Origin of the sequence: Enemella dayhoffiae, from assembly GCF_002250625.1 — a bacterium.
In the GTDB taxonomy this organism is placed as follows: Bacteria; Actinomycetota; Actinomycetes; order Propionibacteriales; family Propionibacteriaceae; genus Enemella; species Enemella dayhoffiae.
This window is the reverse complement of sequence record NZ_NMVQ01000043.1, coordinates 170,414-213,055: the sequence shown is the minus strand read 5'-3', so window position 1 is coordinate 213,055 and position 42,642 is coordinate 170,414. Positions and strand designations below refer to the sequence as shown.

At 70.2% G+C, this 42,642-nt stretch carries 45 protein-coding genes (1 of these 45 running past the window's edge); 17 read left to right on the top strand and 28 right to left on the bottom strand.

All coding sequences use genetic code 11. The features are described 5' to 3' along the window. Window positions 1-139: 139 nt before the first annotated feature. Entirely contained in the window at window positions 140-1,159 is a 1,020-nt protein-coding gene (locus CGZ93_RS15005; protein ID WP_229117487.1) for an alpha/beta hydrolase fold domain-containing protein, read from the top strand. Between the two features lie 337 nt (window positions 1,160-1,496). Here the strand turns inward: CGZ93_RS15005 and CGZ93_RS15000 are convergent, their stop codons facing one another. Then, a complete protein-coding gene (locus CGZ93_RS15000; protein ID WP_229117491.1) occupies window positions 1,497-2,411 on the bottom strand; it encodes an N-acetylglucosamine kinase in 915 nt (304 codons plus the stop codon). Between the two features lie 138 nt (window positions 2,412-2,549). On the opposite strand from CGZ93_RS15000, the gene CGZ93_RS14995 reads away from it, so the two are divergent. From CGZ93_RS14995 to CGZ93_RS14985, 3 genes are read left to right on the top strand one after another with little or no spacing between them, the layout of a single operon-like run. Further along, entirely contained in the window at window positions 2,550-4,013 is a 1,464-nt protein-coding gene (locus CGZ93_RS14995) for a glycoside hydrolase family 3 protein (protein WP_094364948.1), read from the top strand. Beyond that, the gene (locus CGZ93_RS14990) at window positions 4,010-4,957 is read left to right on the top strand and encodes an N-acetylmuramic acid 6-phosphate etherase (protein ID WP_094364947.1); all 948 of its coding nucleotides are present in this window, start codon (window positions 4,010-4,012) and stop codon (window positions 4,955-4,957) included. The genes CGZ93_RS14995 and CGZ93_RS14990 overlap by 4 nt, the downstream gene beginning before the upstream one ends. Window positions 4,958-4,979: 22 nt before the next feature. Next, window positions 4,980-5,849, top strand: a complete 870-nt coding sequence (locus tag CGZ93_RS14985) for a MurR/RpiR family transcriptional regulator (protein ID WP_094364946.1) — start codon at window positions 4,980-4,982, stop codon at window positions 5,847-5,849. 175 nt (window positions 5,850-6,024) lie between these two features. Here CGZ93_RS14985 and CGZ93_RS14980 read toward each other — a convergent pair whose 3' ends face one another. The 7 genes from CGZ93_RS14980 to CGZ93_RS14950 all read right to left on the bottom strand — a co-directional run bounded on the left by CGZ93_RS14980 (window position 6,025) and on the right by CGZ93_RS14950 (window position 13,330). Beyond that, window positions 6,025-6,945, bottom strand: a complete 921-nt coding sequence (locus tag CGZ93_RS14980) for a LysR substrate-binding domain-containing protein (protein ID WP_094364945.1) — start codon at window positions 6,943-6,945, stop codon at window positions 6,025-6,027. Next, window positions 6,942-8,537 carry an alkyl hydroperoxide reductase subunit F gene (ahpF, locus tag CGZ93_RS14975; RefSeq protein WP_094364944.1) on the bottom strand — a complete coding sequence of 532 codons (1,596 nt, stop codon included), beginning with the start codon at window positions 8,535-8,537 and terminating at the stop codon, window positions 6,942-6,944. Before ahpF ends, CGZ93_RS14980 begins: the two co-directional genes overlap by 4 nt. A gap of 143 nt (window positions 8,538-8,680) precedes the next feature. After that, window positions 8,681-9,247 carry an alkyl hydroperoxide reductase subunit C gene (gene ahpC, locus CGZ93_RS14970; RefSeq protein ID WP_094364943.1) on the bottom strand — a complete coding sequence of 189 codons (567 nt, stop codon included), beginning with the start codon at window positions 9,245-9,247 and terminating at the stop codon, window positions 8,681-8,683. A 114-nt stretch (window positions 9,248-9,361) separates the two neighbouring features. Further along, on the bottom strand, window positions 9,362-10,015 hold the full coding sequence (locus CGZ93_RS14965) for a hypothetical protein (RefSeq protein ID WP_094364942.1): 654 nt from the start codon (window positions 10,013-10,015) through the stop codon (window positions 9,362-9,364). A 21-nt stretch (window positions 10,016-10,036) separates the two neighbouring features. Continuing rightward, the gene (gene kynU, locus CGZ93_RS14960; protein ID WP_229117486.1) at window positions 10,037-11,275 is read right to left on the bottom strand and encodes a kynureninase; all 1,239 of its coding nucleotides are present in this window, start codon (window positions 11,273-11,275) and stop codon (window positions 10,037-10,039) included. Then, window positions 11,272-12,120, bottom strand: coding sequence for a tryptophan 2,3-dioxygenase (kynA, locus tag CGZ93_RS14955; RefSeq protein ID WP_229117485.1), 849 nt, complete (start codon window positions 12,118-12,120; stop codon window positions 11,272-11,274). Before kynA ends, kynU begins: the two co-directional genes overlap by 4 nt. 22 nt (window positions 12,121-12,142) lie before the next feature. Further along, window positions 12,143-13,330 (bottom strand): alpha-amylase family protein, encoded by a 1,188-nt coding sequence (locus CGZ93_RS14950; protein ID WP_094364940.1) that lies wholly within the window; start codon window positions 13,328-13,330, stop codon window positions 12,143-12,145. Window positions 13,331-13,642: 312 nt separating this feature from the next. Here CGZ93_RS14950 and CGZ93_RS14945 point away from each other — a divergent pair, with 312 nt between their 5' ends. Continuing rightward, window positions 13,643-13,894 (top strand): hypothetical protein, encoded by a 252-nt coding sequence (locus CGZ93_RS14945; protein WP_229117484.1) that lies wholly within the window; start codon window positions 13,643-13,645, stop codon window positions 13,892-13,894. 99 nt (window positions 13,895-13,993) lie between these two features. Here CGZ93_RS14945 and CGZ93_RS14940 read toward each other — a convergent pair whose 3' ends face one another. The 6 genes from CGZ93_RS14940 to CGZ93_RS14915 form a co-directional block, all read right to left on the bottom strand. Beyond that, a complete protein-coding gene (locus CGZ93_RS14940; protein ID WP_094364939.1) occupies window positions 13,994-14,458 on the bottom strand; it encodes a heat shock protein transcriptional repressor HspR in 465 nt (154 codons plus the stop codon). After that, window positions 14,458-15,609, bottom strand: a complete 1,152-nt coding sequence (dnaJ, locus tag CGZ93_RS14935; protein ID WP_094364938.1) for a molecular chaperone DnaJ — start codon at window positions 15,607-15,609, stop codon at window positions 14,458-14,460. Before dnaJ ends, CGZ93_RS14940 begins: the two co-directional genes overlap by 1 nt. 98 nt (window positions 15,610-15,707) lie before the next feature. Then, complete coding sequence (locus CGZ93_RS14930; RefSeq protein WP_229117483.1) at window positions 15,708-16,340, bottom strand: nucleotide exchange factor GrpE; 633 nt, start codon at window positions 16,338-16,340, stop codon at window positions 15,708-15,710. 122 nt (window positions 16,341-16,462) lie between these two features. Continuing rightward, the gene (gene dnaK, locus CGZ93_RS14925) at window positions 16,463-18,352 is read right to left on the bottom strand and encodes a molecular chaperone DnaK (protein ID WP_094364937.1); all 1,890 of its coding nucleotides are present in this window, start codon (window positions 18,350-18,352) and stop codon (window positions 16,463-16,465) included. Window positions 18,353-18,538: 186 nt separating this feature from the next. Further along, window positions 18,539-20,056, bottom strand: a complete 1,518-nt coding sequence (locus CGZ93_RS14920; RefSeq protein ID WP_094364936.1) for a malonate--CoA ligase — start codon at window positions 20,054-20,056, stop codon at window positions 18,539-18,541. Next, window positions 20,053-21,192 carry a malonyl-CoA decarboxylase domain-containing protein gene (locus CGZ93_RS14915; RefSeq protein ID WP_094364935.1) on the bottom strand — a complete coding sequence of 380 codons (1,140 nt, stop codon included), beginning with the start codon at window positions 21,190-21,192 and terminating at the stop codon, window positions 20,053-20,055. The genes CGZ93_RS14920 and CGZ93_RS14915 overlap by 4 nt, the downstream gene beginning before the upstream one ends. 139 nt (window positions 21,193-21,331) lie before the next feature. Here CGZ93_RS14915 and CGZ93_RS14910 point away from each other — a divergent pair, with 139 nt between their 5' ends. The 3 genes from CGZ93_RS14910 to CGZ93_RS14900 are packed head-to-tail and all read left to right on the top strand — an operon-like array spanning window position 21,332 to window position 22,617. Then, a complete protein-coding gene (locus CGZ93_RS14910) occupies window positions 21,332-21,634 on the top strand; it encodes a hypothetical protein (protein ID WP_094364934.1) in 303 nt (100 codons plus the stop codon). Window positions 21,635-21,643: 9 nt separating this feature from the next. Further along, entirely contained in the window at window positions 21,644-22,063 is a 420-nt protein-coding gene (locus tag CGZ93_RS14905; RefSeq protein ID WP_229117482.1) for a RidA family protein, read from the top strand. Further along, the gene (locus CGZ93_RS14900; protein ID WP_094364933.1) at window positions 22,063-22,617 is read left to right on the top strand and encodes an antibiotic biosynthesis monooxygenase; all 555 of its coding nucleotides are present in this window, start codon (window positions 22,063-22,065) and stop codon (window positions 22,615-22,617) included. The genes CGZ93_RS14905 and CGZ93_RS14900 overlap by 1 nt, the downstream gene beginning before the upstream one ends. 7 nt (window positions 22,618-22,624) lie before the next feature. Here CGZ93_RS14900 and CGZ93_RS14895 read toward each other — a convergent pair whose 3' ends face one another. Then, entirely contained in the window at window positions 22,625-23,737 is a 1,113-nt protein-coding gene (locus tag CGZ93_RS14895; protein WP_094364932.1) for a PLP-dependent cysteine synthase family protein, read from the bottom strand. Between the two features lie 62 nt (window positions 23,738-23,799). On the opposite strand from CGZ93_RS14895, the gene CGZ93_RS14890 reads away from it, so the two are divergent. Beyond that, window positions 23,800-24,570 (top strand): alpha/beta fold hydrolase, encoded by a 771-nt coding sequence (locus CGZ93_RS14890; RefSeq protein WP_094364931.1) that lies wholly within the window; start codon window positions 23,800-23,802, stop codon window positions 24,568-24,570. Here the strand turns inward: CGZ93_RS14890 and CGZ93_RS14885 are convergent. The 4 genes from CGZ93_RS14885 to CGZ93_RS19890 are packed head-to-tail and all read right to left on the bottom strand — an operon-like array spanning window position 24,563 to window position 26,689. After that, window positions 24,563-25,075 (bottom strand): glycine cleavage system protein R, encoded by a 513-nt coding sequence (locus tag CGZ93_RS14885; protein WP_094364930.1) that lies wholly within the window; start codon window positions 25,073-25,075, stop codon window positions 24,563-24,565. The two genes, CGZ93_RS14890 and CGZ93_RS14885, sit on opposite strands and share 8 nt — an antisense overlap. Window positions 25,076-25,079: 4 nt before the next feature. Beyond that, window positions 25,080-25,652: a methylated-DNA--[protein]-cysteine S-methyltransferase gene (locus CGZ93_RS14880; RefSeq protein WP_094364929.1), complete on the bottom strand. Its 573-nt coding sequence runs from the start codon at window positions 25,650-25,652 to the stop codon at window positions 25,080-25,082. Continuing rightward, window positions 25,649-26,110 carry an RNA polymerase sigma factor gene (locus tag CGZ93_RS14875; protein WP_094364928.1) on the bottom strand — a complete coding sequence of 154 codons (462 nt, stop codon included), beginning with the start codon at window positions 26,108-26,110 and terminating at the stop codon, window positions 25,649-25,651. Before CGZ93_RS14875 ends, CGZ93_RS14880 begins: the two co-directional genes overlap by 4 nt. Window positions 26,111-26,113: 3 nt before the next feature. After that, the gene (locus tag CGZ93_RS19890; RefSeq protein WP_094364927.1) at window positions 26,114-26,689 is read right to left on the bottom strand and encodes a methylated-DNA--[protein]-cysteine S-methyltransferase; all 576 of its coding nucleotides are present in this window, start codon (window positions 26,687-26,689) and stop codon (window positions 26,114-26,116) included. A 76-nt stretch (window positions 26,690-26,765) separates the two neighbouring features. Here CGZ93_RS19890 and CGZ93_RS14865 point away from each other — a divergent pair, with 76 nt between their 5' ends. Further along, window positions 26,766-27,986 carry an MFS transporter gene (locus CGZ93_RS14865; RefSeq protein WP_094364926.1) on the top strand — a complete coding sequence of 407 codons (1,221 nt, stop codon included), beginning with the start codon at window positions 26,766-26,768 and terminating at the stop codon, window positions 27,984-27,986. A gap of 8 nt (window positions 27,987-27,994) precedes the next feature. Here the strand turns inward: CGZ93_RS14865 and CGZ93_RS14860 are convergent, their stop codons facing one another. Both CGZ93_RS14860 and CGZ93_RS14855 read right to left on the bottom strand, forming a co-directional pair. After that, complete coding sequence (locus CGZ93_RS14860) at window positions 27,995-29,011, bottom strand: C45 family autoproteolytic acyltransferase/hydolase (protein ID WP_094364925.1); 1,017 nt, start codon at window positions 29,009-29,011, stop codon at window positions 27,995-27,997. Between the two features lie 3 nt (window positions 29,012-29,014). Next, window positions 29,015-29,485, bottom strand: coding sequence for a YbaK/EbsC family protein (locus CGZ93_RS14855; protein WP_094364924.1), 471 nt, complete (start codon window positions 29,483-29,485; stop codon window positions 29,015-29,017). Between the two features lie 90 nt (window positions 29,486-29,575). Between CGZ93_RS14855 and CGZ93_RS14850 the strand changes: the two genes are divergently transcribed. After that, a complete protein-coding gene (locus CGZ93_RS14850) occupies window positions 29,576-29,917 on the top strand; it encodes a hypothetical protein (RefSeq protein ID WP_141211239.1) in 342 nt (113 codons plus the stop codon). A 165-nt stretch (window positions 29,918-30,082) separates the two neighbouring features. Here the strand turns inward: CGZ93_RS14850 and CGZ93_RS14845 are convergent, their stop codons facing one another. Continuing rightward, window positions 30,083-30,499: a hypothetical protein gene (locus tag CGZ93_RS14845; RefSeq protein ID WP_094364922.1), complete on the bottom strand. Its 417-nt coding sequence runs from the start codon at window positions 30,497-30,499 to the stop codon at window positions 30,083-30,085. A gap of 95 nt (window positions 30,500-30,594) precedes the next feature. Between CGZ93_RS14845 and CGZ93_RS14840 the strand changes: the two genes are divergently transcribed. From CGZ93_RS14840 to CGZ93_RS14830, 3 genes are all read left to right on the top strand, one after another. After that, window positions 30,595-31,143 carry a DoxX family protein gene (locus tag CGZ93_RS14840; protein WP_094364921.1) on the top strand — a complete coding sequence of 183 codons (549 nt, stop codon included), beginning with the start codon at window positions 30,595-30,597 and terminating at the stop codon, window positions 31,141-31,143. 64 nt (window positions 31,144-31,207) lie between these two features. Further along, window positions 31,208-31,936 carry a response regulator transcription factor gene (locus CGZ93_RS14835; protein WP_094364920.1) on the top strand — a complete coding sequence of 243 codons (729 nt, stop codon included), beginning with the start codon at window positions 31,208-31,210 and terminating at the stop codon, window positions 31,934-31,936. Between the two features lie 10 nt (window positions 31,937-31,946). Continuing rightward, window positions 31,947-33,431, top strand: a complete 1,485-nt coding sequence (locus CGZ93_RS14830; RefSeq protein ID WP_094364919.1) for a sensor histidine kinase — start codon at window positions 31,947-31,949, stop codon at window positions 33,429-33,431. A 9-nt stretch (window positions 33,432-33,440) separates the two neighbouring features. Here the strand turns inward: CGZ93_RS14830 and CGZ93_RS14825 are convergent, their stop codons facing one another. Continuing rightward, the gene (locus tag CGZ93_RS14825; protein ID WP_094364918.1) at window positions 33,441-34,499 is read right to left on the bottom strand and encodes a hypothetical protein; all 1,059 of its coding nucleotides are present in this window, start codon (window positions 34,497-34,499) and stop codon (window positions 33,441-33,443) included. A gap of 509 nt (window positions 34,500-35,008) precedes the next feature. Here CGZ93_RS14825 and CGZ93_RS14820 point away from each other — a divergent pair. Both CGZ93_RS14820 and deoC read left to right on the top strand, forming a co-directional pair. Beyond that, entirely contained in the window at window positions 35,009-36,724 is a 1,716-nt protein-coding gene (locus CGZ93_RS14820) for a glucosaminidase domain-containing protein (protein WP_094364917.1), read from the top strand. After that, window positions 36,724-37,401, top strand: coding sequence for a deoxyribose-phosphate aldolase (deoC, locus tag CGZ93_RS14815; RefSeq protein ID WP_094364916.1), 678 nt, complete (start codon window positions 36,724-36,726; stop codon window positions 37,399-37,401). Before CGZ93_RS14820 ends, deoC begins: the two co-directional genes overlap by 1 nt. Before the next feature lie 9 nt (window positions 37,402-37,410). Here the strand turns inward: deoC and CGZ93_RS14810 are convergent, their stop codons facing one another. The 4 genes from CGZ93_RS14810 to CGZ93_RS14795 are packed head-to-tail and all read right to left on the bottom strand — an operon-like array spanning window position 37,411 to window position 41,597. Further along, window positions 37,411-38,505 carry a zinc-dependent alcohol dehydrogenase gene (locus tag CGZ93_RS14810; RefSeq protein WP_094364915.1) on the bottom strand — a complete coding sequence of 365 codons (1,095 nt, stop codon included), beginning with the start codon at window positions 38,503-38,505 and terminating at the stop codon, window positions 37,411-37,413. Beyond that, the gene (locus tag CGZ93_RS14805; protein ID WP_094364914.1) at window positions 38,502-39,494 is read right to left on the bottom strand and encodes a Gfo/Idh/MocA family protein; all 993 of its coding nucleotides are present in this window, start codon (window positions 39,492-39,494) and stop codon (window positions 38,502-38,504) included. Before CGZ93_RS14805 ends, CGZ93_RS14810 begins: the two co-directional genes overlap by 4 nt. After that, a complete protein-coding gene (locus CGZ93_RS14800) occupies window positions 39,491-40,609 on the bottom strand; it encodes a glycosyltransferase (RefSeq protein ID WP_094364913.1) in 1,119 nt (372 codons plus the stop codon). Before CGZ93_RS14800 ends, CGZ93_RS14805 begins: the two co-directional genes overlap by 4 nt. Window positions 40,610-40,616: 7 nt before the next feature. After that, window positions 40,617-41,597 (bottom strand): glucosyl-3-phosphoglycerate synthase, encoded by a 981-nt coding sequence (locus CGZ93_RS14795; RefSeq protein ID WP_094364912.1) that lies wholly within the window; start codon window positions 41,595-41,597, stop codon window positions 40,617-40,619. Window positions 41,598-41,752: 155 nt separating this feature from the next. On the opposite strand from CGZ93_RS14795, the gene CGZ93_RS14790 reads away from it, so the two are divergent. Next, window positions 41,753-42,445 (top strand): histidine phosphatase family protein, encoded by a 693-nt coding sequence (locus tag CGZ93_RS14790; RefSeq protein WP_094364911.1) that lies wholly within the window; start codon window positions 41,753-41,755, stop codon window positions 42,443-42,445. Between the two features lie 3 nt (window positions 42,446-42,448). Here the strand turns inward: CGZ93_RS14790 and CGZ93_RS14785 are convergent, their stop codons facing one another. Then, window positions 42,449-42,642, bottom strand: partial view of a phenylalanine 4-monooxygenase gene (locus CGZ93_RS14785; protein WP_094364910.1) — the end only. 700 nt of this gene lie beyond the right edge of the window; only the last 194 of its 894 coding nucleotides appear in the window; the start codon falls outside the window, past its right edge; the stop codon is at window positions 42,449-42,451.

Here is a 42,642-nt window from a genome sequence, read left to right as displayed (position 1 = left end):
GCAGGCAGTCCAGCGCGGCTGAGCCCCAGAAGCGGTGTCGAAGCTCATCGACAGAGACGACCGAGATCAGGCCCAAGCGGTGTCGGATCTGACCGACAAGTGGTGTCGGATCTGACCGACGTGACCAAGGGGACTCACCATGGCGATGCCACCGCGCATCACGAAGTTCAACCGTGACCATCTGAAGAAGGCACTGATCAGGCTGGCCGGAACCGGATCCCTCGTGGACCTCAAACAGCGGGTTCCCCCACCGTTCCATCCCGATCTCGCGATGGCGCGATGGATCCCCCCGATTCCGTATGGGTCGCGGATGACCGGCCTGACGCGCCGGTTCAGGGTGCCCACCCGGCCTCCCGGGCCGGATGTCACCGTCGAGGACGAGCGGGTGAACGAGAACGTGTCCCTGCGAGTGCTGCGACCAACTGCCGCCCCCGGGCCGGTACCCGCGCTGTTGTGGATTCACGGCGGCGGCCACCTGCTCGGCTCACCGGAGCAGGACGAGCGCAGCAACGTCCAGCTGGTCCGCGAGCTCGGCATCGTCGTGGCCGCAGCCCGATACCGGTTGGGCGTCGACGCGCCCGCGCCGGCCTCGGTCGAAGACGTGTACGCCGGGCTGATGCACCTGCACCGGCGCGCCGCGGACCTCGGCGTCGACCCATCCCGACTGGCGGTCGGCGGGGCGAGCGCGGGGGGCGGTATCGCCGCCGCCCTGGCCCAGTACGCCCGGGACCGGGGCGAGATCCCGGTCGCGTTCCAGCTGCTGGTGTACCCGATGCTGGACGACCGCACCGTCACTCGCACGGACGTGGACGCCGGCAGCATGCGGATGTGGACACCGAGCAACAACCGCCTCGGCTGGAAGACCTACCTCCGGGCGGAACCCGGTTCAGCCGTGGTGCCCGCGTACGCAGTCCCCTCCCGCACCGAAGACCTCTCCGGGCTGCCGCCGGCGTGGATCGGCGTGGGCTCGCTCGACCTCTTTCACGACGAGGACGTCTCGTACGCCGAACGGCTGCGCGCGGCGGGGGTGCCGTGTGCGCTGGAGATCGTGCCCGGCGCGTTCCACGGGTTCGACCAGTTGTTCGCCAACAAGCCGGTGGTGCGTGAGTTCCACCGCAGCCAGGTCGAGGCGCTGCGCGCCGCCGGGATCGTGGGCTGAGCCCGGCTCCCGCTACCGCGTACCAAACATCAGCGCAGGTCGCTCCGGTTCCTGGTCACGGCCGCCTCCGGAGCCGCATCAGGGGGCGAAGGTTGGTCGTTGAGCGCTTCCGCATACCAGCCGACGGACGGGAATGAACACCGGCCACAGCGGGCGACCGGGCGCACCCATCTGGGCGGGCTGGCCCGACGAGGGTTCGGGGGCGATTCGTTCTTGGTATCAGTCACAGTTCACAACAGTTCTCTCGCAGCCAAAAACACCATCCTCACCCGCACCGCGCCGCTTCGCGCAAACGGCCGTGACCTCACCGTGCCGTGGGTCGGGACCCGGCCGAGGGTCAGCCGAGCGCCTCGGTCAGTGCGTGGCGGTCCAGGCGTACGCCGACGGCGGCGGCCGCCAGCGCGCAGGCGCCCACCACCGGCTGGTGGGCATGACGTACGCCCGGCCACCGACGATCGATCCGCTCACGGACCGGGCCGCCCGCCAGCAATCCCCCGGCCAGCACCAGCTCCTCGGAGTTGGACAGCCCGAGCGTGCGAACGGTGTACCAGAGCAGGTCCGCCGCCTCGTCCAGCAGGTCGGCGACCACCTCGTCATCCGCGTGCTCGGCGACCAAGGGCGTCAGCGCGGCGAACTGGGCCGCCCGCAGCGGATCCACCGCCCGGATCAGCCCCTGCCGCGGGTCGGCCGCGGTCACTCCCAGGTGCGCCAGCAGCGCCGGGGTGAGCGAGGTCGCCGGCCCCCGACCGTCAAGGTCAGCGGCCACCGCGCGCAGCGCCGCCAGCCCGAGCCACGCCCCCGAACCAAGATCACCGAGCAGCCAGCCCAGCCCGTCGCAGCGCGAGGCGGTCACCCAGTCGCGGTGGCGTACCGCGATCGCGCCAGTCCCGGCCAGCAGCAGCACACCGTCCCCGTGCGCGGCGACGGCGCGATAGGCGATCTCGGTGTCCGGCACCACCCGCGCCGGCACCGCGATTCCGGCACTCCCCAGACCACGACCGAGCATCTCGGCCACCTCCGCCCCGCGCGCCTCGGCAGCCCCGGCGGCACCGATCGCAGCGGCAGCCACGGCGTCGCCGCCCAGACCCGCCCCGTCGAGCGCCGCGCGCACGGCCGCGGCCAGGTTTCCGACCGGATCACCGACCGAGCTGCGCAGGTTGCCACCGGCCGCGCGGCCCTGCCCCAGCAGGGCTCCGGCTCCGTCGGTGAGCACGGCCCGGATGGACGAGCCGCCCAGATCGACCCCCAGCATGACCGCCACGCCAACACCCCTTTCCGCTGCCACAAGCCGATACTGATATCGGCCGGTGCTTCCGAGGATTCCATCACAGTGCTAACTTCTCTTTCACCCCCACATAGAGAGAACTAGGTTCCACGCAAGGAGACTCCGATGGGCACGGCGCTCGGCGTACTGCTTTCCGGTGTTTCCGGTGCCGCCGTCCCGCAGTGGCTCGCGAGTCGGATCCGGGACGGTCTGGCCGGGGTGATCCTGTTCGCCGAGAACACCCCCGACCCGGCCGCCACCCGCGCGCTGACCGACGAACTCCGCTCCCACCGCGCCGATCTGGTGATCGCCGTCGACGAAGAGGGCGGCGACGTCACCCGGCTGCAGGCGCGGACCGGTTCCAGCTTTCCCACCCCCGCCGCCCTCGGCGCCGTCGACGACCCGGAGCTGACCCGCCGTTGCGCCGAGCTGCTCGGCCGGCTGGTCGCCGAGGCCGGGATCGACCTCGACCTGGCGCCGATGCTCGACGTCGCGAGCGAGCCGGAGAACCCGGTGATCGGCGTCCGCTCGTTCGGCGCCGATCCCGACCTGGTCTCCCGGCACGGCAGGGCGTACGCCGAAGGCCTGGCCGCGGCCGGGGTCGCCAGCTGCGGCAAGCACTATCCCGGGCACGGGGACACCCGCAGCGACAGCCACGCGGGCGATGCGGTGGTCGACGTCCCGGCCGAGGTGCTCGCCCGTCGCGACGAGGCGCCGTTCGCCGCGGCCGGGGTCGACTCGGTGATGACCGCGCACGTGGTGGTACCGGCGCTCGGGCCCGAGCCGGCCTCCATCTCCGCCTGGTCGACCGAGCGGCTGCGCGCCGCCGGGTTCACCGGGGCGATCATCACCGACGCGCTGGGCATGCGGGCGATCAGCGACCGGATGCCGCTGGGTGAGGCGTGCGTACGGGCTCTCGAGGCGGGGGCGGACCTGCTCTGCCTGGACGCCCCGCAGCACCGCGAGCCCGAACAGGCGCTGCTGGAGGCCGAGGCGGCGATCGAGGCGGCCGTGGCGTCGGGGCGGTTGTCGGCGGAGGCGTTGCGTGAGTCGGCGGCGCGGAATCGGCGGTTGCATCGGCGTGAGGGTGGCTTCGACAAGCTCAGCCAACCTGAGGGTGGCTTCGACAAGCTCAGCCAACACAAGCTCAGCCAACGTCTCGGGTTGGAGGTGGCACGGCGGGCGATCGTCACCCGGGGGGCGCCGCGGCTGAGCGGTGATCCGGTGGTGATCGACCTGCGGCGCCGGTACAACCTGGCGGCCGGGGACACCGGGGCGGTGCTGGTCGGAGCCCTGCGCGAGCGCTGGCCCGGGCTGAGCCTGCACGACGACCCGGCGTACGCCGACCCGAACCGCTCGCTGCTGGTGATCTGGCCCGGCGCTGAGGCCGCCGACGTCGCGGCGCTGCAGCAGCTGCGCGAGCGACACCCCGATCCGGTGGTGCTGCACACCGGGGTCGCCGCGGCCGCACCCGAGGGCGTACGCCTGGTGTGCAGCCACGGCAGCGCCCCGCCCAATGTTCTGGCGGCGATCGAGGTTCTCGCCGATCAGCCCGCCCTGACGAGCACCCCCACGGAGGAACGCCCATGACGAACACCCCGCTGACCTGGAGCACCGAGCAGGTGAACCCGCGTTCGATCGACCTGGACACGAAGCCGACCGAGGAGGTGGTGCGGAGCATCCTCGCCGAGGACGAGACGGTCGCTGCGGCGGTCAGCGCGGTCGGCCCGCAGATCGCCCGCGCCGTCGACCTGGCGGTCGCCGCGCTGTCGGCCGGGGGCCGGATCCACTACGTCGGCTCGGGCACTTCGGGCCGGATGGGCGTGCTGGACGCGGTCGAGCTGCTGCCCACCTATCGGGTCGGCGACGACAAGTTCACCGCCCACCTGGCCGGCGGACCGGGCGCCATGTCGCTGGCGGTCGAGGGCGCCGAGGACGACCCCGAGGCGGGGGCGGCCGCCGTCGCCGAGGCCGGCCCCAACGACCTGGTGATCGGGCTCGCCGCCAGCGGGCGTACGCCGTATGTCGGCGGGGCGCTCGCCGCCGCCCGCGAGCGGGGCCTGCCCACGGTGCTTATCGCCGCCAACCCGAACGCGCCGTTGGCGGAGCACGCCGACGTCGCCGTGCTCGCCGACACCGGGCCCGAGGTGATCACCGGATCCACGCGGATGAAGGCGGCCAGCGCCCAGAAGATGATCTTGAACTCGTTGTCCACCGCGGCGATGGTGCGGCTGGGCAAGGTGTATTCCAACCTGATGATCGACATGATGCCGACCAACGAGAAGTTGCGGGCCCGGTCGGTGCGGATGCTGGTCCAGGGCAGCGGTGCCGACGAGCAGCGTTGCGCCGAGGTGCTGGCACAGGCCGGCGGAGAGGTACGGTTGGCGCTCACCGCACTGCTGGCCGATGTGCCGGTCGCGGCGGCGCGCGAGGCGCTCGCCGCCTGCCCCGCGGCAGCTGATCGCCCGGGTGACCCAACCGGGATCAGGACCGCCGTGCAGCGGCTCCGCGACGCGGCACGAAAAACTGGATGATCATGGAACCTAGGGGTTGATCATGAACGGGACCTTGGTCACGGTGGGTATGCAGGCACGGTTGCCGTCGCTGCATCCGGCGCTGCGTGAGGTCGCGGATCTGATCCTCTCCGACCCCGCGGCGGCCGCCGGGCGGACCATCTCCGAGTTGGCGAGCGCGGCCGGCACCTCCCAGTCGACGGTGGTACGCCTGGCCCACGAGCTCGGCTATTCGGGCTATCGGGAGTTGCGGTTGGCGCTGGCCTCCGAGGTGGCGGTACGCCAGTTCGACCGCCCGGAGCCGGAGGGGGACATCGCCGCCGGGGACGACCTGATGTCGGTCATCCACAAGATCGCCGCCGCCGACGTGCAGGCGGTGAAGGACACCGTCGCGACGCTCTCGGTGCCGGTCGTGGCCGCGGTGGTGACCGCGATGGACAAGGCGCGGCGGATCGACCTGCACGGGGTCGGCGCCTCAGGGGTGGTCGCGCACGACCTGCAGCAGAAGCTGCTGCGGATCGGGGTGACCGCGATGGCGTTCACCGACGTGCACCTGGGGCTCACCTCGGCGGCGCTGCTCCACCCCGGCGACGTGGCGATCGGGTTCAGTCACCGGGGCACCACCTTCGACACGGTCGAGGCGCTGGCCCTGTCGGCGAAACGCGGGGCGACCACCGTGGCCGTGACGAACGTACCGCGGTCGCCGATCACCGAGGTCGCCGATCACGTCCTCTACACCGCCGCCCGCGAAACCAACTTCCGCTCCGGTGCGACCGCGTCCCGGCTGGCCCAGTTGACGGTGGTTGACTGTTTGTTCGTCGGGCTGGCCCAGCGGCGGTTCGACGCCAGCCAGGCCGCGCTGCAGGCGACCTATGAGGCGGTGGCGGATCGGCGGCAGGGGCCCAGGGGCTGAGGCGTACGCAGGGTGGGTCGGCGAACCATGCCTGTGCAGGCCCACCTCGCGTACCGAACGCCACTCCGCGTGGTCAACGTCACCTCGCGCGTTGCCGGCATCACGCGAGGTGAACTTCGGTACGCGAGGTGATCTTCGGTAAGCGGGGTGAACCTCATGGGTGGCTTCGACAGGCTCAGCCGGCCTGGGGAAGGGGGTGGACCACGCCGTCGGGGAGGGCGCGGAGCACCGCCGCCACCTGGGGCAGCAGGTCGCGGAACGGGCTGGCCGGGCGCCAGAGCAGGGCCACGTCGCGGTGCGGCGCCGGATCGGAGAACTCGCGCAGCACGATCGCGGGGTTGGGCGACACCGGGGGCGAGGCGGCCAGCCGCGGCAGCAGGGTGACCCCGACCCCGGAGGCGACCATGTGCCGCAGGGTTTCCAGGCTGGTCGCCCGAAACCCCGAGCGCTCCCCCGCGCCGGCCACCCGACAGACCGCCAGCGCCTGATCGCGCAGGCAGTGTCCGTCGGTGAGCAGCAGCAGGTCCTCCCCGGCCAGATCCCTGCTGCGCAACGGTTTCGGCGATTCGGCCAGCCGGTGCGCGGCCGGTGCGGCGAGCACGAAGTCCTCCCGGAACAGCGGTTCGGCGTGCAGCCCCTCCTCCTCGACCGGCAGCGCCAGCACCGCCGCGTCGAGGGTTCCGGCGCGCAGCTGTTCGAGCAGCACCTCGCTCTTTTCCTCCACCAGCAGCACTTCCAGCTCGGGGAAGTGTTCGGCGAGCGGTCCGACGACGTGCGGCAATAGATAGGGCGCCAGGGTCGGAAAGATTCCGAGCCGGATCGTGCCGGCGTGCGGATCCTTCAGCTGGCGGGCGATCCCGCGGATGTCATCGGCCTCGGCGAGGATGCGGCGCGCCCGGCGTACCACCTCTTCACCGGCGGCGGTGAAGAAGACCTGCCGGGCGCCCCGCTCGATCAGCTCGACCCCGAGCTCCGACTCCAGTTTGCGCAGCTGGGTCGACAGCGTCGGCTGGCTGGCGAAGCACGCCGCCGCCGCGCGCCCGAAGTGCCGGTGTTCCGCCAGGGCCACCAGATACTCCAGGTCGCGGAGGTTCACGCGTTCACGGCCTCCCGCTCGCCCTGCGCCGGGGCGTCAGGGGCTGAGGTGCGGATCAGGTGGTCGAACGCCGACAGCGCGGCGGTCGCACCGGCGCCCTCGGCGACGATGATCTGCTTGAACGGCACCGTGGTGCAGTCGCCGGCGCCGAAGATGCCGCGGAGGTTGGTCACCCCTCGCTCGTCGACGACGACCTCGTGCCGGTCCGACAGCTCGAGTCCGCTGTCCTTGAGCCACTCGGTGTTGGGCAGCAGGCCGATCTGCACGAACACACCGTTGACCTCGAGCTCGCGCACCTGCTCCGACGCCCGATCCTCGTACACGAGCTTCTGCAGCTCGCTGCCGTCGCCGGTCACCTCGGTGGTGCGGGCACCGGTGATGATGTCGGTGTTCGGCATGCTGCGGAACTTCTTCAGCAGCACGTCGTCGCAGCGCAGCTCGTCGAGGAACTCAACCAGGGTTACCTTTTCGGTCACCCCGGCCAGGTCGATCGCGGCCTCGATCCCGGAGTTGCCGCCGCCGACGACGGCGATCGGCTTGCCCTTGAACAGCGGCCCGTCGCAGTGCGGGCAGAAGGAGACGCCCTTGTTGCGATATTCCTGCTCACCGGGGACGCCGAGCGTACGCCACCGCGCGCCGGTCGCCAGCACGATGGTGCGCGCCCGCAGCGTGCCGCCACCCTCCAGCTCGACGGTGTGCAACTCACCCTCGACACCCGGCACCAACCGGGTCGCGGAGACGTTCTTCATCAGGTCGATGTCATACTGCCCCAGGTGCTCCTCGAGACCGGCGGCAAACTTCGGGCCCTCGGTGTAGGGGACCGACACGAAGTTTTCGATCGACATGGTGTCCAGGGTCTGGCCGCCGACGTTCGGGGCGGCCAGGCCGGTGCGAATCCCCTTGCGCGCGGCATAGATGGCCGCGGCGGCGCCGGCGGGCCCGCCGCCGAGCACCAGCACCTCATAGGGGTCCTTCTCGCTGAGCGCCTCGGTGGAGATGCCGCCCTCGGACAGCTTGGTGACGAAGTCGGCGATGTCCATCCGGCCGGCGGCGAACTCCTCGTCGTTCTGATAGACCGTCGGCACGGCGAGGATGCGGCGCTGTTCCACCTCGTCGGTGAACAACGACCCCTCGACGGCGGTGTGCTTGATGTTCGGGTTCAGCACCGCGAGCGCGTTGAGCGCCTGCACCACGGTCGGGCAGTTCTGGCAGGTGAGCGACATGTAGGTGACGAACTCGTGCTCGCCCTGGATCGCCTTTGCTGCTTCAAGAACCGACTCGTCGGCCTTCACCGGTACGCCGCCCACCTGCAGCATCGCCAGCACGAGCGAGGTGAACTCATGTCCCAGCGGCAGCCCGGCGAAGCGTACCGAGATGTCGGAACCGGGACGCTCGATCGCGAACGAGGGGCGCCGCTCGTTGTCGTCACGCTGCTCGTGGGTCACCAGGTCGGAGCAGGACGCGATCTCGTCCAGCATCTGCTTCATCTCGACCGACTTGGGACGCTCGTCGAGCGAGCTGGCCAGCACGATGGGTTCGGTGATGCGCTCCAGATAGCCCTTGAGCTGGTCCAGAAGCTCCTTGTCGAGCACGATTCCTCCTGATGGTGACGCGGCGATGCGGTGGTTTGTCGAACGGGTGCAGAAGATGCGGGCGGAGTCGGGGGTGGGAACGCGGACGGCGGGCACCCACCGGGTGGCAGGCACCCGCCGTCACGGGTTGTTTCAGAGTCGGATCAGATCTTGCCGACCAGGTCGATGCCCGGCTTCAGGGTCTCGCCCTCGGCCTCTTCCCACTTGGCGGGGCAGACCTCGCCCGGGTGGTTGCGGACATACTGCGCGGCCTTCACCTTGCGCAGCAGCTCGGCGGCGTTGCGGCCGACACCCTCGCAGGTGGTCTCGGTGACCTGGATGATGCCGTCCGGGTCGACCAGGAAGGTGGAGCGGTCGGCGAGACCGGCGCCCTCGCGCATGGTGTCGAAGTTGTTGGTGATCACGCCGGAGGCGTCGCCCAGCATGTAGTAGTTGATCTTGCCGATGGTGTCCGACGCGTCGTGCCACGCCTTGTGCACGAAGTGGGTGTCGGTGGAGACGGAATAGACCTCGACGCCGAGCTTCTGCAGCTCCTCGTAGTGGTCGGCCAGGTCGCCCAGCTCGGTCGGGCAGACGAAGGTGAAGTCGGCCGGATAGAAGAAGAAGATGGCCCACTTGCCCAGCACGTCGGTGTCGGAAACCTCGACGAACTCGCCGTTCTTGAAGGCGGTGGTCTGGAAGGGGAGGATCTTGGTGTTTACGAGCGACATTGTGTCTCCGTTCCTTGGATCTGTGACTCGAACTCTGATCAAGACTCTATATCGAATCTGCCCAATTTGAAAGACGGCGTAGATCGAACTTTCCGATCCCGGGGATAGGCGGGATCAATCGAGCCGGGACACCTCGGCCACCCGCGATCGATAGCTCCTGACCAGCTGGTCGGGGTCGGCGTCGGCCCGGGAGATGATCACCGCGACCGTGTTGGCGTAGCGCACGGTAAACGCGAACTGCGGCTGCGTCGGCACTCCCTCCAGCTGGTAGCGGCTGACCGTCGCCCCACGGCGTTCGTGCACGGCCCCGCCCACCCAGCGCCCGCTCCGCGTCGGGCAGGCGAGCATCCCCCGGTCCAGTCGGTCGCCGGCGACCCGCGCCTGCTCGGGATCCGGATAGGTGAGCGTGTACGCCTGCGCGCCCGCTGCCGGCGTACCCATCGCGATCGCCCCGCTGTGCCCCGCCAGTGCCGTCGGAATCAGGTAGCGACAGAAGCGGATCTGGGAGAGGTCTGCGTCGCTGCGCCCGGCCGCCTGCCAGGTGTGCCCGGCCAGGTCCAGCGGCGGGCGATAGAGATCGGTCAACCGATTGGGGTGCAGGTGCACCGGCCGCAGATAGGGCCACACCCCGGCCCCCAGCAGCACCAGCGCGACCAGCCCGACCAGCCCGAGGAACACCGGCGCCAACCAGCGCGCAGAGGGCACCAGCCACACCCCCGGGTCCTCCAGGACCTCCCGCTCGCCGACCCCGCTCAGCCAACCGGCCATGCCCCATTGTGACGGGTCGACTCAGTGCTGGTCCACCAGTTCGGCGATCCGGGAGAGGGCGTACGCCACCTCGACGAAGGAGGTGCTCAGCGGCGCCAGCCCGAGCCGGATCCCGTCCGGCTCGCGGAAGTCGGGGATGATCCCCTCGGCCCACAGCTGGGTGTACACCTGCCGGCTGCGCGGGTGGGCCAGGGTGACGTGGCCGCCGCGTACGCCGGGATCGCGCGGGGAGACCAGGCGTACGCCCTCCCCCGACAGCCCCGAGTCGGTCGCGGCCACCACGAAGCTGGTCAGCTCGACCGACTTCCGCCGGATCTCCGCCAGGGAGAACCGGTCGATCAGCTCGATCGTGTCGGCGATCCCGACCATCGCCAGCACCGGTGGCGTACCGGAGATGAACCCGCGCATTCCCTGGCTGGCTTCGAAACCCGGGCCCATCTCGAACGGGCGGGCGTGCCCCATCCAGCCCTGGATCGGCTGCCGCAACCGACCCTGGTGCCGCTGCGCCACATAGGCGAACGCCGGTGCCCCCGGCCCGCCGTTGAGGTATTTGTAGCTGCAGCCGACGGCCAGGTCGACCTGGTTCCGATCCAGCTCGATAGGAACCACCCCGACCGAATGGCACAGGTCCCACAGCACCACCGACCCGGCGGCGTGCACCACCTCGGTGATCCGCGGCAGGTCGGCGATCTGGGCGGACTTGTAGGCCACGTGCGACAGCAGCACCACCGAGGTGCGCTCGTCGACCACCTCGGCCACCTGCTCGGCGGTCGCCGCGCCGGCGGGATCCGCCTCGATCCACACCAGCTCGTGCCCGCGCTCGGCGGCCACCGCCTCGGCCACGTAACGGTCGGTCGGGAAGTTCTGCGTGTCCACGACAATTCTGCTGCGCCCCCAGGGGGCGGCGTCGACCGCGGCGCGCAACAGCTTGTAGAGCAGGACCGTGGTCGAATCGGCGAAGCAGGTCTGCCCGGCAGCCGCCCCCAGACACACCCGGGCGAGCTCGTCGCCGAGGGCGAACGGGAGCTCCATCCACTGTTCGTCCCAGGAGCGGATCAACCGGGTCCCCCAGGCGCCGTCGACCAGGTCGATCAACCGCTGCCGGGTCGCCTTCAACGGCCGGCCGAGGGAATTCCCGTCCAGATAGGCTTTCACGACGTCGGTGCCGGAGCGGGCGGGCACGAACAGGTCCCGGCACTCGGCCAGCGGATCTGCCGCGTCCAGCTCGTGGGCGCGCTGCATCAGCGCCTGTCGACTCACGTCCCCACCTCGGTGCGGACCGCGAACAGCTCAGGAAAGAAGGTCAGCTCGAGCGCCCGCTGCAGGAAGCCGACTCCCGAGGAGCCGCCGGTCCCGGTCTTCATCCCGATCGTGCGCTGCACGGTCTTCAGGTGCCGGAACCGCCACAGCTGGAAGTTGTCCTCCAGATCGACCAGCTCCTCGCACGCCTCATAGACGTCCCAATGCTCGTGAGCGTGGGAATAGATGTCGGCGAACACCTTCGTCAGCTCGGGGTTGCTGACGTGCGCCCGACGCACGTCGCGGTCCAGCACGGCGTTGGGGATGGCGTACCCGCGTCGCGCCAGACAGCGCAGGAACTCGTCATAGAGGCTGGGTCGCTCGAGCAGTCTCCCCAGCAGGGCGTACGCCTCGGGGTCGGCGCGGTGCACCTTCAGCATCCCCTCGTTCTTGTTGCCCAGTGCGAATTCCACGGCCCGGTACTGCCAGGACTGGAAGCCCGAGGCGTGGCCGAGGAAACTGCGGAACTCGGCGTACTCGCTGGGGGTGAGGGTGGCGAGCACCGACCACTGATCGGTGAGCGTGCGTTGGATGTGCTTGACCCGGGCGATCCGCTTCAGCGAGACCCGCATCTCGTCATCGGCCAGCAGCTCCATCGCCGAGGTGACCTCGTGCAGCATCAACTTCAACCACAGCTCGGAGGTCTGGTGCTGGATGATGAACAGCATCTCGTCGTGGTGCACCGGGTCGCTGACCGGTTGCTGGGCCGCGAGCAGGGTCGGCAGCTGCAGATAGGAGCCGTAGCTCATCTCGCTGGTGAAGTCGGTATGGATCGACTCCTCGATCCGGCGGGTGTTGTCACTCACCAGTGCAGGGTATCTCCGAGTGCTACGGCCAGTGCAGTTCCTCCCCGTCGCTGCTGCCGATCCGCACCGTGCCGGCGGCGACGTCCAGCTCGGTCACCACCTCCTGGCCGTCGGCCCCGGCGGCGTAACGGATCCGGGTGTTCTCCAGCTCGCGCACCTCGATCGGGGTGTCGACCAGCCACGGGTGGCGCCGGCGCAGGCCGATCAGCTGCTGGTACCAGGCGAACAGATCCCGGCCGAGCGCGGAGATGTCGGCGGGCGAGGCGGGGAAGACCGGGCGTACCTGATCGTCGCCACCGGCCCGGTCGAACTTCTCCCCGGTGTAACCGAACTCGTCACCGTAGTAGATCGACGGGATGCCCGGCACCGTGCACAGCACGGCGGCCGCCAGCGCTGCACCGTCCTTGCCGACCCGGCTGGCGATCCGGGTCACGTCGTGGTTGCCGACGAACGTCTGTGGCCAGAAGGTGTCGAGCAGCTCGTTGTTGCGGCGTAGGGTCCAGTCGAGCTCGAAGAAGTTCTGATCCGACAGCGAGCTCCAGGTCGCCTTCCACAGCTCATACTGGGTGAGCGAGTCCAGGGTGGAGCGGCGGACCAGGTCGGGGTAGTCGCCGTGGATCACCTCGCCGAGGAACCACGCCTCGGGGTGGCGCTCCCGCACCTCGGGCAGCACCGCGGCCCAGAACGCCGGGTCGACGGCGTACGCCGCGTCGAGCCGCCAGCCGTCGGCGCCGCGGTCCAGCCAGTGGTTCATCACCTCGACTGTGTACGCCCGGACCTCGGGTTTGTGATGGTCGAATTCGACCAGGGTGTCGTGCCCCTCGAAGAACCACGGGTGCCCCTCCGGCGAGCGGCGCCACCAGTCCTCGTGGCCGAATCCGCGGGCGACGTGGTTGAACACCCCGTCCAGCACCAGGCGGATGCCCCGCTCGCGACAGCCGGCGGCCAGCGCGTCGAAGTCGGCGTCGTCACCGAGGCGCGGGTCGATCCGGAAGTGGTCGAGGGTGTCGTAGCCGTGGGTGTCGGAGGCGAACACGGGTCCCAGCAGCAGCCCGTTGGTGCCCAGCTCGACGACGTGGTCGAGCCAGCCGAGCAGGTGCTCGAGCCGGTGCTGCGGGCCGGACTCCCGGGCCGCGCCCTCGCGGATCGGCGCGCCGGTGAACCCGAGCGGATAGACGTGCCACCAGATGACTGTTCGAGGCCACTGCATCCCGCCAGTCTTGCGCACTCGCCGGCGCCACGCTCCCCGAGTGGCGCAGCGCGGCGGAGCCGGGCGGAATGTCGAGGGGAACCCCGTGGCGTCTGACCTGCAGTCTCCGAAAGGGGTCCATGATCAAACCCAGTGGGACTGGGTTCACCGAGGGTGGTTCAAGGAGACTGCAGGTCCGACGTCACCGGAGGGTCGATTTTTCATACCGCTTCTCCGGGCAAACAATACCTTATGACCGCGCCCTTCGACACCACGATAAGGGCCGCGGAAATCGTGCGAGGGAACGGATTCCGGACGCAGGCCAATTCGACGGTGACCCGCGACAACGTGTCGGGCTTCCTGCCCTTCCACTGCGGCAACGTGACCGACTCCGGCCTGCGCTCGATCTATCGGGATTCTCCGGCCCTGCGGGAAATGCGGCGCCCGGCCGACTTCGGCGGACGGTGCGGACGGTGCGGGCGGTGCGAGTTCCGGGAGGTGTGCGGCGGCTCGCGCAGCCACGGGTACGCCGTCACCGGCGACCACCTGGCCGAGGATCCGACCTGCAGCTACCAACCCGCCTGAGCCCGGCCGGATAGCATCACCGCGGAGGTGGTGTCAGTGGTCATGGTGGTCAGCGCCAGGCCGGGCGCGATCCGATCCTCGAGGCCCATCGATGAACGATCAGCGGCCGAGGGCGCGGGGGGTCTGACGGAAGTACCGCTGACCGGTGGGGGTGAGGCGTACGCCTCCGGCCTTGTCTGCGGTGAAGATGCGCGATCCGGCGGGGGCCGCGTGCGCCATCCGCAGCAGCTCACCCAGCTCGGCGGCGTGCTCGCGGAGCTCCTCCAGCTCGGCCTCCAGCTCGAGGATCCGGCGGATCCCCTGCAGGTTGATCCCCTCGTCCTGGCTGAGTCGCTGAATCAACCTGAGCTTGGCCACGTCTCGCGGCGAATAGCGCCGGCCCCGCCCGGAGGTCCGCCGGGGCTGCACCAGACCCATCCGGTCATAGCTGCGCAGGGTCTGCGGGTGCATCCCGGCCAGCTTGGCGGCCACCGAGATCACGAAGATCGGGGCGTCCCGGTCGACGACCTGCAGGCCGTCGCCGGGCGTACGCCCCCGGTCTCCCGAACCGCTGGCCCGAGGCATCAGACACCCAGCCCGGCCCGCGGGTCAGGTTCGGTGGCCGCCGAGGCGTACGCCTGCAGCGCGCTCCTGGCGTCCTCGGACAGGCTCTGGGGCACCACGACCTCGACGGTGACCAGCAGGTCCGCCGGGGTGCCGTCCTTGCGGGTGACTCCCTTGCCGCGGGCGCGGAAGGTGCGCCCGTTCGGCGTACCAGCAGGAATCTTCAGCCGAACCGCAGGGCCGTTCAGGGTCGGCACCGAGATCTGGGCGCCCAGCGCAGCCTCGGTGAAGGTGATCGGCACCGTGATGGTGAGGTTGTCCCCGCTGCGGCCGAAGACCGGGTGCGGGCGGACGTGCACGATCACGTAGAGGTCGCCGGCGGCGCCGCCGTTCTCGCCGTCGCCGCCCTTGCCCTTGATCCGGATCCGCTGGCCGTCGGTGACGCCCGCGGGGATCCGCACCTGCATGGTCCGGGTCGACTTGGCCCGCCCCGAGCCGTTGCACACCGGGCAGGGATCCTCGACCACCAGGCCGCGTCCGCGGCAGTCCCGGCAGGGCTCGCTGACCGCGAACACGCCACCGGAGGTGGAGGTGGTCATGCCCGAGCCCCGACAGGTGGGGCACAACTTCGGCAAAGTGCCCGAGCGGACGCCGGTGCCGTGGCAGGATCCGCAGGCGTCGCTGGACACCATCTGGATCGGTACCGTCTTGCCGGCCACGGCGTCGACGAAGTCCAGGGTCACCTCACCCTCGACGTCGGTGCCGCGGCGCGGGCCGCGGCCGCCGGTGCTGGTCCGCCCGGTACGGCCGTTGAACAGCCCGCCGACGATGTCGCCGAAGTCACCGGCCCCTCCCTGCGCCTGCCGGAGTAGGTCTTCCGCGGTCTGCGCGCCACCACGCCCGCTGCCCCCACCGGGGAAACGGAATCCGCCACCACCGAAGAGTTTGCGCGCGTCGTCGTATTCCTTGCGCTTCTTCGGATCCGACAGGATGGAGTTGGCCTCGGACGCTTCCTTGAACCGCTTCTCCGCGGCCGCGTTGTCCGGGTTCTGGTCCGGATGGTTCTCGCGGGCGATCTTGCGGAACGCCTTCTTGATGTCCTCCGGCTTCGCGTCCTTGGGCACGCCAAGGACCTTGTAGTAGTCCTTCTCGATCCAGTCCTTGGTGCTCATCGATCTTCCTTAGCGTGGGTGGGGTGACTTCGACTCGCTCGGCCGGCGGATGCTGGCTTCGACTCGCTGCGCTCGCTCAGCCAACGGGATGCGCTCGCTCAGCCGGCGTCGGACTCGCCGGTGGGCATGCCCACGGCGACCCGTGCGGGACGCAGCACGCGGCCCTTCAGCCGGTAGCCGACCTGCATCACGTCGAGCAGGGTCGGTTCGCCCGAACCGGGCACCGGTGCCTGCATCAGCGCGTCGTGCAGCTGCGGGTCGAACGGCTCGTCCTTGGCGCCGTACGCCTCCAGGCCGTATTTGCCGGCGACCTTCTCCAGCTCCTCGGCGAGCAGCTTGAACCCACCGCTGAGCTCCTCGTGCTGGCGGGCGGTGCGCAGGTCATCGAGCACCGGCAGCAGGTCGGCGACCACGGCCTCGACCCCCGCGACCCGGGCCAGATCCCGGTCCCGGTCCACCCGGCGCTTGTAGTTCACATACTCGGCCTGCAGCCGCTTCAGGTCGTTGGTGCGCTCCTCATACGCCTGCTCGAGCTCGGCGATCCGCGGATCGGGCTCAGGCTGCGCCTGGTCCGCGGCCGCCTGCTCGTCGGTGGCGTCGACGGCGGGGTCGTCGGCCGCCCGCTTCGGGGCGCCGTGCATGGCGTCGGTCGGTACGGTCCGGGCGGCTGCCGGGTCGAGGTCTTCCCCGCTCGGTGCGCCCGGCTCGGTGTTTCCGTGCGTCGGTTCCACGTCTTCTCCTGGTGCTCTCGGTCGGTTCTGGGACGGTGTCCCTGGGACGAGGTGCCGGACCGGGCCGGCGGCTTCGATCTGGCGCTCAGCCAGCGTACGAAGCCGCCGTCCCGGTCATCGGGTCACTTCTTGTCGCTATTGTCCTTCTCATCGTCCACGATCTCGGCGTCGACAACGTCGTCGTCAGTGCCGGAGCCGGACTCCGAGCCCGTCGAACCCTCCGAGGCCTGACCCTCGCCGCCCTGCTGGGCGGCCGCGGCCTGGGCGTACATGGCCTGCCCCATGGCCGCAGCCTTGGTGTTCAGGTCCTCCATCGCGCTCTTCAGCTTCTCGGTCTCGGCGTTCTCGTCCTCGAGGACCTCCTTGAGGCTCTTCAGGGACTCCTCCACCGGCGCCTTGACGTCGTCACCGAGCTTGTCACCGTTCTCCGAGATCAGCTTCTCGGTGCGGAAGGCGAGCGAGTCGGCCTCGTTGCGCACGTCGACGGCCTCGCGCCGCTTGCGATCCTCCTCGGCGTGCGCCTCGGCGTCCTTGACCATCCGGTCGATGTCGTCCTTGTTCAGGGCCGACCCGCCGGTGACGGTCATCGACTGCTCCTTGCCCGTGGCCAGGTCCTTGGCGTTCACGTGCACGATACCGTTGGCGTCGATGTCGAAACCGACCTCGATCTGCGGTACGCCACGCGGAGCCGGCATGATCCCGGTCAGCGAGAAGTTCCCGAGCGACTTGTTGTCGCGGGCGAAGTCACGCTCACCCTGATAGACCTGAATCATCACCTCGGGCTGGTTGTCCTCGGCGGTGGTGAACACCTCGCTCGACTTGGTCGGGATGGTGGTGTTGCGCTCGATGATCTTGGTCATCACGCCGCCCTTGGTCTCGATGCCCAGCGACAGCGGGGTGACGTCGAGCAGCAGCACGTCCTTGACCTCGCCCTTGAGCACGCCGGCCTGCAGGCTGGCGCCCAGGGCCACGACCTCGTCGGGGTTGACGCCCTTGTGCGGCTCCTTGCCGCCGGTCAACTCCTTGACCAGGTCGGCCACGGCCGGCATCCGGGTGGAGCCACCGACGAGCACGACGTGGTTGATCTCACCGACGGAGATGTTGGCGTCCTTGATCACCGCGTTGAACGGGGCGCGGCAGCGATCCAGCAGGTCGGAGGTCATCTTCTGGAACTCCGAGCGGGTCAGCTTCTCCTCCAGGTGCAGCGGACCGGACTCGCCCAGGGTGATGTAGGGCAGATTGATGCTGGTCTCCGAGGCGGAGGACAGCTCGATCTTCGCCTTCTCGGCGGCCTCGGCGAGGCGCTGCTTGGCGATCTTGTCCTTGCCCAGGTCGACGCCGTTCTTGTTCTTGAACTGGGTGACCAGCCACTCGACGATCCGGTTGTCCCAGTCGTCGCCACCGAGCTTGTTGTCGCCGTTGGTGGCCTTCACCTCGAAGAACGACTTGCCGCCGTCGTGACCGATGTCCATCAGCGAGACGTCGAAGGTGCCGCCGCCGAGGTCGAACACGAGCACGACCTGATCGGAGTCGTCCTTGTCCAGACCGTACGCCAGCGCGGCCGCGGTCGGCTCGTTGACGATCCGGTCGACGGTCATGCCGGCGATCTCGCCGGCTTCCTTGGTGGCCTGACGCTCGGAGTCGGAGAAGTACGCCGGAACCGTGATCACCGCGTTGGTGACCGGCTCACCCAGGTAGGCCTCGGCGTCGCGCTTCAGCTTCATCAGCACGCGGGCGCTGATCTCCTGCGGGGTGTACTTCTTGCCATCGATGTCGACGCTCCAGTCGGTGCCCATGTGGCGCTTGACCGAGCGGATGGTGCGGTCGACGTTGGTGACGGCCTGGCGCTTGGCGACCTCGCCGACCAGGACCTCGCCGCCCTTGGCGAAGGCGACGACCGACGGCGTGGTACGCGCGCCCTCGGCGTTGGGGATGACGGTGGGTTCGCCGCCCTCGAGGACGGCGACGACGGAGTTGGTGGTGCCCAGGTCGATACCGACTGCACGAGCCATGTGTATTTCCTCCAGTGCGGGTTGCTTATGAGTCTGTGGGGCTCAACTTGTCGATTGAGCCGCTCGCACTCAACTATGTACCTTGAGCCAAACTCACGCAAGCCAAAGTTGAGTACACCTGACTCAACTCAGGGAACAGTGGGGTTATTCCCCGATCCGCCTGCCGAACCAGTCGAATCCACCGGATCAGCGGTAGAGGTCGGCGTACCGGTTGCGCAGTTCCGCCTTCTGCACCTTGCCCATCACATTGCGCGGCAGCTCGTCGACGAGCAGCACGCGCTTTGGCTGCTTGTAGCGGGCCAGGCTGCCGGCCAGCTCGGCCACGATGCGCTCCGGCTCCACCCGCTCGCCCGGCTTCGGCACCACGACCGCGGTCACGCCTTCGCCCAGATCGGGATGGGGTACGCCGATCACGGCGCTCTCCAGCACCCCGGGCAGCTGGTCGATGGCCGCCTCGATCTCCTTGGGATACACGTTGTAGCCGCCGGAGATGACCAGGTCCTTGTCCCGCCCGACGATCCGCAGATAGCCGTCGGGCCCGATCTGGCCGAGGTCGCCGGTGATGAAGAACCCGTCGGCGCGGAACTCCTGGGCGGTCTTCTCCGGCAGCCGCCAGTAGCCGGAGAACACGTTCGGCCCGCGCACCTCGATCAGGCCGACCTCGCCCGGCGGCAACTCGGTTCCGGACTCGCGGTCGGTGATCCGGATCTCGACCCCGGGCAGGGGCATCCCGACCGCGCCGGGCCTGCGCTCGCCGTCGTAGGGGTTGGAGGTGATCATCCCGGTCTCGGTCATCCCGTAGCGCTCCAGGATCGCGTGGCCGGTGCGCTCGGTGAACGCCTTGTGGTCCTCGGCCAGCAGCGGCGCCGAACCGGCCACGAACAGCCGCATCCCGGCCGTCGCCTCGGCCGACAACCGCTCGCTGGCCAACAGCCGGGTATAGAAGGTCGGTACGCCCATCAGCACGGTGGCCTCGGCCATCAGGTCGATCACCTGCTCGGCGTCGAAGCGGCTCAGGAAGATCATCGTCGCGCCGGCGGCCAGGGTCATGTTGCCGGCCACGAACAGCCCGTGGGTGTGGAAGATGGGCAGCGCGTGGATCAGTCGGTCCTCGCCGGTGAACCGCCAGCACTCCAGCAGCGCCGCGCAGTTGGAGGTGAGGTTGCCGTGGGTGAGCACCGCACCCTTGGACCGGCCCGTGGTGCCCGAGGTGTAGAGGATCGCGGCCGGGTCGGAGTCGTCGCGGGCCGCCACGTCGGTACGCGGGGTCACGTGCGCGGCGCGCTCGGCGAGCGTCCCGTCGCCGTTGGCGCCGAGGCTCTCCACCGCGAGTGAATCACCGGCCTGATGTCCCTTCGACAAGCTCAGGGACCGGTCCTCGGGCCGACAGACGAACACCCGAGGCGTGGCGTCGCCCAGGAAATAGTCCAACTCGGCGGCGGTGTAGGCGGTGTTCAGCGGCAGGAACACCCCGCCGACCTGCAGGGTGGCCAGATAGAGGCAGATCGCCTCGGGGCTCTTGTCCACCTGGGCGGCGACCCGGTCGCCGGGGCGTACGCCCAGCTCGTGCAGTGTGCCCGCGAACCGCTCGACCAGGGCGCGGCTGTCGGCGTAGGTGAGGTCGGTGTCAGCGGGCCGGGAGAACAGCACCTTGTCCGGGTGGGCCTCGGCGGATTCGAGGAAGCGGCTGTGGATCGTGGTCATCGTTCTTCCCTTTCCCGGGTGAGTTGCGCGGCGATGTCGGGATGGTGCGCAATGACGCCGTCGCGCACGTACGCCTCGTGGTTGGCCTCGATGTGGTCGGGTTCGTAGCGGTAGTTGACCATGAGCCCGTAAGCCCGGCGCAGCGCCCCGGGCGCCCGGTCGGCCGGCCAGTTGGTCCGCCACACCGCCGCCCCGTTGCCGAGATGGAAGCGGGCCACCGGGTCCACCGGGCGACCCCGGTGGTCGCGGGCGGTGACGAAATAGCGGGCCGCGGCCGCCTCGACCGCCGGTCGAAGGTCGTCGACCAGCCCGGGATCGTTCACCCAGTCCGCGCCCAGCCGATCGACCAGCTCACGGTCGCGCGGCTCCGCGCTGCCGGCCAGCCAGGCCGCGAACCCCGGCGCCGGCGAGAGGGTGACGAAGGTGTGCAGCTCCAGCAGCTCGGCGGACAGGTCGGCGACCACCTGTTTGATCAAGAAGTTGCCGAAGTTCACGCGCCGCAGCCCGGCCAGGGTGTTGTTGATCGAATAGAACACCGCGGTGTCGGCGGGCACCGGCCGATCCGGGACCGGTGCGGTCAGCACCTCGGCGATCGTCCCGGGCACGTGGTCAGTGAGCGCCACCTCGACGAAGATCAGCGGCTCCTTGCCGGTGGCCGGGTGGAAGAAGGCGTACAGCCGGTGGTCGGCGGGCTCCATCCGGCGGCGCAGGTCCGCCCAGCCGGTCATCGGGTGCACGGTCTCATAGTTCATGATCAACTCGAGCAGGGCCGCCGAACTGGTCCAGTCGATCCGACGCATGGCGAGGAAGCCGCGGTTGAACCATGATCGGAACAGGTGCGCGAAGTCCACGTCCACTGCGGCCAGGCTCGGGTCGGCGCCGATCGCCGTGAGCAGATCGGCGCGCATCCGGACCAGCCGCGCCGTCCCGCCGGTGGCCGAGTTCAGCCGGCGCAGCAACTCCTGCCGCCGCGGTTCGACCACCTCGAACAGGGCGGCCTCGGCGGTCGCGGAGCGATCCCGCGCCCACGCGGCGTACGCCTGCTCGATCGCCTCGGCGCTGACCCCGAAGTCGTCGCGCAGCATCACGAAGAACGAACGTCGGTCCCGGTCGTCCAGCTCGGCGTACGCCGCCAACGCCTATCAGCGCCCGGACCAGTTCGGTCAGCGGGGCCATCTCGCCTCCTGGCTCTGTTATGCGCGTTGACGGCCTCGGCGCCGCACCACAGTTCAGCCGGGCCTAGAGTGGACGCCGCACAGGAGGTGACCCGAGACCATGGAGCTCCCACCGAGTCGGCACGGCGACTGGACCGCGACCCATGTCTCCGGTCAGCACCTGCTCTATGGCAAGGCCGGCGGCTGGCGGACGATCATCGCGCACCCGTCGGGCTGGCGGATCGAGCACTACGAGGCGCTGCGGGAGGCGTACCTGTTCACCCCCGACGACGCCGAGGTCGGCACCCTGCAGGTGCCCAAGGGGGCGGGGATCCGGATCGACGACATGATCACCTACGCCCGGGCCTGGATCGAGTCCGCCGGGCTGAGCCAGGGGCTCCCCCAACTCGACGTCGGCCGCTAGCGTGAGCCCATGTCGATCGAAGCCGTGATGCCGCCCGAACTGCCCGAGGGCCCCGCCGTCAACAACTCCTACTGCTACGGCGTACGCGCCGGGGACACCCTGCACATCTCCGGGATGGTCGCCTTCGACTCCGCCGGGTCGATCGTCGGTGAGGGTGACGTCGAGGCCCAGCTCGAGCAGGCGCTGACCAACCTGCGCCACGTCGTCGAGGCCGCCGGCGGGACGATGGCCAACGTGGTGGCGACCACCACCTATCTGGTCGACGTGGCCGATGCGGCCAAGGCGTCCGCGGCCCGGGCCCGGCACTTCACCGGCGCGGTGAAGCCGACCCACACCGTGGTCGGGGTCGCCGCCCTGGCCCGACCGGCCTTCCTGGTGGAGATCGAGGCCACCGCCTGGCTGGGCCCTTCGACAGGATCAGGGACCTGATGTCCGAGCCCGCGGTCACCCGGATCGCCCGGCGTCGCGCCCTGCCGGGCCACGAGCAGGCATACGAGGACCTGGTCCGGGAGATGTTCGCGCTGATGAAGCAGCACCACGGTTTTCTGGGCGCCGAGCTGATCCCGCCGGCCGAGGCGGGCGAGCACTATCAGGTGGTGGTCAACTTCGCCTCGGAGTCCGACCTGGCCGAATGGGACGGCTCGGCCGATCGGGCCGGGATCTTCGAGCGGATGCGGGAGCACGCCGAGGGGACCGGTCCCGAACACCGGCGGCTGTCGGTGTTGGACGACTGGTTCGTCGGACCGCGTACGCCGGCCGGCTCGAAGCCGCCCAAGTGGCGGGTGGCTTTCGTGACCTGGTTGGGAATCTGGCCGCTGGCGTCGATCTTCATCTTCTTCCTGGCGCCGGTGCTGCAGCGGCTCGGGCTGCCGTTCCTGGCCGTCACCGCCGTGAACACGATCCTGATCGTGGCCTGCATGACCTGGCTGGTCGCGCCCGTGCTGACCAACCTGCTCAAGGGGTTCCTGCACCCGAAGCGGTGAAGCCGGATCAACCGGGCGGGAGGGCGTGTTCGAGCTGGGTACGCCACCCCGCCAGGCGCCAGCCCCGGCCCGCCACCCAGGCGTCGTCGAAGTAGCTGCCGGTGTACCGGTCGCCGGAGTCGCAGAGCAGGGTGACCACCGAACCGCGCTCGCCGCGCTTGCGCATGTCCGCCACGATTCGCGCCACGGCGACGATGTTGGTGCCGGTGGAGGCGCCCACCCGCCGCCCGAGCCGGTCGGCCAGGAACCGGGCCCCGGCCACCGAGGCCTCGTCGGGCACGTGGATCATCCGGTCCACCGCGGTGCCGATGAAGCTCGGTTCGACCCGGGGTCGGCCGATCCCCTCGATCCGCGAGCCGGTGTCGGAGGTGGCCTCGGGGTCGCGGTCGACCCAGCCGCGGAAGAAGGCGGAGTTGTCCACGTCGGCCACGCACAATCGGGTGGACATCCGGTTGTAGCGCAGGAACCGGCCCAGCGTCGCGCTGGTCCCGCCGGTGCCGGCGCCGACGACGATCCAGGCCGGCACCGGGTGGGGTTCGGCCCCGAGCTGGCGAAAGATCGACTCGGCGATGTTGTTGTTGCCGCGCCAGTCGGTGGCCCGCTCGGCGAAGGTGAACTGGTCCAGGAAGTGCCCGCCGTGCTCGCGGGCCAGGCGCACCGATTCGTCACACATCTGGTCGGCCCGCTCCACGAAGTGGCAGCGGCCACCCTCGGCCTCAATCAGGTGGATCTTCTCGGCGCTGGTGCCGCGGGGCACGACGGCCACGAACCGCAGCCCCAGCATCCGCGCGAAGTGGGCCTCCGAGACCGCGGTCGAGCCCGACGACGCCTCCACCACCAGGGTGTCCGGGCCCAACCAGCCGTTGACCAGGGCGTAGGTGAACAGCGACCGGGCCAGCCGGTGCTTCAGGCTGCCGGTCGGGTGGGTGGACTCATCCTTCAGGTAGAGGTCGATCCCCCAGTCCGAGGGCAGGTCGACCTTGATCAGGTGGGTGTCGGCCGAGCGGCGGGCGTCGGCCTCGAGGCGGCGTACGCTCTCGGAGACCCAGGCCCGCAGGACCGGGTCGCTGCGGTCCACATCGGACAACTGATCGATCGTCTGGCCCCGCCGGTCGGTCATGGCTCCTCTTTCGTCGAAGGATTCGACCGTAGCCCGCCGGGGGCGTGTCGGATACTTGGGCCATGACGACCCACCAGGAGGCCGGCTTCGGCCGCTCGATCGTCTTCATCCCGCCGCTCGGTGGGACCGCCGACCTGTTCAGCAACCAGCTGGCGGAGTTCAAGACCGATCACCGCTGCATCGCGGTCACCCTGCGCGGCAACGGGGACACCGAGCCGCTCGACGTGCCGGTGGGTGAGGTGGTGCGCAGCCACGCGGCCGAGGTGGTACGCCTGCTCGAGGGCCTGGGCGTGCCGCGGGCGCACGTGGTCGGGGTGGGCTATGGCGGGGCGGTGGCCCAGCAGCTGGCGATCGAGTATCCGATGAAGGTGCGCTCGCTGGTGCTGACCGACACGTGGGCCGAGCTGACCCCGAACACGCCGGCGGATCAGCTGGTGGCGGCGGCCCTGCGGACGACCCCGCTGGCGTACCGGCTGCCCCGCAAGCTGTTGGTCGGCTCGGTGCTGAACCAGTACCTGCCCTGGCCGGAGGCGGCCCACCGGCTGGCCGAGCAGATGCGGACCGCCCGGCTGCCCGAGCTGGCGCTGCAGCACCGGTCGTACACGTCGGTGCGGTACGCCGCCGACCTGCACCGGGTCCAGCTGCCCGCCCTGGTCCTGGCGGGTGAGCGGGCGCGGCATCTGGTCTCGCTCGGGCGTCAACTGTCGCGGCTGCTGCCGCAGGGGCGGCTGGAGACGATCCCGCACAGCCTGGAACCGACCAACCTGTGCCAGCCGGCGCTGTTCAACGAGGCGGTACGCCGATTCCTCACCCCGCTGGAGGTGCTCAGCTGAGGTCGAGGTCGACCATCAGCTCGTTGGCGATCGATTCCAGCGCGTTCGCCAGCAGACCGCGGTCGACATCGGCGGGGGCGACCAACCGGGCGCGGGCCTCGAACAGGGTGCCGCCGGCCATCGGGGCCTCCCGGGTGCCGGTCTCCAGCTGTTCGATGCTCACCCCCTGCGCGGCCAGCACCGAGGAGATCTGGTGCACGATGCCGGGTCGGTCGTTGCCGAGCAGGTGCAGCTCCAGCACCGTGCGTTCGGGTTCGGGCTGGGGGTTGGTGCGGGTGAGGCTGACCTCCAGCAGGCCCTGGTGGCCGAACCCGCGCAGCGCCTCGGCCAGGTCGGCGGTGCGGTCGTCGTCCACCTCGACCAGCACCACCCCGGCAAACTTGCCGCCGAGGCGAGCCATCTCGCTGGTGTGCCAGCTGCCGCCGTGCTCGGCCACGGCCTGCGCCAGCGCGCTCACCAGTCCGGGTCGATCGTCGCCGACCGCTGTCAACACCAAGCTCGCCATGGGCTCAGCCTAAGGCCTCGAACTCCAGCAGGTACGCCTTGGCCGCGGCGCCGCCGCGGTAGGAACCGGGGTTTCCGTCGGAGCGGACCACCCGGTGGCACGGCAGCAGCAGCGGCAACGGGTTGCGCGCACAGGCGGTGCCGACGGCACGGACCGCCTTCGGACGTCCGGTGCTCGCGGCGAGATGGGCGTAGGAAACCGTGCTGCCATAAGGAATCCCGGAGAGTGCGCGCACCACTTCGGCGCGGTAGCCGTGCACCAGGCGCAGATCGATCGGCACGTTCGGTGTGGTGTGGTCGCCGGTGAAATAGGCGTCCAGCGCCCGGGCGGCCGGGTCGAGGCGGGCTGGGGCGTACAGGATGCGTGCGGAGACGGTCGCGGCGAGCTCGGTGAGCACCGCATCCTCACCCTCGGACTCGAACGCGACCCGGACCACGCCGCGGTCGCTGGCGGCCAGCAGGAGCCCGCCGAGTGGGCTGTCGAGGCTTCGCCAGGCCACCTCCAGCAGGTCCTCGCGTTCGGCCCGGGCGGCCAGGCGGGCCCGCAGTTCCTGCAGGTGTGCGCTTTCCTCGCTCACAGCTCCTCCTTTCGTCGACGCAGGGTGCGCATGCCGTCGGCGGCTGCCCGGCGCAGGGACTCCGGTGTGCCGCCGAGCAGGGCCGCGGCCTCGGCGTACGAGAATCCCAGCAGGTAGTGCTGCGTGATCGCCGCGCACTGGCGCTGGGGAAGCTCGGCGACGAGCGCCCAGACCGGTTCGGGCGGCTGCGGGTTTCCCAACGGTGACGCGGATTCCGGCGGTTGATCGACCGGGATAGGGTGCCGGCGACGCAGCACGTCGAGACAGCGACGGCGGGCGATGGTGACCAGCCACGCCTCCACGTTGGCGTCCTCGGCCAGCTCGGGCCAGCCACGCAGCGCGGAGAGGAAGGTCTCCGACCAGGCGTCGTCGGCGTCCGCCGCCGGCAGCGCCGCGCGGCACACGCGGAGCACGGTGCGGCCGTGCTCGCGGACCACCTGGTCGAACGGGGTTCGCACGGTTCAGGACTGCTCGAACACGGGGGTCTCGTCGAACAGCGAGGCGGGCAGCGCGCCCTCACGCTCCAGCAGCCACAGCTTGCGGTCGACCCCGCCGGCATAGCCGGTCAGCGACCCGTCGGCACCGATCACCCGATGGCAGGGCACGATCACCGAGATCGGGTTGTGCCCGACCGCCTGCCCGACCAGCTGGGCGTTGCGTACACCGACCCGTGCCGCCAGCGCCCCATAGAAGGTGGTCTCGCCGAACGGGATCGCCAGCAGCTCGGCCCACACGCGCTGCTGGAACGCGTTGCCGCGCAGCTCGATCGGCACGGTGAACTCGCGCCGTTCGCCGCGGGCGTACTCCTCCAACTCGCGGCGGCACTGCTCGATCACCCCGTCGGGTTCGGACTCGGCCCCCCAGCCGCGGCGATCCGGGTTGGTCCAGTGCCCGGGGAAATAGATGCCGATCACCACCTCACCCCCTGAGCCTGTCGGAGGGCCCCCTGAGCCTGTCGAAGGGCCCCCTGAGCCTGTCGAAGGGTCGGCAACCACGGTCAGCCGGCCGATGGTGCCGTCGATCACTGCATGCCTCATCGCTCCTCCTCTGCTGTGCAGTCGCGGTGGGCGGTCGTTTCGTGAGGTCCATCCTGCCCGGTGATAGGACTGGGGTGTGCCACCCGCCGAGCGTCCCTTCCCCGGTCACCGACCGGGCGACCCGGCGTACCGGTGGATCTCGGTCTCGCTCTTCCTCGCCGGGGTGGCCACGTTTGCGCTGTTGTATGCCCCACAACCGCTGTTACCGGAGCTCGCCCAACGCTTCGGTGTGGGCGCGGCGACGGCCACGCTGAGCGTGTCGGTGACCACGCTCGGGCTCGGGGTGGCGCTGCTGCTGGCCGGGCCGGGGACCGAGCTGGTGGGGCGTACGCCGTTGATGCACGCGTCGCTGTTCGCCTCCAGCCTGGTCGGGATCGGTTGCGCGTTCGCGCCCAGCTGGGAGGTGCTGCTGGTGCTGCGCGGGCTGCAGGGGTTCGCGCTGGCGGGGCTGCCGGCCGTGGCCACGGCGTATCTGCGCGAGGAGGTGCACCCGACCGCGGCGGCTCGGGCGACCGGGCTCTACATCGGAGGCACGGCGCTGGGCGGGATGAGCGGCCGGCTGATCGGCGGGGCGATGGGTGATCTGACCGGCTGGCGGGGAGCGTTCGCCGCGATCGGTGCGGTGGGCTTGGCCTGTGCGGTGGTCACCTGGCTGCTTCTGCCACGCTCACAGAACTTCCGGCCGGTTCCGGCGCGCGCCGGCGAGGTGCTCGGCACGGCGCGACGGGTGCTCACCGACCCGGCCCTGCTGGCGCTCTATGGCATTTCGGGCTGTCTGATGGGCGGGTTCGTGGCGGTGTACAACGCGATGGGGTTCCGGCTGGCCGGGCCGCCGTTCTCACTCCCGCTGACCCTGGCGTCGTTGGTGTTTCTCACCTATGCGGTCGGCTCGTTCTCCAGTTCGTACGCCGGGACGCTCGCCGATCGGCACGGGCAGCGGGTGGTGGTGCCGCTGGCGATCCTGCTCGGGCTGGCCGGGCTGGCGCTGACCCTGCCTGGCAATCTGATTGCGGTGCTGGTCGGGCTGACGGTGTTCACCGCGGGCTTCTTCGCCGCGCACGGGGTGGCCAGCGGCTGGGTCGCGGCGCGCGCCGCGCTCGGCGGGGGCGGGACAGGGCAGGCGGCCTCGCTGTACCTGTTCGCCTACTACCTGGGCTCGTCGGTGTTCGGCAGCCTGTCCGGGGTGGCGTGGACGGGTTGGCACTGGACCGGGGTGTCGCTGATGGTCGGCGGTCTGTGGGTGGTCGCCCTGCTGCTGGGGTTGCTGCTGCGGCGGATCCCGCGGCTACCCGGCTGAACCGTCGATCAGCCGCTGACCGGTGCCAACAGCTCGGTGACCGGTCGCCGCACGATCTCCCGCCCGGCCACGGCGAGGGTGAGCTCCGCCGGGTTGGGGCGGCAGTCGAGCACGATGGTGCCGAGCGTTTCGCTGCCCCGGTTGACTCCTTCCGGCATCGGGGTGTGGGCGAGCCGGGTGAGGCACCACTCGACCGGGTCGGTGTCGGGTGGTCGCCATTGCGCCACCGTCGCCGCGCGGGTGAGGCTGTTCTGGCCGGGTGTGTCGAGTCCGTCGAGGGCGGGCAGATGGTTGGTGTGCCAGCAGATTCCGTTGCGCAGCGGGAGTTCCGCCGTCTGGCCGGCGACCGCCTCGACTCCGGCGTACGCCCCAGCGCGCCAGTCGGTCAGCGCATGGTGGAAGCCCCCGGCACTCGGGTTGCTGCGCAGATAATCGGTCGCCTCCGTCAAGCCTGTGCAGTCGGCCAGCCCGCGGGCGACGAAGTGCCGGCCGGGGGCGTCGGCCGGGCGGGTGACGGTGATCGCGTCGCAGCCGTGGGCGAGCCCGTTTCCTGTCAGCACGAAGGAGTTGGCCGGGAGCATGCCGGGCGTCCAATAGACCCAGATCGGTGTGCGGGCCTCCAGGGTCAGGGTGAGGGCGACGCAGTCGAAGTCGGCCGGGCCGTCCTCGTTGTGGCCGACCACCGGGCCGGTCGGCGTGGCGATCGCGACATCGGTGCAGCCCAGCCCGTCGGTGCCGAGATCCCCGCGCAGGTTGAGAATCTCGAGGTCTTCGATCGGGGCGTCCGCTCCGCGGGCGAGGGCGACCAGTTCCGCGTGGGCGGGCGTACGCCGCGACGCGGCCAACACGCACTCGAAGTGCGGTGACCGCTCGACCCGATCGCGGATCGGGTCCATCACCGCGGCGCTGGCCAGCACCCGGTGAATCCTGTCCGCACAGGCTTTCCCGAGCTCGGCGAAGGCCTGGTCGCGGGGTCCGGAGGCGTGGTACCAGTCGGTGCCGGCCAGGTCTCTGTGCTCGAACACGACTCAGGCGACCTCGGCGACCCGGCCACCGGTGAGGGCAACGAGCTGGTCGAAGGTGAGCGGGAAGATCGCGTGCGGGATGCCGCCGGCGGCCCACAGCTCCGGAAATTGCCGCAGGTCGGTGTCGATCAGCGTCTGGATCGGTTGCGGGTGACCGACCGGGGCGACCCCACCGATCGGCTGGCCGGTGTGTCGGCGTACGAATTCGGCGTCCGCACGGCCGATCTCGGTGCCGATCAGCACCGCCACCTTGTCGGTGTCCACCCGATGGGCACCGCTGGTCATCACCAGGACCGGGGCGTCGTCGGCGGTGCGGAAGATGAGCGAGTTGGCGATCGCCCCCACCTCGACTCCCAGCTGGGCGGCCGCGGACTTCGCGGTCGTGGCGGCCTCGGGCAGCATCCGCACGCGGCCGGGAAACCCCTTGTCGGAAACGATCTGGTCGATCAGCTGGCAGTTCGGGTGCACCGACATTGGATTCCTTTCAGGGTGCGCGGATTTGACGCGACCACGGGCTCGCAGTGCTAGCGTGACCAGCCCCAGCCTTCCAGAGACACAGGTCCGATGAGAATGACGAACATCTATGAGCACAGCACCGAGATCGCCCTGGAGCCCGCGCGGCTCTTCGCCGAGCTCACCGACGTCGAGTCGCTGACCGCGCACATGCCGCGCAGTGCCAGCCTCGGCGAGCCGGTGGAGGGCGCCTGGCTGCGCGTCGAGGAGCCCGACTGCACGCTCAGCTGGGGCTCGACGCAGCACCATCCCGGCAGCCTCGACGTGCTCCCGGTCGGCCCCGGACGCAGCCGGCTCGTGGTCCGGGTCCGCGCCGACAGCGACGTGACCGCGCAGTTGCTGATCGCGGTCGAGGCGCTGCGTACCCGCTTCGAGGACGCTGCCGCGGCCTGACGTTCAACGTTGGCTGAGCGAGCTCGCGAGTCGAAGCCCTTCGCGGAGCGGGCTCCGGCGAGCGCACTCCGAGCATCTCCAGCATCCGGCGATGGGTGGCGGGCCGCTCACCCCCGAGCTCACCGATGCTGGCGTAACACTCCTCGATCCAGTCCCACACCGACATCACCAGCTGCCCGCTGACCTCCCGGGACCAGCACCGGCCTGGTGGGCGGACGTCAACCACAGGCCAAGGGCCGTTTCGGCGTCCGCGACCGTGCCCTCGGAGCGCGCCCAGGCCAGCGCCCGCACGGCCTGTGCCATCGGATGCTCCGCGGCGATCCGTTCGGCAGCGTCGACGGCGCCCGCGAGGTCGCCGGAGAGCAGCTGCGGGCCGGCGACGTTGCGGGAGAACCACTCCACATTGGCTGCCGCCTTGGCGAACCACTCCCTCGCCGCAGCGTCCTCGTCGAGCCAGCGGTGTCCCCGCGCGATCCGCTCGAAGTCGTGACTCCCGGCGTCCTCACCGAAGAACTCGATCGACTCATGGGCGAGGCGAATCCCCCTGCGGATCCGCTGATCCGTCTGCCGCCGCACTGCCACGCGATCAACCTCACGACGACGGCTGGGCCGGGAACGTGCGCACAATGCTGCGAAATCCCCGTTAAGGTTGGCGCGAACCGAGGCGAGGAGAACTGATGTCGGCCCTGATCAACGTGCTGCGGGATATGGCCCTGCTGCTGGCCCGGGTTACCTTCGGGGCGATCCTGGTCTTCCGCGGCTGGCGCCGCTGGACCAGCGAAGGCGGCATGCAGGCGCAGATCGACTATCTCAAGCAGTTCCAGACCCCGCAGCCCGAGGTGATGGCCTGGGGCGGCACCCTGCTGGAGATCATCGGCGGCCTCTTCCTCATCTTCGGGCTGCTCACCCCGATCATCGGCATCGCACTCGTCGTGCAGCAGGTGATGGTGATCCTCTGGACCCGCTATTTCCGGGGCCCGTGGATCGAGAACGGCGGCTATGAATACAACGTCGTCCAGGCCGGCCTGGCCCTGCTGCTGACCGTGTTCGGCGCCGGACGCGCCGCCATCGACCAGCTGTTCAAGCGCTCCCGCGACGATGACGACGACGACAGCGACGAGCCGGTCCGGCGTACGCCCAAGACCTCCAACACCCCCGCCACCTCCGGTTCCACCAGCGCCACCGCGAAATCCCGTACCCGCGTCGACGACAACGACCCCGCCTGAGGCTCACAGGATTCCCACAGTGAGCGCATAGCCTCGGCCCACACAGCGGTGTCACAGTTGTCCCATGGCACGCACCGCAGAACCCACACTGACCCGCCCCGACGGCTCCCCGATCCGGGTGCTGACCGTCGACGACGAGCAGTCCCTGACCGAGCTGCTGTCGATGGCGATGCGCTACGAGGGCTGGGAGGTCTCCACGGCGGCCTCGGGCAGTGAGGCGGTCAAGGTGGCCCGCGAGGTACGCCCGGACGCGATCGTGCTCGACATGATGCTCCCCGACTTCGACGGGCTCGAGGTGATGCGACGGGTCCGCACCGAGCAGCCCGAGATCCCCGTCATCTTCCTCACCGCCAAGGACGCCGTCTCCGACCGCGTCGGCGGCCTGACCGCCGGCGGTGACGACTACGTCACCAAACCGTTCTCCCTGGAGGAGGTGATCGCCCGGTTGCGCGGGCTGCTGCGCCGCTCCGGCGCCTCGCTGGTGCGGTCCGACTCGATGCTGATCGTCGGCGACCTCACCCTCGACGAGGACTCCCACGAGGTGACCCGGGGCGGGGACGACATCCAGCTCACCGCCACCGAGTTCGAGCTGCTCCGCTATCTGATGCGCAACCCACGCCGCGTGCTCTCCAAGGCCCAGATCCTCGATCGCGTCTGGAACTACGACTTCGGCGGCCAGGCCAACGTCGTCGAGCTCTACATCTCCTATCTGCGCAAGAAGATCGACCACGACCGCGCGCCGATGATTCACACCATGCGCGGCGCCGGCTATGTGCTGCGCCCGGCGAACTGACTCACTGGCGATGGCCGACTCAACCACCGCTCTCGCGCCGATCTCCCCGCTCGGCCCCGGCACCCTGGGCCGGCGCCTGGTGCTGCGGATGGCCGCCCTGGTCGCGGTGGTCGCCGTGCTGCTGTCGGCGTTGACCACCATCTCCACCCGCGAAACCCTCGTCCGCAGCCTCGACCGGCAGCTGGACGCCGCGTTCTCCCGCCAGGACCGCTTCCCCCGCGGCGGCAACAGTGGCCAGTCGACGCCGCCCCCGGTCGACCTGTCCCCCGCCCAGCCGATTGGCACCATCGTGGTGCAGACCGACGGCAACGTGGTGCTGGGCGGCATCCGCGTCGAGCGCGGTACCTCCGGTGGAGACCTCGTCGGTAGCCTCTCGGCCAACGCCGCGGCCGAGCTGCTCCGGCTGCCACCCAACGGTCGCCACGTCAGCGTGCGGCTCAGCGACTATGGCCGCTATCGGGCGATGGCGATGAAGCGCGGCGGCAACATCTATGTGGTGGCGCTGCCGACCGCCGAACTCGACCACACCATCACCGAGATGATCGTGCTCGAGCTCGTGCTGGCCCTGCTGGCGATCGGACTGTCCATCCTGGTCGTGCGTACCGTGGTGAACCGCAGCCTGGCCCCGCTGAACCGGCTCGCCGGCACCGCCCAACGGGTCTCCCAGTTGGAGCTCTCCCGCGGCGAGGTGGCGCTGCCGGTCCGGGTGCCTGCGGAGGACGCCAACCCGCATACCGAGGTCGGCCAGGTCGGCTGGGCGTTGAACCACATGCTCGGCAACGTGGAGGGTGCCCTGGCCGCCCGGCAGGCGTCCGAGACGAAGGTACGCCAGTTCGTCGCCGACGCCTCCCACGAGCTGCGCAACCCGCTCGCCGCGATCCGCGGGTACGCCGAACTCACCCGCCGCAACCGCGAGGAACTGCCCAGCGACGCGGCCTTCGCGATGAGCCGGGTGGAGTCGGAGGCCGAGCGGATGTCGCGGCTGGTGGAGGACATGCTGCTGCTGGCACGGATGGACTCCAACCCCAACCTGCAGCTCGAGCCGGTCAACTTGAACGACCTGCTGCTCAACGCGATCAGCGACGCCCAGGCCGCGAACGCGGCCTACGACTGGGGGGTCGACCTGCCCGATCCGCCGGTGCTCGCCCTGGCCGACCGGCACCGGCTGCACCAGGTGGTCGCCAACCTGCTCGCCAACGCGCGCAAGCACACTCCCGAGGGCACGGTGGTCACCGCCAGCACCCGCAGCGAGGGCGATCAGGCGGTGATCACCGTCACCGACGACGGGCCCGGCATCCCGCCCGAGATCAAGGACCACGTGTTCGAACGGTTCACCCGCGCCGATGTGGCGCGGACGCGCTCCGGCACGTCGAAGGATTCCACCGGGCTGGGCCTGGCCATCGTGGAGGCGGTGATGTCCGCGCACCGCGGCACGGCGAGCGTCGACTCCCGTCCGGGCAGCACCACGTTCACCCTGCGGCTGCCGCTGGCCTGAGGCGTATCCTCAGCCGACCGTGATGCTGGCGGCGCTGCGCGCCTTCTTGTCCCCGGTCAGCGTGACCCGATAGTCGACCCGGATGCCCCCGGCGAAACCGGACGCGCCGGCCTTCTGGTCGGCCGTGGAGACATAGCCCAGCACCGCCCCCCGACCGGGGGTTGACGGCAACAGCCGCTCGAGCTCCTTGGCCGGGTCGAACTGCTTGTCGTCGGTGACCCGCCCGTTCAGGCCAACCAGCACGCGTTTCGGAGCCACCTCGGTCGCCACCAGCTGCCAGCTGCCGCCGGCGGCGTTGAGGGTGCAGTTGACGCTGTTCCCGCTCTCCCCGGGCCGGCAGACATAACCGGCGCCGACCGCCTGGGCGCCGACGTCGGCCGGGGTGGTTTCGAGGGCACGCCGGTCGAGATCGGCGAGCGCTCCCCACGGCTTCTGCACGGTGAAGGCCGTGCTCGTTCGCTGCTCCGCGGAACCCCACGCCCCCCGGGCGGGGGCGTTGGCGCCGAGGGCCCCGCGCGAGGCCTGCCGCGCCTGGGTGTCGCGGAAGGTGGCGTCGATCAACCGCTCGGTGGCCGCACGGGCGGCCGTCACGTTGCCGAAGGTCGCGATCCCGAACTGGATGTCACCGTCCGGGGCGCCCAGGAACTCGATCGCGGTGCTCTCGTCCTTGGTGTACTTCGCGCAGACGCGGTAGTACTGGAAATCCAGCCGCAGGCCCTGGTCCGAGCAGGTGTACCCCTCGCCGCGCAGATGGTCGGTCAGTTCGCCGCCGGTGCCGCCGACGTTGCGCCAGCCCGAATCGATCTGGCTGGAGAACGGCGCGATCCGGTTGCCGCGCACCGCGATGAACCCCATCACCAGCAACAGCACCAGCAGCGAGACGAGGCCGACCGGCAGGATGCCGCCGCTGCCACCGCCCTGGGACCGCTCGGGTTGCCCCGCTCCGGCGGCCGGGTTCGGCTGGAACTGGGGCGGCGGCGGAGGTGCCGGCTGGGCGTACTGGTGGGCCACCGGGGGCGGCGGGGTGCCGGGACCCGGACCCGACCCACCGAAATCGAAGTTCGACACGGCGACAGCCTAGTTCGTGGGGGGCGTACTGACGGGCGGTTCCTGGATCGAAGAGGGTGCCACCGGCGCCCCCTACGCTGCCGCCATGGAGAAGTTGGTCAGCTACGAGGACGTCCACCTGGTCTTCCACACCCCCGGCGCGCGCCAGCCGCTGCTGTCGATCCGCACCAAGGGGTCTGCCCCGAGTCGGTGAGACGATCCGCCTGCGGGGTCAGGTCTGGGTGATCGAGCACGTGCACTGGGAGGTGACGGAGGTGAGCGCCGGGCTGGCCCCCTCCGCCCCCATGTTCCGCGCCGAGATCCGCGTTCGACCCGACCTGCGCTGACGGGATCCGCTGCGACCGGGCCAACCGCAAAATTCCTTGATCATTTGACGTCGCACCGCGCATACCCGCGGAGGCTCGTCGGGCCGTCGCGAAGAGACCGGAGTTCTGCGGGTGGCGGAAGTCTCAGGGGGTGCTTGACTGATCAACTGGTCAAAAGCGTGGGGAACACCGACAATCGGGGGCATGCTGAAGCAGCTTCCCCGACGTGGCGGCGCCCTGCTCGCCGCAGTCCTCACCGTCGTCGCAGTCTCCGTCACCCACGCCCCGGCGGCGCGGGCGGCCGACACCGGTCGCTTCATCAAGGCGGTGGCGCCGATGGCACAGCAGGCCCAGACCGAATACCAGGTCCCCGCCTCGGTCAGCATCGCCCAGTCGATCCTCGAGTCCGGGTGGGGCGGCTCGACCCTGGCGGTGTACGCCCACGCGTACTTCGGCATCAAGTGCAAGACCGACTACGCCAGCCCCTATCAGCTGGGCTGCATGGACAAGTCCTCGCTCGAGTACTACGACCCCGCCAACCCGGTGCCGATCGTCAGCGCCTTCCGCACCTACCGTTCGGCCGAGGACTCCTTCCGCGACCACGGCTATTTCCTCAAGAACTCCTCCCGGTATGCCGCGGCGTTCAACTTCACCCGCGACCCGGACAACTTCATCCGCGAGGTCGGCAGGGCCGGGTACGCCACCGACCCCGGCTACGCCGACTACATCATCAACCTGATGCGCAGCTACAACCTCTACCAGTACGACACCGCACCGATCTCCACCCAGCGGATCACCGTCGACGGCGCCATCGGCGAGAAGTACCGCGCCATCGGCGGCACCTCCAGCCCCCTCGGGTTCGCGATTGCCGGTGAGGTCGAGGGCCCCGTCGCCGGATCGCGGATGACCGTGTTCAACAAGGGAATGCTGCCGTGGACCGCGCAGTACGACGCGCACCCGATCATGAGTGATGTCTGGTCGCACTACCGCTACAGCCAGTCGCTGCGCGAACTGATGGGGCCGGTCACCTCCGACCCCTACACCGCCAACGGCGCCCTGCAGCAGAACTTCGCGACCGGCCGGATCACCCGCAGCAACGGCAACTGGAACGACGTCTACGGCCGGATCTTCGCTCGCTGGAGCGCGTTCGACACCGACCGTGGCCTGCTCGGCATCCCGACCACCAGCGAGATAGACGGACCGGTCGCGGGCAGCCGGATGAACCGCTTCGCCGGCGGCACCATCCTGTGGTCCCCGCAGACCGACGCGCACGCCCTGCTGCCCGGAATCTCTGCCTGGTACTGGAATCTGAGCGCCACCGATCGGCGGATCATCGGACTCCCCACCTCCGGTGAGTACGCCGTCCGCGGCGGCCTGGCCCAGGACTTCACCGGCGGCAAGGTCTATTGGCGCGACGGGCGCGCGGTGATGGTCTACGGGGCGATCGCCGACCGCTACCACTCCCTCGGCGGCCCCAGCGGCAACCTCGGCTTCCCGACCAGTTCGGAGTTTGCCTTCAACCGCGGCCGGGCGGTCGACTTCACCGGCGGCGGAATCTACTGGTCGCCCGCCACCGGCGCCCAGCACAGCTGGTGGGGGATCAACGACTTCTACCGCCGCCAGCCGACCGCGGCCCAGGGCGGCCTCGGTCTGCCCGTCGCCGCCGAGACCGACGCCCGGGTGCCGAACACCCGCGTCCAGGCCTTCGCCGGCGGTCAGGTGTACTGGTTCGACAACCGGGCCCACTCCGTCTATGGCGTGATCGGCGGACGCTACCGCGACCTCGGCGCCGAGACCTCCGCGCTCGGGCGTCCGAGCGTCGAGGAATATGACATCCCCGGCGGTCGCGCCACCGGATTCGAGCGTGGCAGGATCGAGTTCTACTGGAACGACTTCTCAACGAGAGTGATCACCAACTGATGTCTCGCATGACCCGGGCCGAACTGGCGGCGTACGTGGACCACACCCTGCTCAAGCCGGAGGCCACCCCGGCCGACGTGCTCGCGCTCGCCGCCGAGGCGCGGGACCTGGCGGCGTACTCGATCTGCATCTCGCCGAACATGCTGAACCCGGCGGTGCTGGGCGGCCCGCTCGAGCTCGGTGCGGTGAAGCTGGCCACCGTCTGCGGCTTTCCCTCAGGCAAGCACGAGTCGCAGGTCAAGGCCGCCGAGGCGGCGCTGGCGGTCGAGCACGGCGCCGACGAGGTGGACATGGTGATCGACGTCGGCGCGCTGAAGTCGGGCAACACCGACTCGGTGACCGCCGACATCCGGGCGGTTCGCGAGGCGATTCCGTCGGCGATCCTGAAGGTGATCATCGAGTCCGCCGCGCTGAGCGACGACGAGATCGTGGCGGCCTGTCGCGCCGCCGAGGCGGCGATGGCCGACTTCGTGAAGACCTCCACCGGCTTCCATCCCAGCGGTGGTGCCAGCGTCGAGGCGGTACGCCTGATGCGCGAGACCGTGGGAGATCGGCTCGGGGTCAAGGCCTCCGGCGGGATCCGCGACTACAAGGCGGCGGTGGCGATGATCGAGGCCGGCGCCTCCCGGCTCGGACTCTCCGGCACCGCGACCGTGCTCGAGGGGTGCAAGGGCTGAATCCCTGCCTCAGCAGGTGAAAATGGCCGACAGCACGTGCCGCTCGCGGGCGGCCAGCTGACGCATCAGCTCCGGCGCCTCGTCCAGCGGGATCACGTCGGTGCCCAGGTGCTCCGTGATCCGATCGCCGCAGACGCGCAGCACCTCGATGGTTTCGGCGGAGAGCCGTTGCCGGTCCCACACGTGCGCCAGCCCGCGCGGCACGCGACCGATCTGGGCGGTCACGATGCGCAGCCCGTTGTGGTGGAATTCCTCACCCAGGCGCAATTCCTGGGCGCCGGCGGTATAGAACGCCAGGTCGACCAGCGTGCCCTGCGGGCGTAGGCAGCGCAGCGCCTGATGCATCGCCGCGGCCTGTCCCCGGCACTGGAACACCACGTCGGCGCCGTGATCCCCGGCACCGTGCCGCCACCGGGTCTTCAGCACCAGCCCCGGATCGTCGTCGAGGTCGAGGGCGGTGAAACCGAGCTGTTCGGCGTACGCTCGACGCTGCGGATCGGCGTCGACGACGACCACCTCACGGGCGCCGTGGTGCTGCGCCATCAGCGCGACCAGCAGCCCGATCAACCCGGCCCCGGTGATGACCACGAGTCGGCCGCGGACGCCGGCACCCAGGGAGTCGGTGGCCGCCCCGCTGACCTCGGCGGCCGCGTGCAGCAGCCCGTTCGCACAGATCGGGCCCATGTGGGCGACGTAGACCCCCAGCAGCGGGTCGAGGTCGTCGGGCACCGGCACGATGTGCTCGCGCACCGGGTCGGCGACGTGGTGGGTGGCGTGCCCGTAGGGGATCGCCACCACGGCCCCCTCGGCGAAGGCGGCGGTGCGGCTCTTCGCCACCCGCGCCACCTCCATGTAACCCATCCGGGTGACCGGGTAGGCGACATCGGTGGCACCACCGGGGTTCTCCACGAACAACCCGAGCTCGGTGTCCAGCACGCGGTGCAGCGCCGGGTTGACCCCCTTCACGTAGGTCAGCTCGGTGCCGGCCGAGAAGCCGGTGGCGATGGTCTCCAGCAGCAGTCCACCGTCGGGCAGCTCGGGCAACTCCTCGGTGACGATCTCGATCCGGCCGGGCGCGCAGACGATCAGGTTGCGGCGCTTCACCGGGTGCCCCCCGACGGGGTCAGCTCGACCGGTCGGCCGGTGGCGGCCGACTCGGTGATCGCCAGCGCGAACCGGTGGCTGGCCAGCGCGTCGGCATAGGGGGCGACCGCCTGTTCGCGTTCCCCGCGGACTGCGGCGATGAAGTCGGCGTCGATCAGCTCCCGCGGATCCGCCTCGCGCCGGTGGCGCTGCACCTGCTCACCGCGGGTGACGACCAGCTCGGCCTCCGACAGCGCGAGGTGGACACCGTGGCTGATCGTGTGCAGCGCCGCGCCATAGAGCGCGGGCAGTGCGCAGGAGGCGGTCATCGTGGCCACCGTTCCGGAGGCGAAGGTGACCAGAGCGGTGGTGGCGTCGTCGATGTCACCGTCCAGCTCACCATCCGGGCGCTCGTCGGTGCGGCGCCCGGCGGCGACGACGCGCACCGGCTCGCCGAGCAGGAAGCGGGCCAGATCGAGCACGTGGGCGAGTTGCTCGACCACCTGACCACCGGAGCGGTCACGCCACGCCCACCACGGCACCGGTGGCCGCTTGCCCAGCCAGAACCCGTTGGCGAGCACCGCGGGCGCCTCGGCGAGCAGCTCCCGGGCCTGCCCGGTGGTGCTCAGGCAGCGCCAGTGATACCCCGATCCGGTGACCACCCCGGTCTCGGCGACGCGGGCGGCGATCCGTTCGGTGGTGGCCAGGTCGAGTCCGACCGGTTTCTCCACGAACAGCGGCAGCCCGCGATCGAGCACCGCCTGCTCGGCGGCGCCGTGCGCAAACGGGGGTACGCAGACGTAGCCGGCATCGGCCCGCCCCGCATCCAGCGCCTCCTGGGGCGTACCGAACGCTTTCGCCCCGAGCTCGTCGGCGAGACGGGTGGCGTTCTCGAGAGAGACGTCGGCCACCGCGGTCACCTCGACCCCCTCGATCGCCGAGAGCACCTTGGCGTGGCGTACGCCGACTCCGCCGGCTCCGATCAGGGCGATCCGGGTCTTCGGACTCATCGATCTCCTAGTCGCTGGTACAACTCGAGGTAGCTCTGGGCCATCACGGCCGGGGTCCAGTCGCGGGCGGCGTGGCGGCAGGCGGCGGGATCGATCTCGTCGAGCCGTCCGATCGCGCGGGCGATGCCCTCCTCGTCCTCGACCAGGAAACCGGTGACCCCGTCCTCGACCAACGAGGGGAGCACCCCCAGCGGCGTACCGACCACGGGGATGCCCCGCATCAGCGCCTCGACCACCCCGGTGGCACCGGGCTCGGCCCAGCGGTTCGGGGTCAGCAGGCAGCGGGCGCTGCGCAGCAGCTCCTCCTTGGGCAGCCCGGACACGCCGCCGATCCAGCGGGCGCGCTCGCCGTCGAGCAGCGGGGCCACCTCCTGGGCGAAATAGCCGGTGTCGGGGTGGTCGTGGACCGGGTCGCGCGGATCGGCCATCCGACGCGCAAGCACCTCGGGGTCACCGACCCCGGCGACGGGCCCGGCCAGCACCAGCGGCACCCCGGCACGCGCGCAGGCGCGGATCGCGATGTCCTGGCCCTTGTCACGGGTGATCCGGGCCAGGACCAGGGCGTGTTCCCCGGGCTCGACCTGCATCGGTTCCGGCACCGGCGTCGACAGCGGCACCACCCCGATCGCCTGCCGCTGCAGGTTTTCCGGGGCCCGGTCCAGCTGGGACTGCGACACGGCGGCGAACGCGACCCGGCCGCGTCCGTCGAACGTGGAATAGAACTCGGGGTGCTTGCGCATGTCCCAGTGCAGCGTCTGCAGGGTGGGCGGTGCCGCATCGCCCATCGCCGCCATCGTGGCCGCCCCGGCCACCTCAAGGTGGTCGTGCACGACGTCGAAGTCGCCCTCGCGGACGACGTCGACGACCCGGTGCATGTGGGCGTGGGCGATCCCCGAGACCTGGTTGTAGGGCCGGGCGACATTGGCCAGCATCGGCTCGGGCAAGGTGGCGACGAACTCGTCCACCTCGAGGGTGCAGGTGCCCACCCCGGCCAGGGTGACGTGGCAGCCGAGCTCGCGCAGCGGGGGCACGAGGGTGGCGATGACGTTCTCGATCCCGCCGTAACCCTCGGGAGGTACGGGCAGCCAGGGACCGGCGTTGATCAGGACGCGCATCCGCGGGTCACACGCACTCGGCGCGCCGGGATGCGACCTCGTCACGGACGGTGCGCATCGGGGGCCGCTCCGAGGTGGTGACCTCGTGCTCGCTGGTCTGGAACCCGTCCCGGCCGACCTCCCGGCTGAACTGGGTGAGCCGGTTCGCCGGGGCCTCGGTGGACACGATGCGGCCGTGCAGTTCGAGGCGTCGGTGCACCGTCAGCTGGATCTGCAGCGCCATCCGCGCCAGCGCCTCGTCCGGGGAGTTGCGGTGCACGCGTACGCCCAGGTCGACCTGGGCCAGGCTGTCCAGCCCGAACAGCTCGACCAGGTCGATCAGCAGGCCGATCTCGACCCCGTAACCCGACACGAAGGGCACCGCCTCGAGGGCCTCGCGGGTGCCGGCGTACTCCCCCGCCAGCGGCTGGACGAACCCGGCCAGCTCCGGCCAGTAGGCGTTGAGCAGGGGCCGTGCCACGAGTTCGGTGACCCGACCACCGCCCGCGGGCAGGATCGTCTCGCCGTTGATCAGCGGCCGGTCATAGCAGCCCTTGACATAGCGGACCTCGTCCAGCAGCAGCGGTCCGAGCAGCCCGGTGGCGAAGTGCGGGTCGAAGTCACGCAGGTCGGAGTCGAGGAAGGCGATCACGTCACCAGAGGTGACCGCCAGCGACTTCCACAGCGCCTCCCCCTTGCCCGGGACCTCGCCGTAGGCCGGCAGGATCTCGGACTGGGCGAAGACCCGTGCGCCGGCCGCGCTGGCAACCTCCGCGGTGGAGTCGGTGGAGTTCGAGTCGATCACCACCAGCTCGTCGATCAGCGGGATCCGCTCCATCAGCTCGGTGCGCAGGGCGGCCACGATCGTGCCCACGGTCGCTTGCTCGTCACGGGCCGGGAGGACCACGCTGACCGTCCGGCCCCGTTTGGCGCGGACCAGCTGCTCGGCGGTGAAGGAGCTCCCGCGATAGGACCGCCTCTCGAACCAACTCTTCACATCACGTCGCATGGCCGTTACCCCTCAACTGGTCGGTCGCCCGTCTGCTCGAGCTGTTCGCGTGCTAAATCTGTCCCGGTAGTGCTTCCTGGTTGGCTGTGCTGTGAGTGTGGCAGAGACCGGCAAGCCGGAAAGTCCAGTTCGCGATTTTTCATCAAGGGAGGACGATGACCCCGCAGCCGAAGACCGGACGGCGACTCATCCTGTGGCGGCACGGCCAGACCGCGTGGAACGTGGAGAACCGCGCCCAGGGCCAGCTGGACGTCGCGATGGACGCGGTCGGGGAGCAGCAGGTGCGCGACTCGGCCCCCCAGCTGGCCGCCCTAAGGCCGGACCGGATCTGGTCCTCCGACCTGCAGCGGGCCCGGCTCACGGCCCAGGAATTGTCTGTGCTGACAGGGATTCCAGTACGCCAGGACCGGCGGCTTCGGGAATATGACGTCGGCATCCGGCAGGGTCTCACCTATGACGAGTTCCGGGTGGCGCACCCCGACGTGCACGCCCGCTTCTTCGGGGATCCCGAATATCAGGTGCCCGGGGCCGAGCACCCCGAACAGGTGATCTCGCGGATGGCCGAGGTGATGCGGGAGGCGGCCGCCGACCTGGCCCCCGGCCAGTGCGCGGTGCTGGTCGGACACGGCGCGGCGCTGACCAGCGGTCTGCTCGGATTCTTCGGGGTGTCACCGAAACTTCGGGAGATGTTCGCCGGGATGGACAACTGCGCCTGGGCCGAGCTGCACGAGCACCCGGCGCGCGGCTGGCAGCTGGTGGCGTACAACCAGTCCGGGGCGGGCGCCGCGGCGACGGCGGGCATGCGGGACCTGCGCGGGAACGCGGACGCGACGCCGCCGGCACGCTAGGCCTCAGGCCGCCGGTACCTTCGAACGCAACTCGGCGATCGAGTCGTCGGAGCAGTTGTCGAAGAAGTCACCCACGACGTCCTCCAGCTGATCCAGCGAATCTGCGGCGAACAGCACCGGCTGATAGGCGGTGATGTCGTAGTTCAGGGTGCCCATCTGCACCAGGTCCAGCGGCCGGATCTCCATCGACCGGAACG

Bases quoted from the DNA above. Each gene is read 5' to 3' on its own strand.
- CGZ93_RS14855 (WP_094364924.1), bottom strand. From the start codon at position 29,485: ATGTCGGTGCACCCGAACTGCCAGCTGATCGACCAGATCGTTTCCGAC.
- CGZ93_RS14805 (WP_094364914.1), bottom strand. From the start codon at position 39,494: ATGAGTCCGAAGACCCGGATCGCCCTGATCGGAGCCGGCGGAGTCGGC.
- CGZ93_RS15005 (WP_229117487.1), top strand. From the start codon at position 140: ATGGCGATGCCACCGCGCATCACGAAGTTCAACCGTGACCATCTGAAG.
- CGZ93_RS14900 (WP_094364933.1), top strand. From the start codon at position 22,063: ATGTCCGAGCCCGCGGTCACCCGGATCGCCCGGCGTCGCGCCCTGCCG.
- CGZ93_RS14885 (WP_094364930.1), bottom strand. From the start codon at position 25,075: ATGGCGAGCTTGGTGTTGACAGCGGTCGGCGACGATCGACCCGGACTG.
- CGZ93_RS14985 (WP_094364946.1), top strand. From the start codon at position 4,980: ATGAACGGGACCTTGGTCACGGTGGGTATGCAGGCACGGTTGCCGTCG.
- CGZ93_RS14965 (WP_094364942.1), bottom strand. From the start codon at position 10,015: ATGGCCGGTTGGCTGAGCGGGGTCGGCGAGCGGGAGGTCCTGGAGGAC.
- CGZ93_RS15000 (WP_229117491.1), bottom strand. From the start codon at position 2,411: ATGCTGGGGGTCGATCTGGGCGGCTCGTCCATCCGGGCCGTGCTCACC.
- CGZ93_RS14840 (WP_094364921.1), top strand. From the start codon at position 30,595: ATGTCGGCCCTGATCAACGTGCTGCGGGATATGGCCCTGCTGCTGGCC.
- CGZ93_RS14790 (WP_094364911.1), top strand. From the start codon at position 41,753: ATGACCCCGCAGCCGAAGACCGGACGGCGACTCATCCTGTGGCGGCAC.
- CGZ93_RS14990 (WP_094364947.1), top strand. From the start codon at position 4,010: ATGACGAACACCCCGCTGACCTGGAGCACCGAGCAGGTGAACCCGCGT.
- CGZ93_RS19890 (WP_094364927.1), bottom strand. From the start codon at position 26,689: ATGAGGCATGCAGTGATCGACGGCACCATCGGCCGGCTGACCGTGGTT.
- deoC (WP_094364916.1), top strand. From the start codon at position 36,724: ATGTCTCGCATGACCCGGGCCGAACTGGCGGCGTACGTGGACCACACC.
- CGZ93_RS14950 (WP_094364940.1), bottom strand. From the start codon at position 13,330: ATGCAGTGGCCTCGAACAGTCATCTGGTGGCACGTCTATCCGCTCGGG.
- CGZ93_RS14830 (WP_094364919.1), top strand. From the start codon at position 31,947: ATGGCCGACTCAACCACCGCTCTCGCGCCGATCTCCCCGCTCGGCCCC.
- CGZ93_RS14890 (WP_094364931.1), top strand. From the start codon at position 23,800: ATGACGACCCACCAGGAGGCCGGCTTCGGCCGCTCGATCGTCTTCATC.
- dnaK (WP_094364937.1), bottom strand. From the start codon at position 18,352: ATGGCTCGTGCAGTCGGTATCGACCTGGGCACCACCAACTCCGTCGTC.
- CGZ93_RS14920 (WP_094364936.1), bottom strand. From the start codon at position 20,056: ATGACCACGATCCACAGCCGCTTCCTCGAATCCGCCGAGGCCCACCCG.
- CGZ93_RS14795 (WP_094364912.1), bottom strand. From the start codon at position 41,597: ATGCGACGTGATGTGAAGAGTTGGTTCGAGAGGCGGTCCTATCGCGGG.
- ahpC (WP_094364943.1), bottom strand. From the start codon at position 9,247: ATGTCGCTCGTAAACACCAAGATCCTCCCCTTCCAGACCACCGCCTTC.
- CGZ93_RS14820 (WP_094364917.1), top strand. From the start codon at position 35,009: ATGCTGAAGCAGCTTCCCCGACGTGGCGGCGCCCTGCTCGCCGCAGTC.
- CGZ93_RS14910 (WP_094364934.1), top strand. From the start codon at position 21,332: ATGGAGCTCCCACCGAGTCGGCACGGCGACTGGACCGCGACCCATGTC.
- CGZ93_RS14800 (WP_094364913.1), bottom strand. From the start codon at position 40,609: ATGCGCGTCCTGATCAACGCCGGTCCCTGGCTGCCCGTACCTCCCGAG.
- CGZ93_RS14905 (WP_229117482.1), top strand. From the start codon at position 21,644: ATGTCGATCGAAGCCGTGATGCCGCCCGAACTGCCCGAGGGCCCCGCC.
- CGZ93_RS14940 (WP_094364939.1), bottom strand. From the start codon at position 14,458: ATGCCTCGGGCCAGCGGTTCGGGAGACCGGGGGCGTACGCCCGGCGAC.
- CGZ93_RS14895 (WP_094364932.1), bottom strand. From the start codon at position 23,737: ATGACCGACCGGCGGGGCCAGACGATCGATCAGTTGTCCGATGTGGAC.
- CGZ93_RS14995 (WP_094364948.1), top strand. From the start codon at position 2,550: ATGGGCACGGCGCTCGGCGTACTGCTTTCCGGTGTTTCCGGTGCCGCC.
- dnaJ (WP_094364938.1), bottom strand. From the start codon at position 15,609: ATGAGCACCAAGGACTGGATCGAGAAGGACTACTACAAGGTCCTTGGC.
- CGZ93_RS14850 (WP_141211239.1), top strand. From the start codon at position 29,576: ATGAGAATGACGAACATCTATGAGCACAGCACCGAGATCGCCCTGGAG.
- CGZ93_RS14835 (WP_094364920.1), top strand. From the start codon at position 31,208: ATGGCACGCACCGCAGAACCCACACTGACCCGCCCCGACGGCTCCCCG.